The 57671-nt window shown below is 41.6% G+C and carries 57 protein-coding genes, 1 tRNA gene and 4 pseudogenes (1 of these 62 running past the window's edge); 28 read left to right on the plus strand and 34 right to left on the minus strand.

Features of this window, described 5'->3' with window-relative positions; all coding sequences use genetic code 11:
- Both GGR07_RS11415 and GGR07_RS11420 read left to right on the plus strand, forming a co-directional pair.
- On the plus strand, nucleotides 1-993 hold a 993-nt coding region (locus GGR07_RS11415; RefSeq protein ID WP_183200508.1), incomplete at its 5' end, for an ABC transporter ATP-binding protein.
- A gap of 3 nt (nucleotides 994-996) precedes the next feature.
- Nucleotides 997-2694 carry an ABC transporter ATP-binding protein gene (locus GGR07_RS11420; protein ID WP_122056638.1) on the plus strand — a complete coding sequence of 566 codons (1698 nt, stop codon included), beginning with the start codon at nucleotides 997-999 and terminating at the stop codon, nucleotides 2692-2694.
- Between the two features lie 176 nt (nucleotides 2695-2870).
- Here GGR07_RS11420 and GGR07_RS11425 read toward each other — a convergent pair whose 3' ends face one another.
- A complete protein-coding gene (locus GGR07_RS11425; RefSeq protein WP_021645719.1) occupies nucleotides 2871-4073 on the minus strand; it encodes a site-specific integrase in 1203 nt (400 codons plus the stop codon).
- A gap of 52 nt (nucleotides 4074-4125) precedes the next feature.
- On the minus strand, nucleotides 4126-5355 hold the full coding sequence (locus GGR07_RS11430; protein WP_021645718.1) for a site-specific integrase: 1230 nt from the start codon (nucleotides 5353-5355) through the stop codon (nucleotides 4126-4128).
- A gap of 286 nt (nucleotides 5356-5641) precedes the next feature.
- On the opposite strand from GGR07_RS11430, the pseudogene GGR07_RS11435 reads away from it, so the two are divergent.
- The 6 genes and pseudogenes from GGR07_RS11435 to GGR07_RS11460 form a co-directional block, all read left to right on the plus strand.
- Nucleotides 5642-5854: pseudogene (locus tag GGR07_RS11435) on the plus strand (tyrosine-type recombinase/integrase); the annotation flags it as partial.
- Between the two features lie 75 nt (nucleotides 5855-5929).
- Nucleotides 5930-6472, plus strand: a complete 543-nt coding sequence (locus GGR07_RS11440; RefSeq protein ID WP_005841798.1) for an ORF6N domain-containing protein — start codon at nucleotides 5930-5932, stop codon at nucleotides 6470-6472.
- Nucleotides 6473-6730: 258 nt separating this feature from the next.
- A complete protein-coding gene (locus tag GGR07_RS11445; protein WP_021645716.1) occupies nucleotides 6731-7183 on the plus strand; it encodes a JAB domain-containing protein in 453 nt (150 codons plus the stop codon).
- Nucleotides 7184-7482: 299 nt separating this feature from the next.
- Nucleotides 7483-8016 (plus strand): antirestriction protein ArdA, encoded by a 534-nt coding sequence (locus tag GGR07_RS11450; protein ID WP_021645714.1) that lies wholly within the window; start codon nucleotides 7483-7485, stop codon nucleotides 8014-8016.
- Between the two features lie 43 nt (nucleotides 8017-8059).
- On the plus strand, nucleotides 8060-8272 hold the full coding sequence (locus GGR07_RS11455) for a hypothetical protein (protein ID WP_021645713.1): 213 nt from the start codon (nucleotides 8060-8062) through the stop codon (nucleotides 8270-8272).
- A 24-nt stretch (nucleotides 8273-8296) separates the two neighbouring features.
- A pseudogene (locus tag GGR07_RS11460) lies at nucleotides 8297-8377 on the plus strand (DUF3873 family protein); the annotation flags it as partial.
- 134 nt (nucleotides 8378-8511) lie between these two features.
- Here GGR07_RS11460 and GGR07_RS11465 read toward each other — a convergent pair.
- The 17 genes and pseudogenes from GGR07_RS11465 to GGR07_RS13940 all read right to left on the minus strand — a co-directional run bounded on the left by GGR07_RS11465 (nucleotide 8512) and on the right by GGR07_RS13940 (nucleotide 22512).
- Nucleotides 8512-10629: a hypothetical protein gene (locus tag GGR07_RS11465; RefSeq protein WP_021645712.1), complete on the minus strand. Its 2118-nt coding sequence runs from the start codon at nucleotides 10627-10629 to the stop codon at nucleotides 8512-8514.
- 102 nt (nucleotides 10630-10731) lie between these two features.
- On the minus strand, nucleotides 10732-11175 hold the full coding sequence (locus tag GGR07_RS11470; RefSeq protein ID WP_021645711.1) for a DUF3872 domain-containing protein: 444 nt from the start codon (nucleotides 11173-11175) through the stop codon (nucleotides 10732-10734).
- A 21-nt stretch (nucleotides 11176-11196) separates the two neighbouring features.
- Entirely contained in the window at nucleotides 11197-11775 is a 579-nt protein-coding gene (locus GGR07_RS11475; protein WP_034543465.1) for a conjugal transfer protein TraO, read from the minus strand.
- 2 nt (nucleotides 11776-11777) lie between these two features.
- The gene (traN, locus tag GGR07_RS11480; RefSeq protein ID WP_021645709.1) at nucleotides 11778-12686 is read right to left on the minus strand and encodes a conjugative transposon protein TraN; all 909 of its coding nucleotides are present in this window, start codon (nucleotides 12684-12686) and stop codon (nucleotides 11778-11780) included.
- Nucleotides 12687-12726: 40 nt separating this feature from the next.
- Nucleotides 12727-14100, minus strand: a complete 1374-nt coding sequence (gene traM, locus GGR07_RS11485; protein WP_034543453.1) for a conjugative transposon protein TraM — start codon at nucleotides 14098-14100, stop codon at nucleotides 12727-12729.
- Nucleotides 14075-14380 (minus strand): TraL conjugative transposon family protein, encoded by a 306-nt coding sequence (locus GGR07_RS11490; protein ID WP_021645707.1) that lies wholly within the window; start codon nucleotides 14378-14380, stop codon nucleotides 14075-14077. Before GGR07_RS11490 ends, traM begins: the two co-directional genes overlap by 26 nt.
- Before the next feature lie 3 nt (nucleotides 14381-14383).
- Complete coding sequence (gene traK / locus GGR07_RS11495) at nucleotides 14384-15007, minus strand: conjugative transposon protein TraK (protein ID WP_021645706.1); 624 nt, start codon at nucleotides 15005-15007, stop codon at nucleotides 14384-14386.
- Nucleotides 15008-15019: 12 nt separating this feature from the next.
- Entirely contained in the window at nucleotides 15020-16045 is a 1026-nt protein-coding gene (traJ, locus tag GGR07_RS11500) for a conjugative transposon protein TraJ (protein WP_021645705.1), read from the minus strand.
- A gap of 18 nt (nucleotides 16046-16063) precedes the next feature.
- The gene (locus GGR07_RS11505; protein WP_021645704.1) at nucleotides 16064-16693 is read right to left on the minus strand and encodes a DUF4141 domain-containing protein; all 630 of its coding nucleotides are present in this window, start codon (nucleotides 16691-16693) and stop codon (nucleotides 16064-16066) included.
- A 4-nt stretch (nucleotides 16694-16697) separates the two neighbouring features.
- Nucleotides 16698-17054, minus strand: coding sequence for a DUF3876 domain-containing protein (locus GGR07_RS11510; protein ID WP_021645703.1), 357 nt, complete (start codon nucleotides 17052-17054; stop codon nucleotides 16698-16700).
- Between the two features lie 28 nt (nucleotides 17055-17082).
- Nucleotides 17083-19586 (minus strand): annotated as a pseudogene (locus GGR07_RS11515) (TraG family conjugative transposon ATPase).
- A complete protein-coding gene (locus GGR07_RS11520) occupies nucleotides 19583-19909 on the minus strand; it encodes a DUF4133 domain-containing protein (protein ID WP_021645701.1) in 327 nt (108 codons plus the stop codon). Before GGR07_RS11520 ends, GGR07_RS11515 begins: the two are co-directional and overlap by 4 nt.
- Before the next feature lie 11 nt (nucleotides 19910-19920).
- A complete protein-coding gene (locus GGR07_RS11525) occupies nucleotides 19921-20217 on the minus strand; it encodes a DUF4134 domain-containing protein (protein WP_034543464.1) in 297 nt (98 codons plus the stop codon).
- Nucleotides 20218-20384: 167 nt separating this feature from the next.
- Nucleotides 20385-20999, minus strand: coding sequence for a hypothetical protein (locus GGR07_RS11530; protein WP_021645699.1), 615 nt, complete (start codon nucleotides 20997-20999; stop codon nucleotides 20385-20387).
- Between the two features lies 1 nt (nucleotide 21000).
- Complete coding sequence (locus tag GGR07_RS11535; protein ID WP_021645698.1) at nucleotides 21001-21444, minus strand: DUF3408 domain-containing protein; 444 nt, start codon at nucleotides 21442-21444, stop codon at nucleotides 21001-21003.
- A 4-nt stretch (nucleotides 21445-21448) separates the two neighbouring features.
- Nucleotides 21449-22210 carry a ParA family protein gene (locus tag GGR07_RS11540; protein ID WP_034543463.1) on the minus strand — a complete coding sequence of 254 codons (762 nt, stop codon included), beginning with the start codon at nucleotides 22208-22210 and terminating at the stop codon, nucleotides 21449-21451.
- 2 nt (nucleotides 22211-22212) lie between these two features.
- The gene (locus GGR07_RS13940; RefSeq protein ID WP_021645696.1) at nucleotides 22213-22512 is read right to left on the minus strand and encodes a hypothetical protein; all 300 of its coding nucleotides are present in this window, start codon (nucleotides 22510-22512) and stop codon (nucleotides 22213-22215) included.
- Between the two features lie 358 nt (nucleotides 22513-22870).
- Between GGR07_RS13940 and mobA the strand changes: the two genes are divergently transcribed.
- From mobA to mobC, 3 genes are read left to right on the plus strand one after another with little or no spacing between them, the layout of a single operon-like run.
- Entirely contained in the window at nucleotides 22871-23308 is a 438-nt protein-coding gene (gene mobA, locus GGR07_RS11545) for a conjugal transfer protein MobA (RefSeq protein WP_021645694.1), read from the plus strand.
- Nucleotides 23293-24531, plus strand: a complete 1239-nt coding sequence (gene mobB / locus GGR07_RS11550) for a conjugal transfer protein MobB (protein WP_021645693.1) — start codon at nucleotides 23293-23295, stop codon at nucleotides 24529-24531. Before mobA ends, mobB begins: the two co-directional genes overlap by 16 nt.
- 20 nt (nucleotides 24532-24551) lie before the next feature.
- Entirely contained in the window at nucleotides 24552-26561 is a 2010-nt protein-coding gene (mobC, locus tag GGR07_RS11555; RefSeq protein ID WP_021645692.1) for a conjugal transfer protein MobC, read from the plus strand.
- 98 nt (nucleotides 26562-26659) lie between these two features.
- Here mobC and GGR07_RS11560 read toward each other — a convergent pair whose 3' ends face one another.
- From GGR07_RS11560 to GGR07_RS11575, 4 genes are read right to left on the minus strand one after another with little or no spacing between them, the layout of a single operon-like run.
- Complete coding sequence (locus tag GGR07_RS11560; RefSeq protein WP_034543449.1) at nucleotides 26660-27142, minus strand: DUF6650 family protein; 483 nt, start codon at nucleotides 27140-27142, stop codon at nucleotides 26660-26662.
- 9 nt (nucleotides 27143-27151) lie between these two features.
- Complete coding sequence (locus GGR07_RS11565) at nucleotides 27152-29155, minus strand: ATP-binding protein (protein WP_021645690.1); 2004 nt, start codon at nucleotides 29153-29155, stop codon at nucleotides 27152-27154.
- The gene (locus GGR07_RS11570) at nucleotides 29152-30153 is read right to left on the minus strand and encodes a nucleotidyl transferase AbiEii/AbiGii toxin family protein (protein ID WP_021645689.1); all 1002 of its coding nucleotides are present in this window, start codon (nucleotides 30151-30153) and stop codon (nucleotides 29152-29154) included. The genes GGR07_RS11565 and GGR07_RS11570 overlap by 4 nt, the downstream gene beginning before the upstream one ends.
- 6 nt (nucleotides 30154-30159) lie before the next feature.
- Complete coding sequence (locus tag GGR07_RS11575) at nucleotides 30160-30861, minus strand: hypothetical protein (protein ID WP_021645688.1); 702 nt, start codon at nucleotides 30859-30861, stop codon at nucleotides 30160-30162.
- 205 nt (nucleotides 30862-31066) lie between these two features.
- On the opposite strand from GGR07_RS11575, the gene GGR07_RS11580 reads away from it, so the two are divergent.
- The 11 genes and pseudogenes from GGR07_RS11580 to GGR07_RS11630 all read left to right on the plus strand — a co-directional run bounded on the left by GGR07_RS11580 (nucleotide 31067) and on the right by GGR07_RS11630 (nucleotide 42520).
- Complete coding sequence (locus GGR07_RS11580) at nucleotides 31067-32596, plus strand: DUF3945 domain-containing protein (protein ID WP_021645687.1); 1530 nt, start codon at nucleotides 31067-31069, stop codon at nucleotides 32594-32596.
- Entirely contained in the window at nucleotides 32593-32781 is a 189-nt protein-coding gene (locus GGR07_RS13945; RefSeq protein ID WP_021645686.1) for a hypothetical protein, read from the plus strand. The genes GGR07_RS11580 and GGR07_RS13945 overlap by 4 nt, the downstream gene beginning before the upstream one ends.
- Nucleotides 32778-34858 (plus strand): annotated as a pseudogene (locus GGR07_RS11585) (type IA DNA topoisomerase). The gene GGR07_RS13945 and the pseudogene GGR07_RS11585 overlap by 4 nt, the downstream one beginning before the upstream one ends.
- 339 nt (nucleotides 34859-35197) lie before the next feature.
- Nucleotides 35198-36082, plus strand: coding sequence for a radical SAM protein (locus GGR07_RS11595; protein ID WP_034543445.1), 885 nt, complete (start codon nucleotides 35198-35200; stop codon nucleotides 36080-36082).
- The gene (locus tag GGR07_RS11600; RefSeq protein ID WP_010803749.1) at nucleotides 36079-36498 is read left to right on the plus strand and encodes a YwiB family protein; all 420 of its coding nucleotides are present in this window, start codon (nucleotides 36079-36081) and stop codon (nucleotides 36496-36498) included. The genes GGR07_RS11595 and GGR07_RS11600 overlap by 4 nt, the downstream gene beginning before the upstream one ends.
- A gap of 12 nt (nucleotides 36499-36510) precedes the next feature.
- Nucleotides 36511-37854 (plus strand): asparagine--tRNA ligase, encoded by a 1344-nt coding sequence (asnS, locus tag GGR07_RS11605; protein WP_021645682.1) that lies wholly within the window; start codon nucleotides 36511-36513, stop codon nucleotides 37852-37854.
- An 18-nt stretch (nucleotides 37855-37872) separates the two neighbouring features.
- A complete protein-coding gene (locus GGR07_RS11610) occupies nucleotides 37873-38718 on the plus strand; it encodes an RteC domain-containing protein (protein ID WP_021645681.1) in 846 nt (281 codons plus the stop codon).
- 218 nt (nucleotides 38719-38936) lie between these two features.
- Complete coding sequence (locus GGR07_RS11615; protein ID WP_008775017.1) at nucleotides 38937-39296, plus strand: helix-turn-helix domain-containing protein; 360 nt, start codon at nucleotides 38937-38939, stop codon at nucleotides 39294-39296.
- Nucleotides 39259-41301: a toprim domain-containing protein gene (locus tag GGR07_RS11620; RefSeq protein WP_021645679.1), complete on the plus strand. Its 2043-nt coding sequence runs from the start codon at nucleotides 39259-39261 to the stop codon at nucleotides 41299-41301. The genes GGR07_RS11615 and GGR07_RS11620 overlap by 38 nt, the downstream gene beginning before the upstream one ends.
- Before the next feature lie 12 nt (nucleotides 41302-41313).
- Nucleotides 41314-41592 (plus strand): helix-turn-helix domain-containing protein, encoded by a 279-nt coding sequence (locus tag GGR07_RS11625; protein WP_021645678.1) that lies wholly within the window; start codon nucleotides 41314-41316, stop codon nucleotides 41590-41592.
- 409 nt (nucleotides 41593-42001) lie between these two features.
- Nucleotides 42002-42520, plus strand: a complete 519-nt coding sequence (locus tag GGR07_RS11630; protein ID WP_034543458.1) for a dihydrofolate reductase family protein — start codon at nucleotides 42002-42004, stop codon at nucleotides 42518-42520.
- Between the two features lie 30 nt (nucleotides 42521-42550).
- On the opposite strand, the gene GGR07_RS11635 is transcribed toward GGR07_RS11630, so the two are convergent.
- Entirely contained in the window at nucleotides 42551-42919 is a 369-nt protein-coding gene (locus GGR07_RS11635) for a winged helix-turn-helix transcriptional regulator (RefSeq protein ID WP_021645676.1), read from the minus strand.
- A 198-nt stretch (nucleotides 42920-43117) separates the two neighbouring features.
- Between GGR07_RS11635 and GGR07_RS11640 the strand changes: the two genes are divergently transcribed.
- On the plus strand, nucleotides 43118-44011 hold the full coding sequence (locus tag GGR07_RS11640) for a radical SAM protein (RefSeq protein WP_021645675.1): 894 nt from the start codon (nucleotides 43118-43120) through the stop codon (nucleotides 44009-44011).
- Nucleotides 44012-44068: 57 nt separating this feature from the next.
- On the opposite strand, the gene GGR07_RS11645 is transcribed toward GGR07_RS11640, so the two are convergent.
- The 8 genes from GGR07_RS11645 to GGR07_RS11680 form a co-directional block, all read right to left on the minus strand.
- Nucleotides 44069-44578, minus strand: coding sequence for a nitroreductase family protein (locus GGR07_RS11645; protein WP_021645674.1), 510 nt, complete (start codon nucleotides 44576-44578; stop codon nucleotides 44069-44071).
- A gap of 42 nt (nucleotides 44579-44620) precedes the next feature.
- Entirely contained in the window at nucleotides 44621-45442 is an 822-nt protein-coding gene (locus GGR07_RS11650) for an MBL fold metallo-hydrolase (protein ID WP_021645673.1), read from the minus strand.
- Nucleotides 45439-45651, minus strand: coding sequence for a hypothetical protein (locus tag GGR07_RS11655; RefSeq protein WP_021645672.1), 213 nt, complete (start codon nucleotides 45649-45651; stop codon nucleotides 45439-45441). Before GGR07_RS11655 ends, GGR07_RS11650 begins: the two co-directional genes overlap by 4 nt.
- Before the next feature lie 12 nt (nucleotides 45652-45663).
- Complete coding sequence (locus tag GGR07_RS11660) at nucleotides 45664-47880, minus strand: heavy metal translocating P-type ATPase (protein WP_021645671.1); 2217 nt, start codon at nucleotides 47878-47880, stop codon at nucleotides 45664-45666.
- Nucleotides 47881-47961: 81 nt separating this feature from the next.
- Nucleotides 47962-48534, minus strand: a complete 573-nt coding sequence (locus GGR07_RS11665) for an AraC family transcriptional regulator (protein ID WP_256680596.1) — start codon at nucleotides 48532-48534, stop codon at nucleotides 47962-47964.
- Between the two features lie 712 nt (nucleotides 48535-49246).
- Nucleotides 49247-49319: transfer RNA gene (locus tag GGR07_RS11670), tRNA-Lys, on the minus strand.
- A gap of 108 nt (nucleotides 49320-49427) precedes the next feature.
- Nucleotides 49428-50549, minus strand: a complete 1122-nt coding sequence (locus GGR07_RS11675; protein WP_021645669.1) for an AI-2E family transporter — start codon at nucleotides 50547-50549, stop codon at nucleotides 49428-49430.
- 13 nt (nucleotides 50550-50562) lie between these two features.
- Nucleotides 50563-51171, minus strand: coding sequence for a thymidine kinase (locus GGR07_RS11680; protein ID WP_034543443.1), 609 nt, complete (start codon nucleotides 51169-51171; stop codon nucleotides 50563-50565).
- Between the two features lie 481 nt (nucleotides 51172-51652).
- Between GGR07_RS11680 and GGR07_RS11685 the strand changes: the two genes are divergently transcribed.
- The 5 genes from GGR07_RS11685 (at nucleotide 51653) to GGR07_RS11705 (ending at nucleotide 55276) form a co-directional block, all read left to right on the plus strand.
- Nucleotides 51653-52216, plus strand: coding sequence for a hypothetical protein (locus GGR07_RS11685; RefSeq protein WP_021645666.1), 564 nt, complete (start codon nucleotides 51653-51655; stop codon nucleotides 52214-52216).
- A 9-nt stretch (nucleotides 52217-52225) separates the two neighbouring features.
- Nucleotides 52226-52900, plus strand: coding sequence for a 16S rRNA (cytidine(1402)-2'-O)-methyltransferase (gene rsmI, locus GGR07_RS11690; RefSeq protein WP_021645665.1), 675 nt, complete (start codon nucleotides 52226-52228; stop codon nucleotides 52898-52900).
- Between the two features lie 28 nt (nucleotides 52901-52928).
- Nucleotides 52929-53783, plus strand: a complete 855-nt coding sequence (locus tag GGR07_RS11695; RefSeq protein WP_021645664.1) for a Cbp1 family collagen-binding glycoprotein adhesin — start codon at nucleotides 52929-52931, stop codon at nucleotides 53781-53783.
- 86 nt (nucleotides 53784-53869) lie between these two features.
- Nucleotides 53870-54562, plus strand: a complete 693-nt coding sequence (locus GGR07_RS11700) for a YjjG family noncanonical pyrimidine nucleotidase (RefSeq protein WP_021645663.1) — start codon at nucleotides 53870-53872, stop codon at nucleotides 54560-54562.
- 60 nt (nucleotides 54563-54622) lie between these two features.
- Entirely contained in the window at nucleotides 54623-55276 is a 654-nt protein-coding gene (locus GGR07_RS11705) for a MarC family protein (protein WP_034543439.1), read from the plus strand.
- A 354-nt stretch (nucleotides 55277-55630) separates the two neighbouring features.
- Here GGR07_RS11705 and GGR07_RS11710 read toward each other — a convergent pair whose 3' ends face one another.
- On the minus strand, nucleotides 55631-57262 hold the full coding sequence (locus tag GGR07_RS11710) for a RagB/SusD family nutrient uptake outer membrane protein (RefSeq protein WP_021645660.1): 1632 nt from the start codon (nucleotides 57260-57262) through the stop codon (nucleotides 55631-55633).
- Nucleotides 57263-57291: 29 nt separating this feature from the next.
- Nucleotides 57292-57671, minus strand: partial view of a SusC/RagA family TonB-linked outer membrane protein gene (locus GGR07_RS11715; RefSeq protein ID WP_122056747.1) — the 3' end only. 2635 nt of this gene lie beyond the right edge of the window; 380 of the gene's 3015 nt are visible here — the last part of the coding sequence; its start codon lies beyond the right edge, outside the window; the stop codon is at nucleotides 57292-57294.

Consider the following 57671-nt stretch of genomic DNA (forward strand, 5'->3'; position numbering starts at 1 on the left):
GGCGGTATCGTGGTGATGACGCTTGTCGGCCTATGGCTGATGAGTTCGGGCGAACTGACCGTGGCACGTTTCATTCTTGCCTTGATATTGGGAGGGCTGTTCTCGTCCTCCTTTGCCAAGTTGGCTACGTTCCAGCATTTCAAAATTGTCTATGGGCAGTCGGTGGCGAAGGTTCAGTCGATTATCGAAGTACCTGCAAAGGATACGGCAGACAGGGATACGGATACCATGCAGACCGATGTCAGTTTCGAGCACGTGACATTTGCCTATCCGAACAAGCAGGACAGTGCTTTGTGTGATGTCTGTCTGCAATTTCCCAAGGGTAGCCATACGGCTATTGTGGGAGAATCAGGGTCAGGCAAAAGCACATTGGCAAGCCTGATGATAGGTTTCTGGCAGCCACAGGCGGGATCCGTTCGACTTGGCAGCGAGAACCTTGCGGAACTCTCCGAACGAAACATTGCCGATTTCTTTTCTATGGTGCAACAGGAGGTGTTCCTTTTCAATATGAGTATTCGGGACAATATCCGTATCGGCAAACCCTCCGCTACGCAAGAAGAGGTGGAAACGGCGGCACGAAGGGCACGCATACACGACTTTATTGTGGGACTCCCCAATGGTTACGATACCTTGGCAGGCGAAGCGGGTGTAAAATTCTCCGGTGGGGAGAAGCAGCGCATTTCCATTGCGCGTATGTTGCTCAAAGACTCGCCGATTGTCATTCTCGACGAAGCTACCGCAGCTTTGGATGGAGAGAACGAGAAACTCATTCAAGAGGCTTTGGATGAATTGCAGCGTAACAAGACCATCATCACCATCGCCCACCGTCTCAACACTATTCAGGATATGGAACGCATTGTCGTGATGGACAAGGGGCGTATCGTGGCGACGGGAACGCACGAAGAATTGATGGACAGTTGTCCCTTATACCGCAATATGACGGAAATGCAGGAACAAGTAAGTAAATGGCAACTGAAAGAAGAGGAGGTATAAATAATGGTACGCAATATATTGAACGAACTGACCGCCCGCGGAGTGCGGCATCTGATAATCTCCGCACTGTTTTTCGTGGTTTATGCCCTTTGTGGCACGGCGATTATGCTTACCGTCTTGTTCCTTATCGATCGCTATATATCGGGCGAAAGCGTTTCGCTCGTTTCAGCAACGTGGATACTCGGTGGTCTGCTGGTTTTGAAAACCATATCCAATGCCATAGCCGATATGAGCAAACACTTTGCCGGCTTCGATCTCGTGGAACGCATTCGTGAGAAAATCATCTTGAAACTGAAAATGTTCTCGCTCAGTTTCTACACCAATGAACGGCTGGGCGAGATAAGCACCGTCATTCACAAAGACGTGGATAATATGGAAATGGTTGTGGGGCACCTTTGGACACGGATGTCCGCCGACTTCATCGTGGCGCTGATACTCGGCATCGGGCTGTTCTGTGTGGACTGGCGCATGGGATTAGCGATGATTGCCATCCTTCCTATTGCCCTCTTCTCCTTGTATCGGGGCATCCGTTCGGGAATGAAAGCGCAACAGGAGGCACAAGACGGTCTGGCGGATATGGTCAGTCTCTTCGTTGAATACGTCAAGGGCATACCTGTGCTGAAAGTTTTCGGAGGAAAAGGAATGTTCCGTGACAGGCTCGACCGTTCTGTCAGCGAGTTCGGGGAGAGCAGCAAGAAGACCTCACGGTTGGCAGCTGCAAGCGTAGGCAGGTATGCCTTTCTCATTGAACTGGCTTTCGCTCTGATGGCAACGCTTGGTCTTTGGTGGACTTGGCGTGGAGAACTTTCCCTTTTCGCTTACCTGATGTTCGTCATCGTCTCGAAGGAGTTCTACAAACCTTTTGTCAATATGGAGAGTCATTGGCTGAACTACATCAAGGTAAAGGACAGCTACGAACGCATTTCCCGTCTGTTGGATGCTCCCGTGATCGTCGATCCCGACCAACCGAAAACGGCGGAACGCTTCGACCTCTCGTTTGATGGTGTCGGTTTCCACTATGAAAAAGAGGGGTTCGAGATGAAAGACCTCACGTTCAACGTACCCGAACGGACGGTAACGGCTCTTGTCGGCTCGTCAGGGTCGGGGAAAACCACCATTACCAATCTGTTGCTCCGCTTTTGGGAACCGCAGGCAGGCTGTATCCGTATCGGTGGAGTGGACATACGGGAAATAGACTACGATTATCTGCTCGGCAAAATCAGTGTGGTGATGCAGAATGTCATTCTCTTTTCCGACACCATTGCCAACAATATCAAGGTGGGCAACCGCAATGCCACACAGGGGGAAATCGAGGAAGCCGCACGTCGGGCGATGATACACGACTTCATCGTCAGTCTGCCCGATGGTTACGAAACGAAAATTGGGGAGAACGGTTTGGGACTCTCGGGTGGACAGAAGCAACGCCTCTCCATCGCTCGCGCCTTCCTCAAAGATGCTCCGATCCTCCTTTTAGACGAGATAACGAGCAATGTCGACCCCGTCAATGAGTACAAAATACAGCAAGCAATGTCTGTGCTTATCCGAAACCGCACGGTCTTGGTCATTGCCCACCATTTGCAGACCATCCGCAATGCCCACCAGATTATCGTCATGGACAAGGGACGGCTTATAGAAAAAGGCACACATACCAAACTCGAAGCCAAAGGAGGAATGTATTGCAAACTGCTGGCAATGCAGTAAGCTCGTAACAAGCAACAGGCAGTAAAAAATACTCTTTACTGCCTGCTTTTTCTTGTTCAAACGAATTGTCTTTAATTTACTCTCCGAAGCACCTAAGCTTTTGAACAAAAGCTTAGGTGTAATTGTCGGAAAGCTTAGGTGCTTTTCATCCTCTCCCTTTCTCTTTTCATAGTAATTCAATATTCATTGTTTTTTCTTCTTTCGATTAACCTGTCCATATCCTCTGCAATCTTCCTCTCGGAAATCTTCGCATAGGTCTGCGTGCTGGTGATGGAGGCATGTCCCATCATCTTGGCAATGCTCTCCGTACAAATTCCCTCGGAAATCAAAAACGATCCGAAGCTGTGCCGGGCTTGATGGTAGGAGAGGTTCTCCTTCCGCCCGATGATGACACCGAGCTCGTGTATTTCGAACCACATAGAGTCCCTGCTCGGCAACGGAAATACCGGCTGTGTGTCATCGGTCGTATTGTACAAATCAAGTATCTGCTCCGCTATCGGATGCAGGGGAATGAAGGACTCTACTTTCGTCTTCTTGCGATTGATGCGAATGTATCTCCTGTTGTCGGCAGTCCGCCCGATATGGTGCGGATAAAGCAGCCGGGTATCGACATAGGCAAGTCCCGTAAAGCAGGAGAAGATAAAAGCCCTGCGAGCCAATTCCTTCAAAGGGTCATTGGCGGGCAGTTTCAGTTCCAGCAGTTGTTTCAGTTCAGTCCTGCTGATATGCATCCGCTTGGAGGGTGGTTTCTTCTCATACTCCAACTCTTCCAGAGGATTGGCACGGATAATCCCATGGTCCACGGCAAGATACATCAGTCTGTTCAGCCAGCAGAGGCAATGGTTGGTCTGCGATGCCCCGAAGTTCTTGTACCGCTTCAAGTAGACCTTGTATTCCCGTCCGAATTCCTCGGTGATGTCCGAAAAGGTAATGTCCGTCTTGCCTTTCGAGTCCAAGAACTCACGGATATAGCTCTGATAATACCGAGAACTCCTGTAGGTCGAAGTGGAGTCGATTTCCTTGGAGCGGACGGCAAGGCGTTCCCGTTCCCTTTCTCCCATTTGGAGCAGATGGGTAGGAATGACCGCCTGACCTGCTATCCTGTTTTTCAATAGTTCGGCACTGACCACACCCTGCTCTTTGAGCATTTCATCATAGAGCCGCTCCGCATACTTTCGAAACTCTTTCAGGCGGTTGTTCGTCCGCACGTCCGCGGTCTCTGCTTTTTTTGCATTCCATTGTTTGGGATTGCAAGTAATACCCGTGGTTATCGTCGTGCTTTTCCCGTCGATGGAGATTCGGCAAAGTACGGCGGTCGTACCGTCCGTACGGACTTTGCTTCGATTGATGTATAACAATAAAGAGAATGTACTGCGCATGATTGTTTCATTGTTTGTTGATTTTCACTCTGATTTCTATATGTCTGTGTGTTTATAATACAAGTTTGAGGTCTTTTGTCGCCTCGATATATTTGTCCATATCCTCGAAGAGTTTCTTGGGCGTAACCTTCGCATAGACCTGCGTAGTTTGCAGGTTCGAATGCCCTAGCATCTTGCAGATGGTCTCGATGGGAACACCGGCTTCCAAGGTAATCAGCGATGCAAATGAGTGTCTGCCGGCATGGTAGGTCAGGTCTTCCCTGATGTCGGCAAGGATAGCCAGACATTTCATGAGGCGACGCATATTGGAATAGTGCAGCATCGGAAAGAGTGTAGGACGGTTGTCGTCCCGGTACTTCTCTATCAAAGTAAGGGCTTCGGGCAGCAGCTTGACACAGGCACGAAGCTCGTTTTTCTTGCGGCGGTATTTGAGCCACAGCCCGCCGCTGTCATCCGTGAACAGATTATCGCGCGTGACGGAAACGGCATCGGCATAAGCCGTTCCAGTATAGCAGGCAAAGAGGAAGAGGTCTCTTGCCAAGATGTGGGAGGCGCGATATTCGGGAATGACCAAGTCACGGATTCTCTCGAAGGATTCCCGGCTTAGGGCTTTCGGCGTTTTTTCCTTTGGTTGGGGAAGGCTGAAATGGGCGAAGAAGCATCTGTCGGCATGTCCCTCTTTGTAGGCTTTTCGGCATACTTTCTTGACGATAGCCAGATAGTGTCGGCAGGTATCTATGGCAAATCCTTTCTCATCCAAAATGAAACTCTGGTAATCATGGATAAACTGCTCCGTCATCTGACCGAAAGCAACGTCTTTGGTACGAAACTCTTTTTCGATGAACTCCGCCAAGGTTCTCCGGGTATAGAAATAGGCAGGGTAAGTTCCCTTTGCACGGTCTATCCCGATACGCTTTCTCAATTCCTCACAGACGATGTCCGTCATTCCCAACAGGGTCATCTGCGTTTCAAGGCTTCCTTGAAACAGGTTTTTGACGGCTTCCGCATCGAAGTCTGCTTTTCTTTCCGCAAGCGTGTCGAATGCCGTATGGATGGAGAGCATCAGCTTGTCCAGCTTCGCATTGGTCTCTACGGCTTCATGGCTCTTGCCTTTCAGACGGCTTTCACGTGGATTCCATAAGTCGGGAGTACATGAAATTTTGCAACTGAACTGCACCATTGAACGATTGACGGTGATACGTCCCATGATGGGGGCTTTGCCCGACCTGTCGGGTCTGCTCTTTTTGAGGTAGAGCAACACCTTGAATTTTTCTGTTTTCATACACTTTAATTTTATGGGCAAAATTACCCGTTGTTAAAGCGTTCTTTGATAAGCAAAACGTTGTAGAACAGAGAGATAGAACCAACTCCAGAAAAATCTTTCCTTTTTTCCGTTACCTCACCACACTAGGGAAACCAACGGATAACGGTTTGGTAACCGAAAGGATTCAATATTCCGTGTTGAACTGCTTTCCTATCATACTCGCAGAATATAGAAAATCGACTAATTCACAACACGTTATCGGTTTATTCTCTACATTCTTCCAAATTCTCAAATGGTAGGTATTTTCCATCTTGCGAGGCACACATTTGCCACGACAACCACACTTGCCAAAGGTGTGCCCATTGAAACAGTCAGCAAGATGTTGGGACACACCAATATAGAAACGACACAGATATACGCCCGCATTACCAATAACAAAATCAGTAACGATATGCAGGGGCTTGACAAGAAGTTTGTCGGCATTGAAAAAATCTACAAAGAAGTATCAATGAAATAGTTGTATAGGGGATTTATCGCAATTAGTGATAAGTCCCTTTATGCTTTTAATTATTCACCATTAAATAGTAACATTATGGACTTACAAATCATTCAGAGCAAGATTTATGAAATCAGGGGTTGCCGGGTTATGCTCGATAGTGACCTTGCGGCACTTTATCAGGTGGAAACAAAAGCCTTGAAACAGGCTGTCAAACGTAATATTGAACGTTTTCCAAGTGATTTTATGTTTGAACTGACAAAGGAAGAAGTGGAATGTTTAAGGTCACAAATTGTGACCTTAAAGAATAATCCCGATGAAACGGAAGAAGAAACCAGTTCAAAACGTGGTAAACATACTAAATATTTGCCCTATGTTTTCACGCAAGAGGGGGTAGCCGCCCTGTCCGGTGTGCTACGCAGCCCTATTGCCATACAGGTGAATATTTCCATCATGCGGGCATTTGTAGCCTTACGTCAAATGATAACAGGTTATCAGGAACTACTAAAGCGTATTGAAGAACTGGAAGAAAGCACGGATGCACAATTCAGCGAGGTGTACCAAGCACTTACCCAGTTATTAAGCAAGCCCGAACCGAAGCCACGAAAACCGATAGGATATAGAACTTATGATGAATAACGGTTTAAGGTATTCTGTTGTCTAAGGGGTGTCACCAATGATACCCCTTTTTCAGTTCCCTAAAGTAATGTATCTCAATCACAAATTTTAGCAAAGTTACAGCCCGGTGGGGACAAATACCAAATCCGAGCCGTTCCGGTTTTCTAAAAAATCTCCACACCTACGGGTCGTATTTTTTGAAAAGATTTGGTTGAAGTCCCCGCCAAACTGTGGATGTCCGGCAAAATTTCTTATTGTTTAATTTAAAATTCAAGCGTTATGAAAACAATCGAATTTACCATGCCGGAAATCACTATCTCTTATAAGGACAATGTAAAAGCATCCGAAAGAATAAAAATCCTCTCTTCTGAAACTTCTTATTCCTACCTGAAACCGTTCTATGTAGAATGTATGGAACACCACGAAGAAAGCTATGTAATGTTCCTCAATCGGGCTAACAAGGCTTTAGGTGTTTCCCTTATCTCTAAAGGCGGTATGGCTGAAACAGTAATGGACGTGAAAATCATCCTGCAAACCGCCTTAAAAGTCCATGCTTCGGGCATAATCCTCTCACATAACCACCCATCGGGCAACCTACGTCCGAGTGAACCGGACAAACAAATTACCTCAAAAATAAAAGAAGCCTGCAAGGTCTTGGATTTACACCTGTTAGACCATATCATCCTGACAGAAGAAAGCTATTACAGTTTTGCAGACGAGGGGCTTATCTAAGCCCTTTTTTTTGCTCTCTCATTACTCATTCAAAAAGCCTAATGGCTTTTGTTTCTATCCTCTCAAACAAGAGAAAAATTTCTCCTTAAAACTGATTGGAACATTGTCAAAGGTATATCCGTGCATGTTACTGTTTAAATTATTTTTTAGAAATCTCCACACCTGCGGGTAGTATTTCATAAATAATAATTTGCCCTGTACCATTCCCGAACCTTTGAAAAGACAATGTCCCCATTCAGTTAAAGGAAAAATTTATGTGGTGGGCGACAAGCGATGTAAACAATTAAAATTCAAAAGTCATGGAAGCAGTAATATTATCAGAAGCAAGAGTTTATGTAGGTACTTACAACAAGTATAACAACGGTTCACTTTTCGGCAAGTGGTTAGACCTGTCGGAGTATTCGGATAAGGACGAGTTTTTGGAAGCGTGCTGGGAACTTCACAAGGACGAGCAAGACCCGGAATATATGTTTCAGGATTACGAGAATGTACCCGACAGCCTGATTTCCGAAAGCTGGTTATCTGAAAAGTTCTTTGAACTCCGGGATGCCATCGAGAAACTAAGCGAAACCCAGCAGGAAGCGTTTTTCGTATGGTGCGACCACCACAACAGCGATATAAGCGAGGAAGATGCGGACGACCTTGTTTCTTCCTTTGAGGACGAATATCAGGGAGAATATAAAGACGAGGAAGATTACGCCTATGAAATCGTAGAGGAATGTTACGAACTGCCGGAGTTCGCAAAGACCTACTTTGATTATTCGGCTTTTGCCCGTGACCTGTTTATGACTGATTACTGGATGGATAACGGTTTTGTTTTCCGTTGCGCCTGATTACTAACCGGGTGGAGCAATCCACCCGCAACACATTAAAACAATGAAAGTATATAATAACATAAAGACTTTTTTACGGTGGGCTGTATTGGCTTTTATCATCTATCAGGCAGCCACCAGTACCGCCGAAATGTGGATAGCTTTAATCATAGGATTTATTATTATCCGGCTTGTAATCCGGTTGTTTATCTCCGCCGTTTACCTGTTTTGTATGGCGATTATTTTCATTGTGTTGCTTTCGCTTTTAATTATCTGATAACTTAATATAAATTATTACATCATGGACAGTTTAAACAAAAACGGGGTAAGAATTACCCAAACACCGGGAGAAGAAAAATATGTAAAATGCTGTTTAAGCGCATTAGGAAGTGTATCTGTTATACTTAATTAATGTATAGTGGAGATTAAGACTAAAAAACTATTAGTATATGTAATTTTAAATATATTAAAGCTGAATGAATATAGAAATTGCATTCAGCTTTAATATATTTGAAATTATATTTCGTCTACTGCTTTTTTTAATACCATAATAGGCACTTTAGTCATATGATTATAGGATAAAATAGCATCATGAATAATTCTTCTGTTTATATATACGCGTTTGCTTTTACTAAAAATGTAATTTATGCTGGTTAAAATTTTATCGTGTTTTATAAAAGAACGAATAAAAGGAACTAAAAATAGAATAGCACTAAATGTAATTGACAATATTAAAATATTAGGTATTATATCTTTAAAATATGTTTGGGTTATTTGCGTTGCAAAGGCAATTGCTATGAATATCAAATACCATAGTATGTTTTTGTATGATTCTTTTAAATAAGATTTCAATTTACAATCTACATATTTTTTTCTATTAATCTGATACTCTTTTCTCTTTTTAAAGAATGTATCTTTAATTTTATCATTTTCAATTATTAATATTCTTTGTTCATATTCTTTTAATTTTATGTTTTGCAATTCTACTGTTTGTTCCTTTTGCTGATACTTAATATTCACTTTTGAAAGTTCTTTTTTCAGATTTTCATTTTCTTCTTTCTGCTTTTGTGTTTGTATTTTGAATAGTTCTTGTTCTTGTACATATTTTTCTATGTTGTTTTCTGATATAGTATCTAATATATCACTTAAATCATCAGCTTTTATGTCTTCTGGCTTTTTGCTTTCTCTTCTTAACTCCACAATGGTTGCCAATGCTTGTTTTTCGTTAAGTTCTCCTTTCTTTAATTTTTCTTGTAAAGAATCATATTTATATGATATTGAATCATTAACTTGTGTTGATAAAACAATTTGCGCTTTTGTTATTATATCAAATGTTTTAGGATAGTTATTTTTACCAAATCCTTTTCCTAATTTAAACCAAAGTTTATTAGTTAGGAAAGTTAAAGTAGTAGCAAGAGGAACATTCCCATTTGGTTTTATTAAATCATGCCACGCCAATTGAATTGTAGTGGCATTCCCGGACAAAAGAATATAGCCAATGTTCTCAAAATTTCTATCAGAAGCACCTTGTCTGAGTATATTTACATAATTCAAAAATTTAAGATTTTCCCTTATATCGTAATCTGTGACAATAGAAGACTGTAAGCTTTCTATTATAGATTGGTCTTCTATGTTGAATTTGTGGTTTTTAGCAGAATAATATTCCGTATATGTATCTTCTGTTATTCCATTGGTTTTTAATAAATCATAGAAAAGTGCTTTTTTTTCGATTATATCGCTGGGAGTTTTACATCCATTAACAATAGAAGCCATTGCTGTTTTGGATGGATTTAAAGTATCTTCTCCGTTAATAATAAATTCTGCTTTTTTGAAAAAACGTTCTATTTCATTTTTTACTTCTGAAAAATATTTTAGATGTATTTTCTTCTTGCCGTTCTTGTTGATGCTTTGAGAATTGATTTCTTTTACAAATGTGAAAAAATCATTGAATAATATTTTAAATAGCTCTCCATTGTAACCAGCGAAATGAAATAAAATTTCTGTTTCTATAAAAATTGTTATTTGAGTATTCCAAGTACCTAAATCATTTAAATTGGAATTATATTTTAATCCAGTGTATAGAACTACACCTTCTTTTATAGTATCTAATTGTGCTAGTAATGTATCTTCTGATTTACACTGAACAATAAAAGCACCTATATATTCAGAATATTCTTGTACTGTTGATTCATCAAGCATGAAAGAGCATAAAGACTTCACTATAATTTCTTTTTCAGCTTCCGATAATGTGACTTTTTTTTGGCTTTCTATATATATGAATAAACGATTAACAACATTATTATTGCTGTTGTAAATTTTATTCTGCTTTTCTTGAAATTCCTTATTCCTTATTTGGTCTATAGGTTTATTTACAGAATATACTCCATTACTCTTGGATAGAAAGGGTAATCGGGATAATGAAGTTTTTACCACTGCTTCAGGAATCTTAAAATCATAACTTTCATTTAGTAGTAGTGTTATTTCTGTAAGTCCAAATTGATATTTATTTTCTGAGGATATGATTTCTTTTAGAAATTCGGAAATTACTCCATACACGTCTTTCTGATTATCATATAGTTCTCTAAAAACCGCCAAAGAAGCTAAACATTTACTATTTTCTAGTGTATTTTCCATAATTCTACAACAATATTTTATTATAACGCCAAATTTACAAAAAATATATTAGTTAGTGCTTAAAGCGAATTTATTTATATTCGCTTTAAGCCTAATCTGGTTTTAGTATTCTTCTTTAGAACTGTCATTATTGAAACTAAACGTCAGCTGTTGTACTGTCCCGAAGCTATCCTGAAAATACACATCTACCGTTTGTTGGTCGGTTGATGCAGAGGTATAGTAAAGCTGGAATGTTTCACCCGGAAGCGGGTACAGGTCATTCGACAGTAGAACCGTCCCATCGGACATTTTCAGCGTTCCCGCCCCGTCCGGCTGGAAATAGCGGATGAAATACTTTGTTTCCTCATACCGCCCGTCCCGGTGAAGCTGACACCTGATTTCGGCGGTTTCACCCACCTTTAATTTCTTCGGTACAGGCATCGTTTCAATACTGAACGGGTAAGACTGCTGTATATCTACATCGTCATTACACGCACCCACAAATAAGATGGCGGCCATTACATAGCAGCCCATCAAAATACGGCTTAAAATCTTTCTCATATACATTATATATAATGGGTTAGTTTATCACATGATTATCTTTAGACCGATACCGAACTGTGTATGGAACTTTCCAACGGAAGAACCGAACAGGCATCTTTCTCGTGCGTTAATCAGGAACACCACCCGGTCGGTAATATAACTTTCCAGTTCCAGGGTCAGCGCACCACCATAGACAAAACCGTCCTTATCGGTTAGGGTCGAGCCATCGGGCAGCAGCTTGTCACCCCAGTTACTTGTTTCGTACCCGACAAGGGCAGACAATCCCAGCGAGAGGAAAAAGGTTTTTTTCCGGTCTGAAAGGAAGTTCATATAGTAACCGCCCTCACCTGTGAACTGGCTTACGGGTATCTGTAAATCCTTATAGGGGTAATGCTTTTCGAGGTATTCCCCGCCGATAACCCACTTATTCCCATTTTTGGTATAGGTACTCATGGCAGCCCCGAAGTAATAAGCGAAATTGCTTTTACTGTTCCAGTGAACACCGTCCGCCATGCCGCCCGTAACCTGCAAACCTTTCATTCCCGGCAGACATCTTTGTGCGTGTGCCTGGTTAAAAGTCAGACACAGCGCAAAAAGGGATATAATACAACATATCCTTTTCATGTTCATTTGATTTTAAGTTCGTTAATTACTTTAGCTGCCACTATATCCGAATTTTTCACCCGGATAGTTTGGTGTCTGCCCCCGTTCTTTTCCACCAGTTCAATGACTAATATCTTATCGTCAGGGATAGTGAACTGTGGAACGGTGTACACGGTACGGACGGTACTCTTGCCACCGATAACCAGTATTTCGTTATAACTCCGTACCGGGTCGATAACGGTTTCCTGAATAGCCGTCCTTTTGGCTACTTTCTTATCCACAATCTTGAATCGGATAAAATCGGTATCAAACGGTACGTTTGAACTGTTCTTTGTTTGCGTATGAAAATAGAACAGCCCGTTATGCGAATAAATGCCCTTTACCAAGAACTGCACCCCGAAACGCTTGCATCCCAAATGCTTTATTTCCCGGTCATTGTTCTTGTAGATGGACTGCATAATCAGCCTTACCAAAAGCGGGCTTTCGTTACCCAGTTCACGGAAATAGATGTTCATCCGGGTATGACTGAAATCCGTTGTGTCCTCATTCTCCAAGAAGTCTTTCATTTCGATGTTTAGCATTTCCGGTTCATGTGCGTATTTTGCATTGAAACTGTAAAAGCTACCATCCTCACAGATAACGGAAAAATTGGTTTCACCGGGAAAGCCCTCTGTTGTGGCTTTCACCCTGACAACATTTTCCGCCCCGTCCGCTTTTCCGGCAATAATGTAGTTACTGCCTAAATCCACGTACTTCACGGCAGACGGGAAAATGATATGTACCGTTTTTGCAAACGTCACCTGTACGCCGTAAGGTGTTACCATTTGGCGGTAAGGCAGCTTTTTAGTGATGCCCTGATACAAATCGTTACTTTGTGCTTTCATTGAAACCACGCCCATGATAAGAGCGAATAAAATCATTAACTTTTTCATTTTGGATTGAAATTTTTATGGTTGATAATTGATAAATTGATTATTGCTGTTTGGCGTAAAGCATCACCTGATAGTTTGCTTTCAGGTGTATTTTTACCGTTCTGAATTTCTTGGCGAGGTATTGCGACCCGCCCTGCATCAAGCCCCTTGTAATATCCATTGCGACCTGCTGCCCGGCACTTTGCGCAAAAGAAATGCTTGTTCCCAGCCCAGCACCAATGTTCGCCATCGCTTCTTTGGCTGCTTCCTGTTCCAGTGACGAGGGAACGGAAAGCCCCTTTTGCCCGTCACTGTCATAAACGGCAAGTTCCACCGGAATAATGTTACCCGCATATTCAAGCGAGGACACCAGTATGTCGAGCCGTTCCCCCTGAACTTTGGCACTTCCCGATACAAGGCTGTTTTTCGGGACAATGACGTTTCCCGCTTGCAGTGGTTCTAACAGCCGGAGCTTGACGGTCTGCCCGTCCATAAGTGTTTGGTCGTTATGCACACACGCCCGGATAGTGTTCTTTCCCATCGAATAGCTACTGCCGACCGCCGTATTAAACCCGTAATTGCGTGGCTTGCTGTATTCGGCGATAAATTCGACATTGCTCATAGGCTGCTGCAATCCTGAAACCGTCCTGTCCGATACCGATTTTACAGGTGTGGCGTTTCCACTTCCCTGAACGGGTGCGGATGGCGAAACCTGTGCAATCTGTCCCGGCTGTGAACTTTGCCCGTTCTGTCCGTTCGTGTATTTTGCCGCCAGTTCGTAGGACTTTTCCATAAGAGCCACCTGTTCATCCATGCTGCCCGCACCGTTTTCTTTCGCATCGAGCCGGGCAGTCAGTTCTTCCACCTGCCGTTTAAGTTCCTCTTTCTCCTTGTCCTCTTTCGGTGTTTCGTAGAAACTGCCTAACTGACGGTTCATGTCCCGGTAAGCCACCGCCGAAGATTGGATAGAGGAACGGCTATTGTTCGACGCACCCGCCCCGAAGTCAATCACGGCGTTTTTCGGCTTTTCCGCCGGAGCATCATCTATCAGGGTCAAATCTTCCCCGTTTTCCTCTCCGAGCGAAAAGGCAAAATCCTGTAAGGAGCGCATCTTGTCCGCCTGTTTGTTCTCTATTTGTTCCTGTTCGTAGGCGGTCTTTTTATCGCTGATTATCCCGTCCCCTTTGGGCTGCGGAATATCGGCGTTAAATCCGCCCACGCTTTCCACCTTTGCTTCGTCTTTATCGGACGGTGCAAAAATCAGGTACATAGACCCTAAGAAAACCAGTCCCATAAGCGGGTAAACCAACATCTTCTTTCGTTGCTGTATCTGCTGCGGGGTCAGTTCCTTTTTTTCCTTTCCCTGTTTTTCAGGTTCTTTTCCCGTTGCCGTTTCCGGTGCGGGAACTTCATTCTTCACTTCTTTTTCTTTCATTGTCTGACTGATTAAAAATGTTCGTACTGTCTTTACTTTGTAGCTGCAACTGCCTGATGTGCTCTATTCGTATGGTTTCGCCATCCTCTTTGCCTATCCGGTAAATGGATGATACCGTAAAGTAGATGGATAGCCCGCTGAAGAACAGGAACATAAGCAGTATTACCGCCAACCTTATTTCCGGTGTCATGCGCCCGCACAGGTGGCGGAGTTTTTCATCCGCCCAATCTTGTATACAGGTAATTACCTGATTAACCGGAGAGAGAATTTTCCGTATCATGGCTTACCGCTTTATGGTGTTCAAATCCTTATTCTCCGTTATCTCGAAACTTTCCATGATAAAGCCGTGCGGGTTGTTGTCACTCCTTACGGCGTTCAGCAACCGGCAACGGGTAACAAGGCTTCTTTCAGTTACACTACTTTCACGGATAATCATTTGGCGGGCATAGGTAGCCACCGCATACGGGTACACATCGAAGTTGCAAGAAACACTGTCTATCCGTATGGTCTGGCTGATGTTACCGGAGATTATACGATTGTAATATCCCTTTTCCGAGAGGTCACGGTAATAATTGAATGCGCTCTTATCGGCGAGGAACAGCGACCGTTTGATATTACTTTCGATAGCGTTCTTATCCGGTGAGAGTGTGAAAAAGAGTTCGTGGAAACGCTTCACGTGTTCCCTCGCTTCGACCGGACGGTTTTGTGTCAGGTCTTGCGAAAGCGCAAGCATCAACGATTTGCCGCCGTCCAGTATATAAATCTTTTGCCGTTGCGCTTCTGCAAACGTATAGGAGTTCCAAACGGCATAACCTGTTATCAGGGTACACATCACGACAAATACAATACCGAAAAGACGTATCTGTCTGAAACTGGTTTCAATGTTCTTTAAACTTTTAAATTCCATCTTGATTTTTAATTATTGATTACTTTTGATTAGTTTACCGCCAACTCTGCCGCCAGCGTTTCCGGTTGCTGCCCCGGCAACCGCCCCGACACCGCTACCCGTTTTATTAGCCGCACTGTTTATGTTCCGGCTCATGTTACCCATTCCGCCCGCCTGAATAATCCAGTTTGAAACGGTGGGAATAGTGAAGTAACCGATGATACCGATTATCATAAAAATTATGTACACACTGTTACTTCCGTCCGGTATGAAATTGGGGTCTGATAGTTCCTGAATATCCTTTTGGAGCATAAGCACCTGTATTCGGGCAAGAATGGAACTGAACAGGTCTGAAACGGGCAGCCACAGGTAAACGGAAATGTACCTTGTTATCCATTGGGTCAGTGTCGCCTGAAAGCCATCGTACACGCTGATGGCAAAGGCTATCGGACCCAATATCGCCAGTACGATAAGGAAAAAGGTTCGGATAGTGTCTATCACAAGGGCTGCCGATTGAAAGAGCAGTTCCAATAATTCCCTGAACCAGTTCCGGACGGACTGCTTGATATTGTGGGCTGCCCTATCCATGTACATACCGCCCATTGTGGCAATATCTTTGGCAGACCACCCCAGTTCGTCTATCTGCTTGTCAAACGCTTCATCCGAAACAAGGTAAGCCGTTTCCGGGTTGCGTACCATCGCTTCATATTCCAGCTTGTCCTTTTGCGCCCGGTAAGCGTTCATATCGAAAGTCTGCGTTTCGAGCATATTGTTACACCCCTTGACTACGGGTGACATCACGCTGTTAATCGTACCCAGTACGAATGTGGGGAAGAACATAATACAGAAGCCAATCACAAAAGGACGCAAAAGCGGGTAAACGTCTATCGGTTCGGCACTGGCGAGCGACTGCCATACTTTGGCAGCCACATAGAACAAAGCTCCCAGTCCCGCTATTCCTTTGGCTACCCCCGCCATGTTCCCGCATAACGGCATCATGTCTGTGTACAGACTTCGTAAAATTTGATGCAGGTTATCAAATTCGATAGCTAATAACATACTACTTATTTTTAGAAGTTACCAGTAACGTTCATCCGCCGAGCCGTACAAAGCCATTACCCGGTCGGTGTCCTTTTTCTTTTTCGCCCGCAGGTAGGAAACGGAAATATTCTTGCGGGTATAATAACTCACCAAGTCCCGATAGTTCCTGATGGCGTTATACGTCCGGTCGATTACGTCCATCCGTTCCTTGTCCGACATGGAAAGCCCGTTGATGTTCACCACGCTTTTCATTTCTTCCAGCACATCGGAACTTTCCTGCAACAGTTGGGTATAGCCGTAGGCAATCGCCGAAAGTTCGTCCGGTGTATAGTTTTCATCCGAAAGCATCTTCTGAAAACTGTTCACATATATATCTGAAATCTCCCCGATAAGCAGGATGGACTTTTGTACTTTCCGGGCATCTTTGACAAGGTTATGCACTGATTTAAGCCTGTCATAGTATTCCTTACCTTGTTGGTAAATCTTTACCGTTTCCTGAAAATTCTTTATCATATTCTGTGCGGTGGATGATGTCTGCACGATATTCTTTGACGCATTGATAATCCCTTGCGCCAAATTGCCGGGGTCACTCACCACCCACTGTGCGCTTACCTTTCCGGTAAACAGGCTGCATACTACGAGCAGCATTATAATCTTTGTTCTCATACGCTTATTTCTTTATTGGTTGTTTACTCCGTTTGTATTCTCCACCGGGTGAAAGAAGAATCCGGTCGTTCTCTTTGTCGTAGGTCAGCAAGACGGAAAGCCCCGTTTCGATGAACAGGTTTCCGTCCTGTTCTGAAATCTGATAGGTTTCCGTTTGGATAGTTCCCCGGTAGGTCTTTCGATAGGTTGTTACCCTGTATTGCCCGTTTTCTTCAAAAAGGGTAAACGCCGGACGGTTCTTTATGCTTTCCCAGTCGCCACGCATTGCCCTAAGACGGTCGGCGTTCGTTTCCTTACAGGAGGAGAGCCCCAGTAACAAGGTGCATAGCAGCACCGGAAACAAGAATTTTAAATGTTTCATACTGATTGATTTTTAAATTGTTAATTGATTATTTTTCGGGATTGCGCTTGCTTTCGGCAAGCCGTTTGATAGCCAGTTCGAGGTTGCCGCCCAACTTTTCAGACAAGGTGAAAAGTTCCATCTTTTCCGTTTCTTCCGTTGTGAACGTGTAATATTCTTCCAAACTCACTTCTGTGGCATATACGGCGGATTGTGTACCGCCTAAGCCTATCCAAACTTCCTTATATTTCCGGTTGGGATGGTTGGCAAGGTTGATGGAAAGCACCTGTGAACGTTCCTTGTCGGTCAGTCCCAAAAGGTTCTGTATGCTATCGAATTTATTAAGGTACTTCCGTTGGTCGAGCAGGATTTTACAATCCGAATTGTTTATAATACTCTCTTTTACAATGGGTGAGGAAATAATATCTTCGACCTCTTGGGTAACAACAATCGCTTCGCCGAAATACTTTCTAACCGTTTTGTAAAGGTATTTTATGTAATCCGCCATATTCGCTGATGCAATCGCTTTCCATGCTTCTTCAATTAATATTAATTTCCTGATACCCTTTAATTTACGCATCTTATTAATGAACACTTCCATGATGATAATCGTAGTAATCGGGAACAGGATTTTATGGTCTTTGATATTATCCAACTCAAAGACAATGAAACGTTTATGTAGTAAATCAAGTTCCTTGTCGGAGTTCAGCAGGTAGTCGTATTCACCGCCACGATAGTAAGGTTCTAATACATTCAGAAAGTTGTCTATATCGAAATCCTTTTCCCGGACGTTCTTTTCTTGCAGGTGCGCCCGGTAGTCATTCCTCACATACTCGTAGAACGTATTGAAGCAGGGAGTAACGGAACTGTCTTTGGTAATCAGTCCGATATAGGAGCTAACAGCGTTCGACAAAGCCACTTCTTCCGCCCGTGTGGGTGCTTCATCGTCCCTTTTCCACAGGGTCAGGATAAGCGTTTTGATACTCTCTTTCTTCTCAATGTCAAATACCCCATCCTCTACATAGAAAGGATTGAACGCTATCGGGTTTTCAGTGGTATAGGTAAAGTAAATCCCATCTTCCCCGTGCGTTTTCCGGTTTATCATTTCACACAAACCTAAATAACTGTTTCCGGTATCAACCAACAGCACATGTGCATTTTGTTCATAATACTGGCGTACCATGTGGTTGGTAAAGAATGACTTGCCGCTACCACTCGGCCCAAGTATGAACTTGTTGCGATTGGTAATGATACCCCGTTTCATGGGTAAGTCTGAAATATCAATGTGCAACGGCTTTCCCGTGACCCTATCCACCATCTTGATACCAAAGGGAGAAAGCGAACTTTTGTAGTTCGTTTCTTCGGTGAACAGGCAAAGAGCCTGTTCGATGAATGTATAGAAACTTTCTTCCGCCGGAAAGTCCGCCTGATTACCGGGTATGCCCGCCCAAAACAGGGTCGGCGTGTCGGTGGTGTTATGGCGTGGCTTGCACTCCATAAGTGCGAGCTGTGACCCCACATCATTTTTAATGTGTTTGAGTTCGTCCCGGTCATCACTCCACGCCATGATATTGCAATGGCATCGCACGGAGATAAGCCCCTGCGAATGGGCTTCGTTCAAATATTCCTCTATCCAAGACTTGTTAATCTGATTGGCACGGCTGTATTTGGAAAGGGAGTGCATATTGCGAGCCATCTTTTCAAACTGTTTCAGATTCTCCGTATGGTCGTCAATGAAGATATACTGGTTATAGATATGGTTACAGGAGAGTAGCACACCCACCGGGGAAGCGAATGACAAACGGCAGTCGCTCCGATCGGTGGATAGCTTTTCATAGCGGGTATCTGTTCCCACCTTGCCCGGCATATCTTCCGCATCCGAAAGGGTATGCAAACAAAGAATATCGTCACCGATCCGCATATCTTCGGCATTCAGTTGAATATCTTTCAGTGTGGTGGTGTCGGTCTGTGAGAGTGAAAAGTATTTCTCCACGATACCCGCCGTTTTCCTTGTTCCGGTTATCTCGTCCGAGTTCAGGCGGGTAAGGGTAATGAAACCGCTATCGTTCATAATACTTTCAAACTGCCCCACCGCTTCAAGAAACTTTGTGACCGTTTCCTTGTCCTTTATCTCTTTGGGGACAAGGAAGCCCCGGCAGAGGGTGGAAAAATTACTCTGCATCCGGCTACGTTCCTTTGTCGTTTTCGTCAGGAACAGGTAACAGGTATGGTTTAAGAACGGTCGTTCATTGAAATGCCGTTCAAAGGAACGGGAAAGGAAACTCAAATCATCCTTTTGGATGTCAGGCGTATAGTTCTCTTTGATGAACCAGTCCTGTTTATGTACGATGCTGTAATCGGGCAGCACCTTTACCGCCTTGTTCCAAGCGGAATGTATCGCTTCGTATTCGGCTGCCGTGACGGTGAACAGTTCGGGCAGTTCAACCCGGAACGCCACCGTTATGTCGGCATCTTTGGAAACGATGCACCCGTTTCCACCGTGAACAGTGGAAACTTGTTTTCCAGCGTGGTAGCTTTTAATATATTTCTCATTTCGATGCTTGTTTTAAATGGAATAATCGGGATATGGTTTTTCGGTTGATGATATGGAAAGGGTGGCTTTTGCGTGCGGACAATTTCATTAACCCGTGCGTCCCGTACTTTTCGTTTAACCGGAATGTGAGCCACACAAGCAGCGTTGCCGAAGTAACGCCGAAGATGATGCACACCCACTGGTTGATACCCACCATGTACATGATGATGAAAAGCACGAACAGGGCTAACAGCCCGCCCGCAAAAATGAAAAGATATTGACTTTTCAACCCCCGAAACTCAACTGGCTTACCTATTCCCCTGTTAATCGGATAGTCTGCCATAGTCCGTTCTTTTAGAGGAAGAATGAACGTAGGATGGTGGCAGCGACAATCAGGAAGATACACGCACCGAACCACGAAGCCGCCGTTTTACTGGTATCAGGGTCGCCCGAAGAAAATTTTCCATACACTTTTACGCCACCAATCAATCCGACAACCGCACCGATAGCGTAAATTAATTTTGTCGCCGGGTCGAAATAACTGGTTACCATGTTGGTAGCTTCTGTAATACCCGCCATGCCGTTACCCTGTGCAAAAGCGGAGGATGCAGCCCAAAGAACGGCTGCCGAAAAGAGAACTTTCTTTTTCATTATAAATACATTGATTTTTAAATTGCCGGACGGTTGGATAGTCCGCCCGGCGGAGTGATTAATAATTGAATTTTTGTGGTTGCGGGGAGTGTTCCCCATGTTCTAAAAGGTTTGCTTTTTAACCGTAATCTCTTTGTTTCATCATCTTACTTATTTAAAGTTTACCATTAAAGAAAATCGTTCATGTCAAAGGCTGCCATTTCATCATTTCCGGCAGCCGGAACAGTGACGGGTACGGGTATCTCATGCTTTTGTAAAAGTTCCGCCACCCGTGACCTGCCCCCGTTAATCTGTTCCACCAGTGAATGAAACAGGTTTGTTTCCGTCCGGCAGATGGTCTGAACGGCTTGCCGTTCCTCTCTTTCGGTCGCTTGTTCCACCTGAATGACTTGTACCATTTGCACCAGTTCCCCCAGCGTGATACCCTGTGCCATTTCCGGCTCACTGTCCCCCATGTAACAGGCGATTTCTTCCGCTTCGATTTCGTCCGGCGAAACATCCGTTTCTTCCTCTGCTTCATCGCTTTGCGGGACAAATATAGAAGCATTATCAACCCCTTTTGAAAGGTGTCCTAAGATGTCCCCGTTTGTCCTCATTTGTCCCATCCGGTAACGACTTGCACCTACAAGAGAATCACCGTTTCCTGTTTTCACAGTCGGTTTGCTTTCCGGTTGTTCCGGCTGCTTTTTCCTACCCCTAAACCATGTTCCCAAGCTATCCCGGTATCGCCATAAAAAGATGGCATAATACAGGAGTGTTCCGATAATAAACCATTTCAACATATCAGAACGGCTTTTCAAATTTGCTTTCGTACAGTTCGTTTATCTCGTCCTGAAACTGGTCGAAATGCCGGAGCAGGATATTTTCTACATAGCTGCTGACGGTTGCCTTGCGTCCGCCAATAACGGTTACTATCTTCATCAGCTTTTCGTGTGTGGTACGGCTGACATATAACGGTTGTCGGTCGGTCAAGTCCACCCGCATGAAATAGGTTGCCCGGTAATCGCCCGGAGCGTTCTTTTTCCGGCGGGCAGGTTCTTTCACGGTCTTTTCTTCCCTTGCCGTTTCCTGCTTGTCTGTTTTATCATCCGGTTTATCCGGTGTTTCTATTTCCGTTTCCATTGCCGCCGACGGCGTTTCCTGTTTCTTCACGGGCAAGCCCTGTGAAATAATCTCTTTCATAAAATCCTCGTCAATTTGCGGTTTCCCGCCGCTTTGCTTTGCCATATCGTTACAGTTTTATAAGGTATGCGATTTCGGTTATCAGTTCTTCCATGTTGCTGCCCTTTACCAGCCGTTTGTCCGCCGGGAACAGTGTAGAACGGAACACGGTTTTACGCTGTGCGTCCAGTTCCTTTTTGAATCGTTTCGTGTCCGGGATAAATACTTTCATAAGGGGTAGTTCCAATTCCCCGATAGTCTGTTCATACAGGGTGTAGAGGTCTGTTTTTTCCCGTCCATCTACCATGTTCCAAAATAGGTGCAGCCCTTTCAGCCGGCACGCTTCATTCTTTACCAGCAGTTTATGGATAGCCACCGCAAAGGAAAGGCTGCTTTCCAATACCACCCGGTCGGCGGCTATGGGGGTGAAAATATAATCCATCCCTGAAAGGGAGTTGATAACGCCCTCACTGTTCACCGTTCCGGGCAGGTCGAAAAAGACCACATCATAATCCGACCCGGCAGACGCAAGAAATTCATCCGCCGTTTTTATCGCTTCGTCCGGTGAACTGCAAAGCACCGGGTACGCTTTCTTTCCCAGTGTCTTGAACTGGTGAAAGGCAAGCTGTTTGTAATACTCATCCCCGTTCACCTGTTCGGCATCCCGTTTGCGCATGGCGGAAATGGAATGTTGCGGGTAGTCGCAATCCACGACCGCCACGTTATGCCCTTTCAGGTAATACAGGTAACTTGCCACCAAGACGGTGAACGTTGTTTTGCCGACCCCGCCCTTTTGGGTGGAGAAAGCTACATACAAGGTTTCTTTCTTCATTGTCATTTTGAATTATTGTGATACATCTTTATTTCATTACGTCCGTACAGATTGCCGGATGGTTTTCTTTCGTTCCATGTTGAAAGCACGAAAGCTGGAAAGATTGTTTCCTTTCTGCAAAGACAGCTTGTTTTCCTTGCAGACAGTTTGTTTTCCCGATTGAATGACTGTTTCCTTTCAATCATTCCATCCGGTTTGTTTTCTTGCTCTCCTGAAAGATTGCAATCTTGAAATCTTGTTTTCAAGTTTTCAAATCCGCTTTCTTTCCGTCCGCTTTCCATTACATATTTCCATCTATCCATATTGCTTTCTTTCTTAAATCCGGGACAAATAAACGTAGAAAAACAACCCCTTTTGAAAGGTGTCCTCAAATGTCCCCGTTTGTCTTCACTTGTCCTATAACTTGCTATTTCACAGTATTTTTAATACCCGTTACTTTGCAACCGAAAGGTATCGGTCAGGCTAACCAAGCCCCCGAAACCGGGAGCGTTCCAATCTCCGCTAACCCCAATCCATCGGTAGATGGATTTTTATTTGCACTGGCAAATAGCAAGGTGTGTTCTAAGCAGCTTGAAATTCTTTCAGCAGCTTTGAACGCCTTGCCCGGACGAAGCCGGGACATGGGTCACTCCGAAGTCGTAACCCTTTAAAAAAAGAAGCATGAAACAGAAAAATGAAAATGCGTCCCGTCCGGGTGGCGCAGGACGAAAGCCCAAAGCAGACCCGGCAGTGTTCAGGTACTCTATCAGCTTCAATGCGATAGACCACGCCCGCTTTTTGGCATTGTTCGACCAGTCGGGTATGCGCACGAAAGCGCATTTTATCACCGCCCGCATCTTCGGCGAACCGTTCAAGGTGATAAAAATCGACAAGGCGGCAGTCGAATATTATATCCGGCTGACCGCTTTATATTCCCAGTACAGGGGTATCGCCGTGAATTATAATCAGGTGGTAAAGGCTCTCAATACCAATTTTTCAGAGAAGAAAGCACTCGCATTTCTCTATAAACTGGAAAAGGCAACGATGGAACTTGCCGACCTGAACCGCCAAATTATTGAACTGACCCGTGAATTTGAAACAAGATGGTTGCAAAGATAAGCGTAGGCAGTTCCCTGTTCGGTGCGCTTTCCTACAACCAAAACAAGGTGGACGAAGAACAGGGAAAGGTACTTTTAAGTAACCGGATGTTCGAGAGCGAGGATGGAAATTTCAGCATCCGGCGTTGTATGGAATGTTTCGATATGCACCTGCCCGCAGACCTGAAAACGGAAAAACCGATTATCCATATCTCCCTGAACCCGCATCCGGACGATGTACTTTCCGATAGCCAGCTTGGGGACATCGCTAAAGAGTATATGGATAAGTTGGGGTACGGCAACCAGCCGTATATGGTGTACAAGCACGAAGATATTGCAAGGCATCATATACATATAGTTTCCATCCGGGTGGATGATATGGGCAAAAAGATAAATGACAAGTTCGAGCATATCCGCAGCAAACAAATCACCTGTGAACTGGAACAGAAGTATGGTCTGCATCCGGCAGAGAAGAGACAAGCAACCGAACGCCCCGAACTTAAAAAGGTGGATTACCGGGCAGGGGACGTAAAGCACCAGTTATCCAATACGGTGAAAGCCCTTGTGAGCAGTTACTGCTTTCAAAGTTTTACCGAGTACAAAGCCCTGCTATCTATATATAATGTACAAGCGGAGGAAGTGAAAGGGGAAGTGAACGAAAAACCCTATAACGGCATTGTCTATTCGGCAACCAATGACAAAGGGGAGAAACAGGGAAACCCGTTCAAATCTTCCTCTTTGGGAAAGTCGGTAGGTTACGAAGCCATCCAAAGGCACATCAAGAAATCCGCAAAGGACATTCAGGACAAGAACCTGAAAGAGCGTACCCGCCGGACGGTCGGCGCAGTGATGAAATCCGCCCGCAATCGGGAACGGTTTATTACGAACTTGAAAGGGAAAGGCATAGATGTACTGTTCCGGCAGAACGATACGGGCAGGATATACGGTGTAACATTCATCGACCATGAAAACCGTACCGCCCTGAACGGGTCACGGTTGGGAAAAGACTTTTCCGCCAATGTGTTCAACGACCTGTTTACTGGCTCCCGCAGTTTGACGGGAAACAGTAAACAGGAAACGCAGGAACACGTACCGGAATTTAACCCGACCGGACACTTTTCAAATACAGACAAAGCCATTGCGGGACTGTTCAGCCTGTTTTCCGGTGGTGACGATACGCCACCCGACAACCGACAAGTTCCACCACCCCAAAAGAAAAAGAAGAAGAAACAAAAACGTATTTAGTAATCCTAAAAATTTCAATTATGCAGAATGAAGATGATTTAAGGGGACTTGCAAAGGTCATGGACTTTATGCGGGCAATCAGTATTTTATTTGTAGTGATAAACATTTACTGGTTTTGTTACCAGTCGTTCCGGGAGTGGGGTATTAATATCGGGGTAGTCGATAAAATCCTGCTGAACTTCCAGCGTACCGCCGGGCTGTTCTCCAATATCCTGTACACCAAACTTTTTTCGGTGGTGTTCCTTGCGCTTTCCTGTTTGGGTACAAAAGGAGTGAAAGAGGAAAAAATCACATGGAATAAGATTTATGTGTTCCTGACAATCGGTTTTATCCTGTTTTTCCTGAATTGGTGGCTGTTGGTTATGCCGTTGCCACTGGCGGCAAACACGGCATTGTATATCTTTACCATGACAGCCGGGTATCTTTCCCTGTTGGCTGCCGGAGTATGGATTTCCCGCCTGTTGAAAAATAACCTGATGGATGACGTGTTTAATACCGAGAATGAAAGCTTTGCACAGGAAACACGCTTGATAGAAAACGAGTATTCCATCAACCTGCCGACACGGTTCTACTACAAAAAGAAATGGAATGACGGATGGATAAACGTTGTAAACCCGTTCAGGGCAAGCATGGTTTTAGGCACACCCGGTTCGGGAAAATCGTATGCGATAGTCAATAATTACATAAAACAGCAAATCGAAAAAGGCTTTGCTGTTTATATTTATGACTACAAATTTCCTGACCTTTCGGAGATAGCTTACAATCACTTAATCAGTCATTTAGACGGGTATAAGGTGAAGCCTAAATTCTACATGATTAACTTTGACGACCCACGTAAAAGCCACCGATGCAACCCGATAAATCCGGCGTTTATGACGGACATATCAGACGCATACGAAGCCAGTTATACAATCATGTTAAATTTGAACCGCAGTTGGATAACCAAGCAGGGAGATTTCTTTGTGGAAAGCCCGATTATCCTGCTCGCTTCTATAATATGGTTTTTGAAAATCTATCAGGGTGGCAAGTATTGTACATTTCCGCACGCCATTGAATTTCTGAACAAGAAATATGCCGATACGTTCACAATTTTAACCAGTTATCCCGAACTGGAAAACTACCTTTCACCGTTCATGGACGCATGGGAATCGAATGCGCAAGACCAGTTGCAGGGGCAGCTTGCAAGTGCTAAAATCCCGCTTTCAAGGATGATTTCACCCGCCTTATATTGGGTAATGACAGGTGATGATTTTTCACTGGATATAAACAACCCGAAAGAACCTAAGATATTGGTAGTAGGCAACAATCCCGACCGCCAAAATATCTATTCCTGTGCTTTGGGACTGTATAATTCCCGTATCGTGAAACTGATAAACAAGAAGCACCAACTCAAAAGTTCCGTGATAATTGACGAGTTGCCGACAGTATATCTTCGGGGACTGGATAACCTGATAGCAACGGCACGAAGCAACAAGGTTGCGGTCTGTTTGGGCTTTCAGGATTTCAGCCAGTTACGCCGGGATTATGGGGACAGGGAAAGCAAAGTAATTGAAAATACAGTGGGTAATATCTTTTCCGGTCAGGTGGTTTCTGAAACGGCAAAAACGCTTTCAGACCGTTTCGGAAAGGTACTGCAAAAACGGCAAAGCATGACTATTAACCGGAATGACAAATCAACCTCTATCAGCACGCAGATGGATAGCCTGATACCACCCAGTAAAATATCCAATCTCACACAGGGTATGTTCGTGGGGGCAGTCAGTGACAACTTCGATGAACGCATCGAGCAAAAAATATTCCATGCGGAAATTGTGGTGGATAACGAGAAAGTGAAGCGGGAAACAGCCAGTTACAAGAAACTGCCCCAAATAATAGATTTCCGGGACGAGGACGGGAACGACCGGATGCAGGAAGAAATACAGGCAAATTACAACCGGGTCAAGCAGGAAGTCCAGCAGATTGTAGAGGATGAAATCACCCGTATAAAAAATGACCCTGAATTACGGTATTTGATAAAGGATGAGAACTAAAATATATACCCCAATTTTCCAACTAATAACTGGAAAACTGGGGTACTTTTAGTATGTTGATTATTTCTGCAACTGATGATTGTAGATTATGTCAAACTTTATTCCTCTTTATTAGGAAGAATTGAAGCTAATTCCTCTTCCACATTAATTCCATAAGTAACCGCTATTTGAGCTATCATAATTCCAAATGTACCTCTTAACTCACCTAAAGCTGAATTGAATTTCCAGCTACTTATACAATCGTAATTATTTATATATAAACGAACATCTTTATCCTTGTCTGAAAATTGATTTAAGAATTTCCGGGAGGCTTTTCGCATTGCGCTAACAAACCCATAAAGTTGAGTATCAGGCGAAATTTCCTGAATTTTATCTGTCAAATAATGCCTAATTTCAATAATAGAGCGAACACAATGGTCGGGACACTCTTGTTCATATAGATTATATAATACTCTTCTATCCTCTAAAAAGCGAATGATTCTATTTGCTTTCGTTCGGTCAATTTCGGTTGGATTCCATGATATGCCAAAAAATGGACAACTAATCCCAGTAAGACGTTCTCTTATATCTGTAAAGTTCATATCGGTTATTTACCAAGTTTCTAATTTCCTGACATTATCCACTATTCTATCTGCTGCCACACGATTATTAGCATATATTTTTATTTCTTCTTCAATCGTTTTTTTGTCGAAGTCTAATTTATCCAATAAAAAGTTATGCTTTATTTCAAAAAGTTGAAATATATCATCCCAAGTCATTGCATAAATCTCAAATTGCTCTTTGATATGGACTAAAAATCTTTTATTTTTATCTTGAAACGCTTTATATTGGTCTTTTATAAAGTCATCCACTTTATTACTTACAACAAAAAATTTCCATGAACGCATTTGACTATTAAAACGTTCTTCCCCTTTTATCAAATCTAAATAGTCTTCAATTTGTCGGAATTGTTTTTTTCCAATCGTAACAGTCGGTCGTTTTAATTCGACGATTACATTTTCTTCCAACATATTTGAAAAATCAGTTGTATCAGCTACCTTATGCTTTCTACACATAAAAATATCGGGTCGCCTATTATGTTCAGGAGAATTAATTTGTTCTTTCTTTTCTTCTCCATCCAGTACATACAGATAATTGGATAATGCTTTTTCAAATGTTTCATCCGCTGAAACTAAGTGAAATTGTTCTCCAAAAAGCCAATAATTATCTTCTATTGCTAATTGGATATGCTCTCGTTCAGTAGAAAACTTCTTTAAGTCAAAAACAAGATTCCTTAATTGCTCAACAACCTCACACCTGTTTTTTATCATTTTTATTGTCCGCAATATGCGGCTTAATGAAGTTGTTCTTAATGTTTGGGCTAACTGTACTCTTTCTTCTGTTGAGATAGAAACAATACTATTCAATATCGAGAGTATATTTTCTCTTTCGTCTGTATCTAAAAGAAGATTCAAAAAACCAACGCAAGTTTGCGATTGTTCTCTCTTGAGCCCTTTAAAAATTTTAGGCTGTATGCAATAGATCTCTTTGATTACATTAAGTAAATCTTGTTTGCGTTCTTTTTCATATTTATTATCTCTGAATACAGGTAATATGCCGTTCCTGTCATAATCTGCGATTAATTTATTGGCGGCATCTTCTTTTACAAATCTTTTTTCTCTTTCCCTTAATAAAGTAAGAAGTCTCTTTTTTAGGATTTTATATGTTTCATCAGATTGGTTTTTTACTCCGTCCAATCTTGGATAAGGTTTTTCTTCAAAAATAAAATTGTCAAAATAGGGGGAAACTATGTACAAACTATGAAAGAAGTTAATTGCATTGTTATTAAATGATGTCAGTTCCTTACCTAATTCAAATTTATCACTTTTCAAATAATAGTAATAAAATTTATCTCCGATGTTCTTTTCCCATCTAATATAGGAGATTTCAAAATCATAATCAGAAATTGTTTCATTAATAGTTTCGGATTCTGCAATTAAATATTCATAATCAATTGCATTCCCATTCATGGTTAGTGTATAACCTTTCTCTTTATTCAGATACAAAAACCAACCAAATTCCTGTGCAAGAAATTCACTAAAAGATGGAGCATAAAAATGTCCGGCTGAAAAATCTTTTAAATCATGGAAAAACACGTCTGTACCAGTAGTTCCAGATGTTATCTTTTGCTTGTTATCAGTTTCGTAATGGTCTTTATCCCCTGCACTGATTGTTATTTCATATTGGAGAATTGAATCATCTTCCGCTTTATATCGTGTTTTCCAAATAGCTTTGGAACAAAAATTAATAAAAGAAAAACGTCCTTTTCCTTTTTTCCCTCTAACATCAGAAGTTCTTTGATACGATTGTTGTTTCTGTGAATCAAGAAATGCTCCAAAGGTTGATGCAATCGTAGATAAGTTTATACCCTCTCCATTATCTGATATGACAAAATAGGAAATATGTCCTAATTCGTTGGCTTCAAACTGAATATCAACATTGGATGCTTTAGCATCAAAACTATTCCAAATATATTCCGCAATAGCTAACCTATAATCGGATGGGATTCCGGCATTATCAATGCTCTTATCACTTGTTGTAACTTTGCTTCTCATATTTTATTTTTTCTAAAAATTTCAAATTTGATTAATCTTCCATGTATGCTTTCCACTGTGCTAATAGCTTTTTCTATTGATGGCATTTTTTGTTTGTCGAAAGCCAGTTTCTTCAAATCGGAAGTGTACGCCACCATAATTTCAGGCTTTGCCATCATTTCTTTTGCTGACTTAAAAATAGGAGCATCAGCCAGCGATAAATGCGACTTAGAATTTTTGTTCAGCCCATCTTCAACCGTTACCCAGTACATGGCTTCCAAAAATTCCTCCGATTGCAAATACTGGTTATATTCAGAAGTGTGGAACAACTGGCATAAATCGTAAATATCTCGGATATGCTTTGCCAGTAAATTTACAGCATCTTCGTTGTAAGACAATTTGACAAGTCTTGAAATTTTATCGCAGATGGTTTTTCTTGGATTGATACATTGTATCTTGAAACCATCCAGTTCATATTCCTGAATCAAATCCTGTCGTTCTATATTTTCCAAAAAAGCGGTGATAATTGCTTTGATAATACCAGTATCAGCCGGATAATACATTTGCTTTTTATCGGATAAATCACAGGATTTTATTTCTACTTCCAAATTTTCTTTCAGTCCAACACCCTTAAAAACATTCTCATAAGAAAAAAGCAATTTACGGAAGTTTCCACCTGTTTCGGATAATTCTTCACGGTATATGCTAGCGTTTTGTTCTATTATGAATTTGGATAGCTTCTTATTCAATGTTTTTTCCGCTTGTTTGGATGCTGCTGTATTTCCGGTAAAAACGAACAAATCCAAATCTTCCGAAAAGCGTTCTATCAAGCCATAAGCTTTTGATAAAGATGTTCCACCTTTGAAGAATACCTTTTCCTTATATTCGGACAAAGCAATCTCTTTGAGTATTTTGCATACCCAATAATCCTTTTCTATATGTGACTGTTCGTAACCGAAATGGTCTGCTGCCAATGCGATTAACTCTTTGAATATTTCTTTATCCGAATGTAAATCCATACAGTATTACGTTGTTTTATAATTCAAATTAAACCTTGTGGTAGGTAGAACGGTATTAGCAATTTTCCGCTGCAAGTCGTACTGCCCCATCTCACCCAGTATATCCGCTACTATCTTTCGTACACGAGGTGGGTAATCTTTCGCCAAAGATACTACTTTTATAAGTTCCTGTATTGAAAAGCTATTGAAATATTGGTTCTTAATACGCTCATATATATCTTTTTGCGTGCTTCCGGGAATATGTTTTATATCTTTGACGGCATCCAATAACCGCAAATAAGGGATATTCGTTTCATCGTGGTAGGCAGCAGTATAGGATTTTACACATTCCACATCCAAATTCTTAAACCGAAAGCGACGTACAGGATTGAGGGTTGCCACCGTAATGGTAGTTGCCACTTGTTCGGTCAACCCCATTTTATTATAAATATATGCTCCAGTGATATAGCCATCCAGTTTTTGGGTAATATAGCGGAATTGTTCATCCTGATATACCGGTAATGTTCCTAATCCCAAAGCCGATTTACGAGGACGGAAATAAGCCCCTTTCTCAACCCGCATCAGTATGCCTTTTTTACTCTGTTCCGAAAGGAAGACAGCCACATTCGCCAATTTGTCATTGGGAAATGATAAATCCCGGAATGTAAATATACGTCCGACATCTATTTGCTCAATTTGCTGCAATATTTCTTTTCTAAATGAAGTCATAGCTTTTATTTTTCTGCAAAGTTAATATATTATGTTTTTACATGCAAATACATAACAAATAATTCACTAAAAATATTTTATACGAGACAAATGAAGCCAAACGGGGACTAATGAAGCCACCTGTTCCCAAATCCTTAAATATACTCTATTTCATCCGTACTTTTACTTCCGAAAATTTTATTTATTCACTAAAATTCAAAACATTATGGATGTAAACACAGCCAACAAATCCACCACTGACGAACAGATGATGGATATTCTTCTTGTACTGGATAAGGAGAAAAAGACAATCAGCGCAGTGAAAGGCGTGGATGAAAACGGGGAACTCCAAACCGTACCGCCGGAAAACAACAGCGAACTTCTGAAATTCGACCGTCACGGCGATTTCTTTTCCAACTTCTTTTCCAACATGATGAACCAGTTGAAGAACCCGACCCGCTTCAACTTCTTTAAAATCCCCAAAATTGAACTTCCCAAGATTACACCGATAATCAGGGACAACTTCGACCATCCGACCGCCAAGAATGAAGCGGAGATAGAACGTTACCGGGTAACACCCGAAACGCTGAAACAGGGGGTGAAGAACGAACAACCGAACCAAACACAGCAGCAGGTACGGCAACCGCAGCAGGAAGCAACGGCACAAGCACCGCAGCAACCTGACAAAAGCAAGTATGTTATCGACCCTGACAAGGTGGACTGGGAAGCCCTGAAAAACTTCGGGCTTTCCAAAGAACAGCTTGAAAAGGCAAAGGCTTTAGAACCCATGCTAAGGGGGTACAAGTCACCCGGTGCGTTCTCCATCGCAGGAAACTACAATTCCGCCATTATGAAACTGGATGCACGCCTGTCTTTCCGGCATGACAAAGACGGGAATGTGGTTTTGGCGATACACGGCATCCGCCAAAAGCCGGAACTTGAACGTCCGTTCTTCGGGCATGAATTTTCCAAAGAGGATAAAGCCAATCTTCTTGAAACGGGCAATATGGGACGCATAGTAAACCTGAAAAACTATATCACGGGAGAAATGATACCCTCTTTCGTCAGCGTGGATAAGGTAACGAACGAACTGGTTTCCATGCGTGCAAGCAGCGTCCAAATCCCCGATGAAATAAAGGGTGTCAAACTTAGTAAGGAACAGCAGCAAGCCTTACGGGAGGGAAAGGGTGTATTCCTTGAAAACATGATTTCCAACCGTAAAAATCCCTTTTCCGCAACTGTTCAGGTCAATGCCGACAAGAAAAGTCTGGAATTTATCTATCCCAATGCCAAACAGTCACAGGAGCAACGACAGAAACAGGAACAGCCGAACAACCTTGTCACCAGTGACGGTGTAACCATCCCCAAGAGCATTTCAGGAATAGAGCTATCCCGCCAGCAACAGCAGGATTTAGTCAATGACAAAACCATCTTTGTTGCCGGGCTGAAAGACAAGAGAGGGGTCGAATACGATGCTTACATTCAGGTGAACCACGACAAGAAGAAACTCGGCTTTTACAGTGACAACCCCAGTTTTGACCGTTCAGCTGTGAAAGAGATTACCCCCGCCAGCAAGAACAGCACACAGGTAGCGGTCAATTCGGAGGGCAAGACCAACGAAGCCACCAAGAAAGTGAAAGAACCTTTGAAAAAGGGGCAGGACAAGCCCACTGAAAAACAGAAAACCAAGCAGGATAAAAAGGAGAAGCAGGAGCAGATGGACAAACCAAAACAAAGCAGGGGACGCAAAAGATGATAGCGGTATTAATCCTTATCCCGGTTATCGGTTTTGTGTTGTTTCTCTTAGCCTGTTACAAAACGAACTGGAAAGCCATAGACGAGCAGAACCGACAATTTTATGTAGATGGTTATCACATCTACTATGACCGGAAAATCCTAAGACAAAAAGAAGTGGAACAATTAAAATCGAAATTAGAATGATTGCAGTAATCGGAGAAAAACCAAGCGTGGCAAGGGACATTGCCCGCATTTTAGGAGCGAGTGAAAAACAGGATGGCTACCTTTCAGGTAACGGGTATCTCGTTACCTGGACGTTCGGCCATCTTGTAGGATTGGCAATGCCGGAAGCCTACGGCATACAGAGTTTCCGCCGGGAAAGCCTGCCCATCATCCCGGAGAGTTTTCAACTTACACCCCGGCAAGTGAAAGCGGATAAGGGGTACAAGGCTGACCCCGGAGCGTTGAAACAGCTAAAGGTAATCAAAGAGGTATTCAGCCAGTCGGACAAGATAATAGTCGCTACGGATGCAGGAAGAGAGGGGGAACTTATCTTCCGCTACATCTACCAGTATATCGGATGCAACAAGCCCTTTGTCCGCTTATGGATAAGCAGCCTTACGGACAAGGCAATCCGTGAGGGACTGCAAAACTTGAAAGCCGGTAGCCTGTATGATAACCTTTTCCTTTCGGCACAGGCACGCAGCGAAGCGGATTATTTGATAGGGATTAATGGTACACAGGCTTTAAGCGTGGCAGCCGGACAAGGAATATTCTCTTTGGGACGGGTACAGTCGCCCACATTGGCTATGATATGCACCCGCTTTTTGGAAAACAAGAACTTTGTCCCGCAAAAGTATTGGCAACTGAAATTACAGTCGGCAAAAGACAATATCTCTTTTTCTGCCCTATCCGTAGAAAAATACGATGCACAGCAGACCGCCATCGACACACTGCAAAGGATAAAGGAAGCGGAAACGGTACGGGTGAAATCCGTAGAGCGTAAGGAAGTGAACCAAGAACCGCCCTTGCTGTATGACTTGACTTCACTTCAAAAAGAAGCAAATACCAAACTAAATTTTCCGCAGACAAAACCCTATCCATCGCACAAAAGTTATACGATGGTAAGCTAATCAGCTACCCCCGAACCGGAAGCCGTTACATTTCGCAGGACGTGTTCGAGGAAATCCCGGAACGTCTTGTTGATTTGGAACAGTACGCCCGTTTTGCCGGATATGCTGCCGGGATGAAAGGCAAAGCCTTAAATTCCCATTCCGTGAACGATGGCAAGGTAACCGACCATCACGCTTTGATAGTAACGGAAAATCTGCCCGGCAAGATGGAAACGGACGAACAGGCAATCTATGAACTGATAGCCGGGCGGATGCTGGAAGCCTTTTCAGAAAAATGCGTCAAAGACGTTACCAGTGTAACGCTGGAATGTGCAGGGTCACTTTTCACGGTCAAGGGGTCTGTAATCAAGTCCGCCGGATGGCGTGCCGTATTCGGCGAGAAAGAGGACGGGGAAGATAACGCCACTTTGCCAGCCATGCAGGACGGAGATAGTTTGCCGCTTTCCGGCATTGAATTGTTGGAGAAACAGACCAAGCCCAAACCGTTACACACGGAAAGCAGTTTGCTTTCTTCAATGGAAACGGCAGGCAAGGAACTGGAAAACGCAGAACTGAAAGCCAGCATGAAAGATACGGGTATCGGCACACCCGCAACACGGGCAGCCATCATCGAGACGCTGTTTTCCCGCCAGTATATCGTCCGGGAGAAAAAGAACCTTGTCCCGACCGAAAAGGGGCTTGCCGTTTACAACATCATACGGGACAAGAAGATAGCGGATGTTGAAATGACGGGAATGTGGGAAAATACGCTTGCCAAAATAGAAAGCGGAGAAATGAATCCCGACACGTTTCGTAAAGGTATCGAAGTGTATGCACGGCAAATCACGGCTGAACTTTTGGACGTTCAGCATTCTTTCGCTTCGGGTAGTGGTTGTATCTGCCCGAAATGCAAGACCGGACGCATCCTTTTCTATCCGAAAGTCGCCAAATGTTCCAATGTGGATTGTTCCGTTACCATCTTCCGCAACAAGAGCGACAAGCAACTGACGGACAAACAGATTACCGAACTGGTGAGTACCGGGAAAACCGGACTAATCAAAGGGTTCAAGAACAGGGACGGTAAAGTCTTTGACGCTTCACTTGCCTTTGACGGGCAGTTCAATGTTACTTTCGTGTTTCCTGAAAAGAAAGGCAAACCGAAGAAATAGAATGGAAATCGTTATATTTGCCACAGAAAGTTTCATTATAGATAGATTTATAATTGAAATTTTTGTGGTTGAAGCACCCGGAGGGACACCGGGTGCTTTTTATAAATCTCCTCTACATCACCCTATAAATATACCATTCCCATCTTTTTTTATTTTTTTTTCGCACGTAACTATCTGATACGCAAAAATAGTTACCCCTTTGTAACTGCCTAACGTTTAAGTAACTTCTTTTTTTATACTAAGTATATTTATAACTTTGCCATCGAAAAAGAAACTAAATAACAGTTGATATTCTACTGTTTTTGGTCATTGTTTACATAAATAAAAGGAGAAATAATTATGCATTACACAGGAACTATTTGGAGACCGCCTTATGAGGCATACTCCCTTTTAATTCAAGTTACAGCAGGATGTACTCACCATTCATGCAAGTTCTGTACTCTTTATGAAGACTTGCCTTTCAAGTTTCGAATGTCACCGTTCGAAGAAGTTAAATCAGATTTGAAAGAAGCTAATCACTACTATAAAGATGCAGACAGAGTATTCTTTACAGGAGCTAATCCTTTTGTACTTAGTGTGGATAAACTCAAAACATTGGCGAAGATGGTACATGAATATTTTCCAAACTGTCAGAGCATCGGTTGTTTTGCAAGAATAACTGATGTTAGCCAAAAATCCGTCAAAGATTTGCAAGAGTTGAAAGACCTCGGTTATGATGGAATTACGTTTGGAATTGAAACGGGAGATGATGAAGCACTTGTTTTTATGAAAAAGGGATATTTGTCTAAAGATATTATCGAACAATGCAAAAAGTTAGAAGAGGTGGATATGAGCTACAATTTCTTTTACTTGACTGGCATTTCCGGTTCAGGGAGAGGGGAAATTGGCGCAAAGGCAACTGCGGAAATCTTCAACCAACTTCACCCACAAATCATAGATGCTTCCATGCTAACCATCTATCCAACCTCTCAGCTATTTCAAGAAATTCAAGCAGGAAATTGGAAAGAGGAAACAGAGATTGAAAAATTGCAGGAGTTAAAAACACTGATTCAGAACTTGACGGTAAATGCAAGGTTTGCTACTGATGGAGCTTCTAACTTAATCCAAGTCTGTGGTAACTTAAAAACAGATAAGCAAAAGATGGTTCATTTTTTGGAGCAACAAATTCATAATCAAGATGAATCTTATTTGCGGCAATATCGTGAGAACTTGCCTCATTTATGAAAAAGGATGTTAGAATAATCGTTCAAAATATTCAACGGTATGACGACTATACGGATAAAATAGTAACTAATGCCATTGGAAACTATTCACGTTCCGGTAGTAGTCATTCTGTTTTATACCGAGAATTATGTGCAGGAGGACATGTTGTTGAAAACCGACTAATAATCAACCCGGAAAAAGCTAATTTATATCGTACAGGGTCGATTTTTACTGAAATGTCTTTCTTAAATGGGGAATTAACGGAATCGGATTATATCACCGCTGATGGAGATATTAATATAAAAGTAAGGACATTGCTTTATCAGCTTAAAATATATGATGACCGCATTCGTGTTGAATTGAATTATGATTTATTTCTTAATGACAAGTTTACGTCTAATAATGCTCTTATTATAAGTATTAGAGATATTGCATAAAAGAATAATGTTATGAAAATAAGAATCGTAGATTTATTAAAATCAGATATTTATGGAATTGATGTCTATGTGAGAGGTTGGGTTCGTACGCATCGGCAGAGTAAAAATATAAGCTTTATTGCTTTAAATGATGGCTCTACTGTACACAATCTTCAAATTGTGATTGAACATGTAAAGTTTGAAAAGAACATGCTAAAGACTATTACTACAGGAAGTGCAATCGGTATAAAGGGCAAATTTATCCGGTCTGCCGGAGGTAAACAACAAGTAGAAGTAATAGCCGGGGATATTGAAGTATATGGAATAGCAGACCCACAGGAATACCCCTTACAGAAAAAGGAACATTCTTTAGAATACTTACGGGAAATAGCTCATTTACGCTTACGTACAAATACTTTTGGTGCAATATTTCGTATGCGCCATAATATGGCTTTTGCCATACATCGTTATTTCAATGAAAGAGGATTCTTCTATTTCAATACTCCTATAATAACAACATCGGATAGCGAGGGAGCAGGAGAACTCTTTGAAGTCAAAACAGAATTAAAAGATGATTTTTTCGGTTCCCCAGCCAATTTAACAGTTTCGGGACAATTAGAGGGCGAGCTTGGTGCGTTAGCATTGGGGGCAATTTACACCTTTAGCCCGACCTTTAGGGCAGAAAATTCAAATACATTCCGTCATCTTTCCGAATTTTGGATGATTGAACCGGAAGTTGCCTTTAATGATATTAACGACAATATGGATTTGGCAGAGGACTTTTTGAAATATCTAATCCGTTATGCACTTGAAAATTGCGAAAGTGATTTAGCTTTTTTTAATGACAACGTAGATAATGGTTTAATGGATAAATTACATTTCGTTGCAAATAATGAATTTATGCGTTTGCCTTATTCTAAAGCTATAGAGATTTTACAAGAATCCGGGCGTCAGTTTGATTACCCTGTAAAACCGGGAATTGATTTATGTCCTGAACATGAACGTCATTTGGTGGAAGAATATTTTCGCCGCCCTGTGATTGTTACAGATTATCCTAAAGAGATAAAAGCATTCTATATGAAACAAAATGAAGATGGGAAAACAGTTCGTGCAATGGATGTATTATTTCCGAAAATTGGGGAAATCATAGGAGGTTCTGAACGGGAAGCCGATTATACAAAATTATTGCAGCGAATGAAAGAATTGAATATGAATACCGAAAAACTGTGGTGGTATCTTGAATCACGCAAATTTGGCACTGTTCCCCATTCAGGCTTTGGATTGGGTTTTGAACGGTTGATGCTGTTTATTACAGGTATGACAAACATTCGGGATGTTATTCCGTTTCCACGTACACCCCGAAATGCAAATTTCTGATTATAACGAAATTCAATCATGCAAGATTATATCAATGAAATATTGCATCGAATAAATGAAGAAATGGAGTTGCTTGACATTGATGAAAATGTCTGCGTGGAGGATGCTTTGCATATGATAGATGTCATACGACCTTTATTCGATAACTTGCGGAGCATGACTGTAAAATATGAATTTCAGAACGAAGAAGAAGAAATTCATTTCTTTAAAGATATAAAGCCAGACATTCTTAGTCGGTATTTATACTTTTACAAAATAACAAGAATTGAGATGAAACGTCCGATTGGCAGTGATGATGTACAACGAGAGTATCTTCATTGCCAATTGGATAATTTAAAATATTTCTTTGACCAAAATCTTGATTTCTACCAATATTATCGTTCGAAAGCAACCCACTTAGATTCTTATTACTTTGTTCGATATAAAGCGAATTTCAGATTGTGTGTTGATAGCGCATTTTTAGATAAAGACCCAGCCTTTTCTACTGGATATGATTACAAAGTAGCTAAAATTTTGTCGAATGAAATGCTACGAATATATCTCAATAGACAATTACAATTGTTAGACAGGAAAATGCAAATATCTAAAATACGAGCGGCACTTTCTGACTTTAATCTGAAATGGACTGGCTCTAAATCAGATGCGGTAGAGTTTGGATATGGACTTGTTGCTATTGCAACACTTAATAATGGAAATGTGACAATAAAAGAAATCATGGCTTTCATTGAAGCAGCTTTTGATATAGATTTAGGAGATTATTATCGAACATATCTAACTCTCAAAAGCAGAAAGAAAAATCGAACTGCTTTTTTTACATCAGTAATCGAACAACTGTTAAAGCGAATGGAATCGGACGAACTGTAATAAAGATATTTACTCCACATAAAAACTACCAAGTAACTACCAACTTGGTAGTTTTTGTTTTTATACGATTTAGATATGAAATGCGGCATTTTCGGGTAATAACACCCTGCTTTTGCTACTGAAAAAGAGAAAAATAAATATTCACCAACTTGGTTATACCCTGTAATTTTTATCTTTTGAAACCCGCCATCTTTGCAGCAAATCAATTAGTTAGCGAAATGGAGATAATAACATTTGAGTCAAAAGCCTATAAGGAATTAGACAACAAGATTACCGCTATTGCCGATTATATATTTAATCACACAGAAGCGGAAAGTACCAATGAGGATGAAATTTGGGTAGATAGTTACGAGGTCTGCACATTTCTAAAAATCAGTGACCGGACATTACAACGCTTGCGGGCAGCCGGGACAGTCACTTATTCCAATATCAAGGGACATTATTTCTACAAGATTGGAGAAATAAAACGATTATTGGAAGAACGCCTGATTAAACGAGATAAGGACAGTATTAATGACCTGATAACCAACCACCAGCTATATGTTAAGGAAAGAAGAAATATTAGAAAGGACAAATAACGGGTTATCCGTGTTCAAGCATTACATATCCGGTAATTGGCGGATAGGTCGCAATTTCTTGAACCCGCTTTATGAGGATAACAAAGCGTCCTGTAACATCTATTTCGACCGCCGAAGTGGTATCTATAAGATGAAAGATTTCGGTAACGACAGTTATAGCGGTGATTGTTTCTTTTTCGTGGGGCAGTTAAAGGGGCTGGACTGCAACAACTCAATGGATTTTGTGGAAATACTGGAAACCATAGACCGGGATTTGGGATTGGGACTGGCAACAGGTAATCCGATACCAGTTACCCGTACTTTTTCCCATATAGTAAATGATATGCCGGAGCAAACACCTGAAAAGGAAAGCAAACCCTACCAGTTCAGGGAACAGAAATTTCCGCTTGCCGAATTGATGTACTGGCAGCAGTATGGTATCACACCGGAAGTATTGGAATTTTATAAGGTGTGTTCCTTACGGGACTTTCAAAGCGTAACAGCGGATGGAACACCGTTCACTTATACTTCATCCGTAACAGAACCAATGTACGGGTATAAGAACAAACGGTACATAAAACTGTACCGTCCATTCTCGAAAACCCGTTTCCTCTATGGTGGTAACTTCGGGGAAAACTATTGTTTCGGATTGGAACAACTACCCGCAAAGGGTGATACACTGTTTATCACGGGTGGCGAAAAGGATGTCATGTCATTGGCGGCACATGGTTTTCATGCTATCTGCTTCAACAGTGAAACGGTGACTATCCCGCCTACGCTGATTTATAAATTGACGTTCCGTTTTAAGCATATCATCTTATTATATGATACTGACAAGACGGGCAAGGAAAGCGCAAGCAAACAGGAAAAACAGTTGGAAGAATTGGGAGTAAAACGCCTACTCTTACCACTTCCCGGAACGAAAGAGGAAAAGGATATTTCCGATTACTTCAAGGCTGGGAATACCCGTGAAGATTTCCTGAAATTGTTTATCGAATTTTTAGATAACCTATATAGTGATGCATTGATTATGCTCAAATCGTGCGAAATAGACTTCAATAATCCCCCGGCAAAAGCGCAGGTAATAATTTCTGCCGGAGATGTTCCATTAGGGACACAGGGAAACCTGTTTGGTATTACAGGCGGTGAGGGAACAGGAAAGAGTAATTATATAGCTGCCATGTTAGCGGGCTGTATCTGCCAACCGGATAAGGAAATAGATACGCTCGGCATACAGATAGCCGCCAATGGTAAACATAAAGCGGTATTACTCTATGATACGGAACAGTCCGAAGTACAACTGTTCAAAAATGTAAGTAACCTGCTGGCACGTGCCAAGCAACCGAACAAACCGGAAGAACTGAAAGCATTCTGTCTGACGGGTATGTCCCGTAAAGAACGCCTGCACGCTATCGTACAAAGTATGGATAAATTCTATTACCAGTATGGCGGCATCCAGTTGGTAGCTATTGACGGCATCGCCGACCTTGTAAAGAGTGCCAATGATGAAGTGGAAAGTGTGGCAGTGATAGATGAACTATACCGACTGGCAGGAATTTATAATACCTGTATTCTCTGCGTGCTACATTTCGTACCGAATGGATTAAAACTACGGGGACACTTGGGTAGCGAATTACAGCGTAAAGCGGCTACAATTCTTTCCATCGAAAAAGACGATGAACCTACGCAGTCAGTTGTAAAAGCCCTGAAAGTAAGGGATGGTAGCCCGTTGGATGTTCCTTTGATGCTGTTCGCATGGGATAAAGCAGCCGGGATGCACCTTTACAAAGGAGAAAAACCACGAGAGGAAAAAGAAAAACGAAAGGAAAAGGAACTGGTCGGGGTTGCCCGTGACGTGTTCGGCAGGCAGGAACATATAACCTATATAGACCTGTGCGAGCAGATACAACAGATTTTGGACGTGAAAGAACGCACCGCCAAAAGCTATATCCGCTTCATGCGGGAACGGGACATTATCATTAAAGACCCGTCCAACCAAAGTTATTTTATGATTGGTTTAATTTAATCAGACAGCCTTATGTATATAGATAAAGATGATTTTACCACATGGATGGAACGTATCATGGACAGGTTCGATATGCAGGACAAGAAGATAGACAAAGTTATAAAAGGTCGTAACTGTTTGGATGGCGAAGAACTGCTGGATAATCAGGACTTGTGCCTGCTGCTAAAAGTAGCCCCCCGAACACTGACCCGTTATCGGAAAAAGGGAATACTCCCTTTCCTTATGCTGGATGGCAGATGTTATTACCGTGCAACGGACGTACACAAGTTAATCCGGGAGAAAACCGATTAATTTTTTCTTTTCTAATGGCTTTCAATCCTGTTTTGTCGTAAGGTAAGGCAGGATTTCTTGTTTTGTATATAGGAGTTTTCAGGGATTTGGCTAACTTTGCAAAAGTTACATAGAAGATAATGGCGATTGAACAGTAACCTGTGATGTTGCCTTTATATATATCATATTCGTTCGCCGAATATCTCACTACGAAAACTGGCACTTTTCAAAATGACGAGATTTTCAGCGCAATGTCTATGCTATGTTTTAACATAGCGTGGGCTTGCCTGTTTCGTCATTTAGGTATGCCAGTACCTCGTAGTGGAGCAGTGTGAGTTCACGCTTCTTTTTTGAGATACTGGCGGACAGTTTGAATAAAGATTATAAACGGGTCACCCGTAAAAATATAAACTGTTTAATGCCTAACAATATGAAACAAATTAAAGCGCATATCGCTGTGTCTCTCGATGGTTTTATCGCAACATCGGACAATGAACTGGACTGGATTACTTCAAATGTAAAATCGCTTATTGGAAAAGAATACGAAACGGCTACTTGCTTGCTGATGGGAGCTAATACTTATACCTATTTATTTGAGCATTGGGGTGGATGGTTATATAAAAGTAAACGTACTTTTGTAGTTTCCCACCACGATGCAAATGTTACGCCGGATTGTGGAGTGGAATTTCTTATAGATGCTCCACTTCGGAAAGTACATGAAATGAAAAGTGATAATGATATGCTGTTAGTCGGTGGTGGTAAACTTTTGACTACACTTATTCAAGCGGGACTGCTGGATAGTCTGACCCTTTACACTATTCCTGTTATGCTTGGTAAAGGTATCAGTTTCATAGGTGAAACTTTTGGCTCAAATTGGTATTTGGAGAGTTCTAAAATTATAGATAACAATATTTTGTTATCCTCATATAAATATGTGAATGCAAGATGATAAAAAGGGAGAGTATAGAACATTGAAGTTCTATACTTTCTTCTGTTTTTCCGTTTTTTGACGGTGTTCTAAAATTTCATCGGAATGTTCCAAAGCCCATTGAATAATACCATCTAAGGGCGACATTAAACTTTTTCCAAGCGATGTAAGCCTGTATTCCACTTTTGGTGGTATTTCCGGGTACAGTTTACGATTCACTAACTTATCGGCTTCTAATTTCTTTAATGCTGTAGCCAGCATCTTTTGTGACACATTCGGAGTGTTTCTTAATAGCTCATTGAAGCGCAAGGTTCCCTTCTGATGCAGAAGAAACAATATGCGTAACGACCATTTATCACCGAAACGGTCAATTATTCCACAGGCAGGACAAATAGCTTCTCTATAATGAGTATCATCCATCTTTTTTTCTTATTTAATTCATTATCAATCAATAATAGTTACCTCTACGTTACTATCTTACTTAATGGTAAGTTCTTTTTTTATACTAAGTATCTTAGTAACTTTGTTCGCACAAAAGTAACTAAATATATTGAATATACAAAGTTTTCGGTCTTTCTAAATATTTAGCAAAGACTGAAACTTATAAAAATTAAGAGTATGGAAATAGAGAAAATGCACTTTGACGGTCAAATTTGGCGACCACCCTATGAAGCAAGTTCGCAACTGTTACAGGTAACAGCAGGATGTACATATCATAAATGCAAATTTTGTAGCCTGTATCATGGAACTAAGTTTAGATTATCCCCTGTTTCGGAAGTTGAATCAGACTTGAAAATAATTCAGGAATACCAGCCTAAGGCAAGACGTGTCTTTCTGACTGGTGCCAATCCTTTTGCTTTGAGCTATAACAGATTGTTGGATTTGGGGTTATTGATTCGGAAGTATCTCCCTTATTGCGAAACAATAGGAACATTTTCCCGCATAGCAGACATTAAATCGAAGAGTGTAGAAGAACTGAAGAACTTGCGTCATTTAAAGTTTGACAGTATTAGTATTGGCACGGAATCGGGAGATGATGAAACCTTGTCAAGAATGAATAAGGGTAATACGGCAGCAGATATATTGGAACAGTGCAGAAAGCTGGAAGAAGCCAATATTCGTTATAATTTGGTTTATCTGACAGGGCTTGCGGGAAAGGGGAAAGGACAGCAGAATGCAATCCATACGGCTGAAATATTTAATCAGCTACATCCTTTTACTATAAACTTCGTTTCTTTGACCGTATTTCCCGAATCGGAACTTTATCAGGAAATACAAGAGGGCAAATTTATTGAGGCATCGGAGCAGGAACGTCTGTTGGAGTTGAGAACCTTTATTTCTGCCCTTAGCATAAGGACAACTTTATTGGGAAATACAGTTTCAAATACAATACCTTTTGTAGGTATGATTCCCGATGATAAAGTCCGAATATTGAATGAACTGGATGCTGCAATCCGTCAAAGCAGTGAAATAGAATTAAAGCAGTATAGAAACGGTATAAGGTCATTATAAAAGCAGAGAGAAACGGGGGTAATTTCCCTGTTTCTCTCTTTCTATGGCATGATGACGTTATAATATAGTTACTATCTCATCAATGCTCTTGCGGGCTGTTGGATTGTGCTTTGAATCCGCTGGATAACCTATAGGAATTATTGCAACCGGGTGAATATTAGCAGATAATCCCAAGCTATGTTTGCATTCATCTATATCGAAATTGCAAACCCAACAAGTTCCTAACCCTTGTTCCGCTGCTGCCAAACAGATATGTTCCGTAGTGATAGCAGCATCAATATCTGCATGATTTTTATTATCATACTGACGTGTCCATGCAACCGAATCATTTGCACATACAATGATATATAGGGGGGCTTCCGCAAACCATTTGGCAGAGTAAACCTTTTGCAGCTTTTTTTTCTGCAATTCACTGTTTATCACTATAAATTGCCACGGCTGTTTGTTTACGGCAGACGGTGCATACCGGGCGCATTCAAGAATATAATCCAACTTTTCTTTCTCTACTTCTTGGGAAGTATAGCTTCTTACGGAATAACGCTTTTTTGTTAATTCTAAAAAATCCATGATGTATAATATTAATTGAGTTAAAAAATAAATCGCTATGTCTTATAACTGTATTATTTGTCCTGTACTGATATAATTTATTTTTTCGTCAGCAATACCTTTCAATATTCCATAGGCTTCTTCACCAGTACAATGGCAAGTATAAAATGTTGTATTTCGGCATAAAAACGTATTTGCAATATTTTTAATTAGGTTTATGTTTTCAGTTCTTTTCTTCAATGGGTCATAAAGATGAAAACCTGATATGCAATATTTCATTTCCTGTTTTGCAATATCTTCGGCTCTATTTAGAATATTGACTATTCCATTGTGAGCACAATCGCTGAATAAAGTTTTATAATTGCTTTCGGTTATAATCAAATATTGTTCATGCTTAAATGTATCATGCTCATACGTCCCATTTTGTTTGACGAATAGACTATTGTTTGCTGTAGGTAAATAACGATGTTCCTCTATATTGGAAAATATTTGCAATTCTTCATCTATTACATACTCATCCTCGATAAGAATAATTCTTGGATTATCTTTTAATTTTCTATCGAGACCAACGTACCATTTCATACCTAAGATATTAGCATAATATTCCTCAAAAGCGTATCGACTAATGTATATGTTCGCTTTGGCATTATTTTCTAAAAAATACTTCAAAGCTCCCCCGTGGTCATTGTGCCCGTGAGAAATAATCACAGAATCAATGTCCGAAATATCCACATCTAATTTGACTGCATTTCCCAAAAACAAACTATTTGAACCTAAATCAAATAGCAGTTTATGCTTTTTTGTTTCAATATACAAGCATAGTCCGTGTTTACTTTTATAGTCTTTGGATATGCTTGTATTTTCAACCAATGCTATTACTCTCATTTCATTTGTTCTATTTTGAAACCAGCTTTGCTAATCAGTTCTACTATTTCACCTGCTGCCAACTTATCGGACGTTACAGTCAGGGGACGATTGGAATCGGACAAATCCAAATTCCATTCTTCTCTGTTCATTTTATCTTGCAATATTTCTTCTATTTTAGCAAGACAGCCTATACATTTGGCATTTGTTTTAAAAGTCATTGTTTCCATTTTAATTGATTATTAAGTTATTCTTTTTCTTTTTAAACGCAAGCTGTTTAACACCACAGATACAGAACTGAATGCCATTGCGGCACTTGCCCACATCGGATTTAAAAGAAATCCGTTTACTGAATAAAATATGCCTGCCGCAATCGGAATACCAATTAAGTTATAAATAAACGCCCAAAACAAATTCTGATAAATTGTTTTTATCGTCAATTGCGACAGCCGGATGGTTTCCGGTATTTTCAGTAAATCGGATGAGAGTATGGTCGCCATTGCCGTATCTACAGCAATATCACTGCCTTGCCCCATTGCTATGCTTAAATCCGCTTGTGCTAAAGCCGCACTATCATTAATTCCGTCACCTACCATGCCTACTTTTTTCCCATTCGCTTGCAATTCTTTTATGAATTGAGCTTTCTCGTTCGGCAACACTCCGGCTTTATAATGGTTTATTCCTACCTTTCGAGATATGGCTTGTGCTGAAATTGTATTATCTCCTGTCAGCATATACACTTCAACACCCATTTTCTGTAGTTGTGATATGGCTTGTGCCGAAGTTTGTTTAATTTCATCGGTAAGGGCTATAGCTGCAATAGCTTGTGTGGAATCAGCAAACCATACCAATGTTTTAGCTTCCTGTGTCCATTTGTTTGCCAATTCCTGCAAATGACTGGCTATCGTAATATGGTTATCATTCAATAATGACAGGTTGCCTGCGTAATAAGTCTGACTGCCTACTATACCTTTTACACCTTTTCCCGGAACGTTTTCAAACTTATCAATGGAAATCTCTTTTTCATTCTGCAAAGTATTGACTACGGCATCCGAAAGAGGATGTTCCGATAGCTTCTCTAAACTGTACAGTATTTTTCGGCTATGTTCAAAGCCGTTTTCCCATAGGCTTTCGACGACTACCGGATGCCCTGCTGTGATAGTCCCTGTTTTATCAAGAATTATCGTATCTATCTTTTGGGCAATCTCCAAGCTTTGGGCATCTTTAATTAAAATCCCTTTTTCAGCACCTTTTCCAATGCCTACCATGATGGCAGTGGGAGTAGCCAAGCCTAATGCACAAGGGCAGGCAATTATCAATACAGTGACCATTGCCAACAATCCATTGGTGAAGCCGTTCGTTGGTGCTAAAAATATCCATGCAACAAAAGCTATAATTGAAATACTAATAATAGCCGGGACAAAGAATCGGGCTATTCTATCCACTAACTTTTGAACGGGAGCTTTGCTGCCTTGCGCATCCTGCACCATGCGGATGATTTGTGCCAGCATCGTGTCAGAACCTATTTTATCGGCAATAAACCGGAATGTCCCCTTTTGATTGATGGTTCCGGCAAATACCTTTTCGCCGGATTGCTTGTGCATGGGAACAGGCTCGCCATTCAACATACTTTCATCCACGTATGATTCTCCTGTAACAACCATGCCATCTACTGCAATGCGTTCTCCGGGTTTAACAAGAATTGTATCACCTTTTTGTACGGCTGTTATCGGAACGGTACGTTCATCAGAATCTACGATAATAGTTACCGTCTTAGGTTGCAGCCCGATTAACTTTTTTATGGCAGTTGAAGTGTTTTGCTTCGCGCGCTCTTCGAGTAATCGTCCCAACAGGATGAATGCAATGATAACACTTGCCGCTTCAAAATAAATATGCGGTTCAATCCCTCTTGACAACCAAAAATCAGGAAACAACAGATTAAAAACACTGAATGTATAGGCTATTCCGGTACTAACAGCTACAAGGGTGTCCATATTGGAAGTGCCATGCTTTAATTGCCGCCACGCATTGATATAAAATTCACGTCCCAAACCGAAAACCACAGGCGTGGCGAGAATCCAAAGTACATATTTTAAAGAGGATATATCTTCAAAAAACATACTGATAACCATAATTGGGAGAGATAACAGCAGGGCTACCACTGTACGCCTTTTTATCTTCCGGTATCTTGTCAAGCGAATTTCTTCCGCTTTATCGGCTACGTCTTCGCCGGTATCAACCAGTAAATCATATCCTGCATCTTGTACGGCAGATTGCAGTGTTGCATCGGAACATACTTCCGGATTATATTCTACCTGTGCTACCGCAGTCGCATAATTCACTGTTGCTTGATATACTCCCGGCAAACCATTTAATGTTTTATCCACACGAGCCGCACATGAAGCGCAACTCATACCCAAAACCGGATATGTATTTTTTATGTTCTTACCTTTTCCCATATTGATGATTTTTATATGCTGCAAAGGTAGGATGCTTTTATCTTCCGGCTCTTACATAATTATGGATATGACTTATATCTTTCAGACTTCATCCAAAGGTTTCAACTTGTGTCCTTTTAAACGCTTGAACTGGCTTGGAGAAATACCAGTCATATTGCGGAACTGCGTACTTAAATGTGCTGCACTTGAGTAATTAAGCTTATCAGCAATTTCGCTAATGGATAATTCATCATACACTAACAGTTCCTTTATACGTTCTATTTTCTGAATAATGTAGTATCTTTCTATACTTATGCCATTCACTTCGGAAAACAACTTGCTAAGGAAACTGTAATCGTGATGGCACTTATCCGTAAGATAATCAGACAGGTTTGTCTTGGACGAATTATCGTTATAATGCACTAATTCAATCACCGCAACTTTTATTTGTTCGATAATCTGCATCCGTTTATCATCTATCAACTCAAATCCGTATGCTTCAAGAACAGGCTTTATGGCAGCACGTTCCTCTGCATTTATCGATTCTTGCAAAATAGCTGTCCCCAGTTCAACACTAAGTGGAGTAAAATCCATTCTTTTCAGTGCTTCTGTTACAACCATAATGCAACGGTTACAAACCATATTCTTAATGTGAATAGTATTGCTTTTCATCATATATCCATCGTTTCTGCAAAGTTAATAACAATACACCGTTATCGTTTGGCAAGCTCTGAATATTCTCAATATTTAAGGCTTGCAATTTATTGATAGCGTTTATTGTTTCTTCATTTTTTGCAAATTTACGAATCGGGTAGTGCAACCTAATTGCAAAGTTGAGTAACCTGAATTAGGTGTAAGGTGCAAGTATATATCTATATATATAGCTTGCACCTTACACCTAAGCTGAAATATTTATATTCAGACATTTGCGTAATTCAAAAGGAAGCTGTATCTTTGAACCGAAGTTTTAGGCAGACAATGAACAGCCAAAGGACGACAAACAAACGTCTTTTTTGAAACCTAAATTGTACCCCCTAAGGCATTGACGTATTGATAAAGAGTTGAATTAAAGCGACATAAGGAGATAGGTTCATTACCCTGTCTCTCCGCTGGTAAATATTGAAAATCAATGATTTAAGAAACAAGCACCCGAAGAGGAACCCCAAAATGGCCTTACGGGTGCTTTTTCCATTCCGGCGGGCTTCCCAGTAAGCCGGCGTATTTGGGGACAGTTTCTTAAAGTGAAGCGCCGCAGGTGGGAAGACCCCAAAGATGGCAGGACTTACTACAAACGACTAAATTCTACTGCTCCAAAGTGGCTTTGTGCATAAAAAAGAAGGTGCGCTTTTTGACACACCTTCTTTCTTGATTTTTCTTTTGTTTTCAGTGATCCGCCTGGGGCTCGAACCCAGGACCCCAACATTAAAAGTGTTGTGCTCTACCTGCTGAGCTAGCGAATCAATCCTTATTGCGAATCGGTTATTTCCCGATTGCGGGTGCAAAGGTAGTTACTTTTATTTAATCTGCAAGTGTTTCGTCGAAAAAGATGCAAACTTTTTTCAGCCGTTTTAATTTGCTTCTTGATTATCAGTTGATTCTATGTAGTCGTGTTTTATCACCTTTTCTCTGTTGATAATGAAACGTTGATAATACGAGAGCATTAGTGTTGTGAGAGGAAGGGCGATGATCATTCCCAGCATTCCCATTAATGATCCCCAAATGGACAAGGATAGAAGGATGATGGCCGGATTGAGTCCGGTAATCTTCCCCATGATTTTGGGTACGAGGAGCGTGTCCTGTATGGTTTGTACAACTGCAAAAACGGCTATTGCGCTTGCAATGATGACCCAAAAGTTTTGTCCGGTGTCGGCCGCCTTCAAAATGGCTAAAAGAAGCGTAGGGAGGAAGCCGATGATCTGCAGGTATGGCACCATGTTAAGCACTCCGATAAAAAGCCCCAAAGCGATGGCCATGGGAAAATCGATGATCAGAAAGCCAATACTGAAAAGAATTCCCACACAGAAAGCGACCAAGGCTTGTCCACGGAAATATCTGTTCATGGCGTCTTGTACGTCGCGGACGAGGTTGGAAGCAAGTTTGCGATATTTATTGGGGAGCAGATGCAGCCATCCCTCGGCTATCGATTCGTAATCCAACAGAATGAATACGATGTATAGCAAGATGATAAAGAAAGTGAAGATGCTGAACAGGATGTTGATCGATTCGGCTACTAAACTCCATAGTTTGGGAACCGCCTCCTGAATGGCAATTAAGAGTTTTTCCTCGCTTAATATGCGGTTGAGCGATTCGAGATCTACATATTCGCGGATGAATTCAGAGAGGTTTTGAGGTATATTGCTGCCTGCTCCGTGGGTAATATATGTCATTATCAGCTCGTTCATTCTTCCCATTTCAGAAATGATGGGAGGAACCAGCAGGTAAAAAAACACCACTCCGATAAGGGTGAGAAGAAACAGACTACAGAAAATGGAAAGAACACGGCTCCTTAGGCGTAGTTTGTATTGAAAGAATTTGACCAAAGGGTATATCATATAGGCGATGAGCCATGCTATGAAGAAAGGCAGCAATACGCCGCTCAATCGTTTTACGAGTATTAGCAGACCGATAATGAGGACTATGGTGATGGAGCTTCGTATAAACGTGTCGAATGTGATCTTTTTCCTCTTCATGTTAAATATGGAGTTAAATTCTTTGTTTATTTGAGTCGTCCTGTTCGAGCGCGCGTAAATAACATACTCGGCACAAAGGTTCGTATTCGGCGGTTTCACCAAGGAGAACCTGCTTGTCGCTTTTGACCGTACGATGTGAGAAAGATGCCAGTTCTCCGCATTTCACACAGATGGCATGTACTTTGGAGACTTCGTCGGCGATGGCGCAGAGTTGTGGCATAGGTCCGAAAGGATTTCCTTTAAAATCCATGTCCAGTCCGGCGACAATGACTCTTACTCCGTTGTCGGCCAATTGTTTGCACACGTCGATCAATCCTTCATCAAAGAATTGTGCCTCGTCGATACCCACGACTTCTATTTCAGAGGTGAATAGCAGAATGCTGGCGGAGGAGTCGATCGGAGTGCAGGCGATGGAGTGGCTGTCGTGAGACACTACATCTTCTTCGGAATAACGGGTGTCGATGGCCGGCTTGAATATTTCCACCCGTTGGCGGGCAAATTTGGCGCGTTTCATTCGGCGGATGAGTTCTTCTGTCTTGCCGGAAAACATCGATCCGCAGATAACTTCAATTCTTCCTCTTCTTCGGGTCTCTTGCGTGTGGTCTTCTGAATATACTACCATTATGTTCTTGTATGTTTTTCTTTTTATATTTAAGCACAAAGGTATAATAAACCTTGCGAATTTTATTCATTAGCCGGACAAATGTTTTATTCTCTATATGTCTTTCTCTGAGAACTGTTGACTTATAAAAGTGCTCTTATCAGTGAAACAACCTGTTGCTGGCGTTAGAACAGTCTGTTCGTGTGTTGGTCAAATCATAAAAATGTGTAAGTTGACGCTTTCAGCCGGATGTATCGCCTCTATGTACAATATGGGGTGATCAGTCGAAGCATTGGCTATTAAAATAGCGTTGAATTAGTTTCGATTTTCTTACTTCAATTTCATGGAAGGGTTTTCTATAAAACGTTGTTTTTGTTTGTTTTTTACTCATTTTCAATACAGTTTTTAACTGCACATTTAGTTTAAGAACCGTTAAATAATCGGGATGTTTTAAAGGTTTTGGCTAATTTATTCATACATTCGCATTATAATTCAGAAAAAGATGAAACGACAATTGTTGACAGATATAGAATTGGATGTTCAAGAGCTTAAATGCCTTGCAGATTCTTTTTCGAAAACACCAACCACAGTTTTTCGCGAACTGATGACGCGAAATGTGTTGCAGATGCGCGGAAGATTGGATGAGTTATTGGAGGAATTGAGCGCCAATTGTGGAGTAGCTTCTTCAGATAATAAAGAGTCTGTTGCTTGTTATGTGACGGACGATCCCCTTCCTATATCTCGCGAGCTTGAAGTCGAAACAGAGTCGGTGGTGAAAGAAAAAAAAGATTTGATTTGCAACGCTGTATTTGGTGATAGAATTATGCCCGCTGTCGATTTGAGACATTCCATCAGCTTGAATGATTCTTTTCGTTTCGCGCGAGAGATCTTTGGAGGCGATAACGAGCTGATGAATCGTGTTGTGGGGCAGATTTCAGCTATGAATTCTTATCATGCCGCCATCGCTTTTCTCTCTTCGAAAGCAAAGTTGGAAGAAGGGGAGGAAAACGAAGCGATGAACGATTTCTTGGAGTTACTGAAAAAATATTTTAATCAACCGGCATAATCGAAAGGTATGGGAAAACTGTATGTAGTGCCTACACCTGTAGGAAACTTGGAGGATATGACCTTTCGTGCCATCAAGGTTTTAAAAGAGGTCGATTTGATTTTGGCGGAAGATACGCGCACTTCGGGAATTTTGCTGAAACATTTTGAAATAAAGAATTTCATGCAACCTCACCACAAGTTTAATGAACATAAGACGGTGGAGAGTGTTGTTTATAGAATAAAGGCGGGTGAAACGGTAGCTTTGATTTCGGATGCAGGAACACCGGGTATTTCCGATCCGGGCTTTTTGCTTGTCCGCGAATGTATTCGCAACGGAATCGAAGTACAGTGCCTTCCGGGAGCGACGGCTTTTGTTCCGGCGTTGGTATCGTCGGGATTGCCGAATGAAAAGTTTTGTTTCGAAGGTTTTCTGCCTCAGAAAAAAGGGCGGCAAACTCGTTTGAAAGCTTTGGCTGATGAAAAGCGTACGATGGTCTTTTATGAATCACCGCATCGCTTGCTGAAGACATTGGCCCAATTTGCCGAATATTTTGGTACTGAACGCCAAGCTTCGGTTTCGCGAGAGATATCCAAACTTCATGAAGAAACGGTTCGTGGAAGTCTCGGAGAATTGGTAGAACACTTTACCGCTATCGAACCGCGGGGAGAAATTGTTATAGTATTAGAAGGAATAGACATTTAAAAATAATTTTATTTAAAAAATTAAATGTATGAAAAAGTTAGCAGTTTTATTTGTATGCGGAGCTATGTTGGCTTCGTGCGACGGGTTAAGGGGCGGAAAAGATTTGAAGGCCCAAAATGACTCTCTTTTATTGGAATTGACACAGCGTAATGCAGAACTGGATGATATGATGGGAACTTTCAACGAAATTCAGGAAGGGTTCCGCAAGATCAATGCTGCTGAAAGTCGTGTGGATCTGCAGCGTGGCACCATTACCGAAAACTCGGCAAGCGCAAAGCAGAAGATTGCTGCCGATATCGAGTTTATCACTAAACAGATGGAAGAGAATAAAGCTCAGATTGAGAAACTACAGTCTCAACTGAAGAATAGTAAATACAGTTCTACCCAACTGAGAAAAGCGGTAGAATCATTGACTGCCGAGCTCAACGTCAAGCAGCAGCGCATTGAAGAGCTTCAGGTAGAGTTGGCTTCCAAGAACATTCGTATTCAAGAACTGGATGCAGCAGTTAGCGATTTGTCGGCAGCCAAAGAGGCTTTGACTTCAGAAAATGAAGCAAAATCGAAGACCGTTGCCGAACAAGACAGGAGCTTGAACACTGCCTGGTTCGTATTCGGCACGAAATCTGAACTGAAAGACCAGAAGATACTGAAAAGCGGAGACGTGTTGAAGAGCGCGGATTTCAATAAAGATTACTTTACTCAAATAGACATCCGTACAACAAAAGAAATCAAGCTTTATTCGAAGCGCGCGGAGTTGCTGACCAATCACCCCGCAGGTTCTTATGAATTCGTGAAAGACGATAAAGGACAGTTGACTTTTAAAATCAAAGAAGCTGCCGATTTCTGGAGCGTATCCAAATACTTGGTTATTTTGGTAAAATAAACGAAGACTATTTCTTGTAACTGGATAGCCGATGTGCCGATGCCTCTGAATTTGCACACCGGCTATTCTATTTATTCATTATTTACGTGAGATATAAAAACATATTTTTTGATCTGGACGACACCATCTGGGCTTTTTCCAAGAACGCGCGCGACACTTTCGAAGAAGTATATTGCGCAAATCATTTTGACCGTTTCTTCGATTCGTTCGACCATTTTTACACCCTTTATGAACAAAAGAATGTGGAGCTCTGGAGCGAATACGGAGAAGGCAAGATTAGCAAAGACGAGCTCAACAGCATGCGTTTCTTTTATCCCTTGCAATCTGTAGGAATTCATGATGAGGCGTTGGCGAAACGGTATTCTGCCGACTTCTTTTCAATCATTCCCACCAAAAGCGGCTTAATGCCCCATGCGAAAGAAGTGCTGGAGTATTTGGCGCCACGATACAATCTGTATATACTTTCGAACGGATTTCGAGAGTTGCAATGGCGTAAGATGTGTGCGTCGGGAGTAGACGGTTATTTTAAAAAACTTATCTTGTCCGAAGATTTGGGAGTGATGAAACCTTGGCCGGAGATTTTTCATTTTGCTTTATCCGCCACTCAATCAGGATTGCGCGATTCGTTGATGATAGGCGACAGTTGGGAAGCCGATATTACCGGGGCCAAGGGCGTAGGGATGCATCAAGTTTTTTATAATGTTACGGGGCGTACGGAATTTCCTTTTCATCCTACTTATCATATCCGGTCTTTAAAAGATTTGATAAATTTGTTGTAACTTTAGTATATTTAATCGTATTTTTGTCTGAAAATAATCAATGCATAAAAAGACAAAATTATGGATACCGCGCTTTTACCATTCGCTCTACTTTGCCTTACTTCCTTTTTTACTTTGACCAATCCTTTGGGAACGATGCCGGTTTTTCTCACCATGACTCGCGGCATGACCGATGCCGAACGGCAAAGTATTGTACGCCGCGCCACCATCGTTTCGTTTGTCACTTTAATGGTGTTTGCCTTTGCCGGACAATTTCTTTTTAAATTTTTCGGGATTTCCACCAACGGCTTTCGTATTGCGGGCGGATTTATCATCTTCAAAATAGGATTCGACATGTTGCAGGCCCGATATACGCCCATGAAACTGAAAGATGAGGAAATCAAAACTTATGCGGATGATATTTCCATAACTCCCCTCGGCATACCTATGCTTTGCGGTCCGGGCGCTATTGCCAATGCCATAGTACTGATGCAGGACGCCCATACCTATGAAATGAAAGGAGTGCTTATCGGTACAATTGCCTTTATCTATTTACTTACTTTTTTCATTCTTCGAGCTTCCACGCGCTTGGTCGATTTGCTGGGTGAGACGGGAAACAATGTAATGATGCGTCTGATGGGACTCATTCTGATGGTTATCGCGGTTGAGTGTTTCGTCAGTGGTGTGAAACCGATATTGACCGATATCGTAAAAGATGGAATGTTGATGAATTGAGAAATCACGGTAAACTGTTCTATAAGCCTGCAATTTCAAGGATTCGGTGTTGGCATTTTTTGATTATTAAGGTGGGATATTCAGAAAATGTCTCAATTTTCTATAAAGCAAAGAGTGATGTTGCCAAACTTGAAGCTCACTCTTTGTTTTTTTCTTTTTCTACTCTTTTCAATGTTAGGGATATTCGCATATAATAATATTAAAGCCAACTAATTTATTGCGAGTTAGTTGGCTTTAATATTATTATATGCGAATATCCCTATTTATAATATTGAGAAGGATTAAGCATCTAACATTGGAAAGTTTGGCATAAAACTTTCAGATCTCCTAAACGGCCCTTATAATAAACAACTTCTACGGTTTAGGAATAGTCGCTATGGGATTATTGTCCTCTTTATTAAGTCCTTTGTTTTGATTAATTTCATCCTCCGGAATCAACCATAAAAATATTTGAGACTCTGCCGGAAGATTGAAAGCGGCAGCTGCAGGATAATTCGCTTCTGTTCTGTCCAGTGGTTTCTTCAAACGCATAAGATCAAAAAAAGAAAAACCTTCACCCCAAAGTTCAATCCGGCGTTGAAGCCAGATATCATCAACCGTCACACTTGCCTCATTCCAACTTTTATCTCGTTCTTTCATCAATTCTTTCAGAGCAATTGCTGCCTCTCCATTCTTGCCCTGCTGTGCAAAGGCTTCAGCCCTAATCAATATCATTTCTTCAGCCCGCATCAATGGAAAATCACATGCATTAGTCGGATTATTATAAATATTCTTATATGGACCAAACTTAACGTTCAAATAAGGTGCTCTCCAACCTAAATATTCAGCAATATTATAATCTTTCCCTCCCTCATTAATTTTCCAAGTCCAGTCTACATTACGAGACTTTGTAAAATCATAACCTACAAGCTCTCCATTCTCTATTACTTCTTCCGCTTCAGCCCACCATCCTTTTCTTACATCTGTTTCAGGAATTTGATCATATAATTTACTGTTTATATAGCGTGCGGCATAACCGGGGGAATACCCATTCCCTGTAAAAGAACACATCATGGATGGGAAATTCAATATACCTGATTTTACAATATCATTTTCTTCAGTCACGATACTTGCCCATAGCCATGAATCATTATCTTTTGCATCATTGAATGTCGGTTTGCTTACTGCTTCTCTTGAGTAAGGAGAGTATCCCAAAAGAGCCTTTCCCGCATCTTCTGCCGCAGCTTGCCAATTATTCATCAACAGATTAGCACGTGCACGAATTCCGTATGCTACATTCAGGTTCACCTGTGATTTATCAGAACGATCTTCAGTTAATAAAGTAACAGCCTCATTCAAATCCTCCATGATACGTGTATACACATTCTTCACCGATGCACGCGGATTATTATTGATTTGCTCAACAGTCATATCTTCGGTAATAACAGGTACTCCAGGGGCTTCCTCATGGCCCTTGTATGTAAACTGATAAATTTGTATCAAATTCAAATAAGCCCATGCACGATTGGCAAGTGCTTGTCCACGATATTTTTTCAATAGCACACTTTCTGTATTTGAGGGAGCTATTTGCAAAATATCATTACACTTTTTTATATGACTATAAAACTGATTCCACATAAAATATGTTACACGCCCAGTCTCAGTACGATCTGTCATTAACAGTTCATCATTATACCAATTATATCCGGTATTTTCTGAAGGCATATCCATCCCACTTGTATCTAACATCAAGCAGACAGAAGAAAAACCAAAGTCAAAATGATTCATTCTTCCAGCCCAGTCATAAATAGCTCCATACTTTGTAAGCAATGCCGAGAGTGCTGTCACATCAGCCTCCAATTTAGACGGATCGGAAGATTGAACCTTTTCTTTTTGATCCGTTGTCATAGTTCCTCCTTCAGGGACTGCATCAAGATCTGTGCATGAAACTGCCAACATTAAAAAAGCTGTGGGAAGGATATATATAAACTTCTTATACTTATTCATATTCTTAAATATTTAAATATTACAAGATTCTAAAATGTAATTTTTATACCGCCAGAAATCGTACGCATGGGCGAATATGTATAAGCATTGGCCGATGTGTAGGATTGCCGCGGATCAAGCCCTTTTCGTTTGGAAAAGAGAGCCACATTATCTGCTGCCAAATATACGCGTAAGCTATTCACTTGGACTTTTCTAAGCAAAGAGACAGGCAAGGTATATCCTAATGTGATATTCGTAATATCCAAGTAATTAGAGCTTATAATAAATCGATCGGAAGCACTATTTGTGTATTGATCGGATGCGTTAACTCGAGGAATATCTGTTTTACTGTTTGTCGCCGACCAAGACTTCAAAATATCCTTATGCCAGTTTTGACCGGCACGAGACGCACTTCCCGGATGCATAAATG

The organism is Bacteroides pyogenes, from assembly GCF_014196225.1.
Taxonomy (GTDB): Bacteria; Bacteroidota; Bacteroidia; order Bacteroidales; family Bacteroidaceae; genus Bacteroides; species Bacteroides pyogenes_A.

Excerpts from the sequence above, each read along its gene's own strand:
- GGR07_RS11420 (WP_122056638.1), top strand. The coding sequence starts at position 997 with ATGGTACGCAATATATTGAACGAACTGACCGCCCGCGGAGTGCGGCAT.
- GGR07_RS11425 (WP_021645719.1), bottom strand. The coding sequence starts at position 4,073 with ATGCGCAGTACATTCTCTTTATTGTTATACATCAATCGAAGCAAAGTC.
- GGR07_RS11430 (WP_021645718.1), bottom strand. The coding sequence starts at position 5,355 with ATGAAAACAGAAAAATTCAAGGTGTTGCTCTACCTCAAAAAGAGCAGA.
- GGR07_RS11440 (WP_005841798.1), top strand. The coding sequence starts at position 5,930 with ATGGACTTACAAATCATTCAGAGCAAGATTTATGAAATCAGGGGTTGC.
- GGR07_RS11445 (WP_021645716.1), top strand. The coding sequence starts at position 6,731 with ATGAAAACAATCGAATTTACCATGCCGGAAATCACTATCTCTTATAAG.
- GGR07_RS11450 (WP_021645714.1), top strand. The coding sequence starts at position 7,483 with ATGGAAGCAGTAATATTATCAGAAGCAAGAGTTTATGTAGGTACTTAC.
- GGR07_RS11455 (WP_021645713.1), top strand. The coding sequence starts at position 8,060 with ATGAAAGTATATAATAACATAAAGACTTTTTTACGGTGGGCTGTATTG.
- GGR07_RS11465 (WP_021645712.1), bottom strand. The coding sequence starts at position 10,629 with ATGGAAAATACACTAGAAAATAGTAAATGTTTAGCTTCTTTGGCGGTT.
- GGR07_RS11470 (WP_021645711.1), bottom strand. The coding sequence starts at position 11,175 with ATGTATATGAGAAAGATTTTAAGCCGTATTTTGATGGGCTGCTATGTA.
- GGR07_RS11475 (WP_034543465.1), bottom strand. The coding sequence starts at position 11,775 with ATGAAAAGGATATGTTGTATTATATCCCTTTTTGCGCTGTGTCTGACT.
- traN (WP_021645709.1), bottom strand. The coding sequence starts at position 12,686 with ATGAAAAAGTTAATGATTTTATTCGCTCTTATCATGGGCGTGGTTTCA.
- traM (WP_034543453.1), bottom strand. The coding sequence starts at position 14,100 with ATGAAAGAAAAAGAAGTGAAGAATGAAGTTCCCGCACCGGAAACGGCA.
- GGR07_RS11490 (WP_021645707.1), bottom strand. The coding sequence starts at position 14,380 with ATGATACGGAAAATTCTCTCTCCGGTTAATCAGGTAATTACCTGTATA.
- traK (WP_021645706.1), bottom strand. The coding sequence starts at position 15,007 with ATGGAATTTAAAAGTTTAAAGAACATTGAAACCAGTTTCAGACAGATA.
- traJ (WP_021645705.1), bottom strand. The coding sequence starts at position 16,045 with ATGTTATTAGCTATCGAATTTGATAACCTGCATCAAATTTTACGAAGT.
- GGR07_RS11505 (WP_021645704.1), bottom strand. The coding sequence starts at position 16,693 with ATGAGAACAAAGATTATAATGCTGCTCGTAGTATGCAGCCTGTTTACC.
- GGR07_RS11510 (WP_021645703.1), bottom strand. The coding sequence starts at position 17,054 with ATGAAACATTTAAAATTCTTGTTTCCGGTGCTGCTATGCACCTTGTTA.
- GGR07_RS11520 (WP_021645701.1), bottom strand. The coding sequence starts at position 19,909 with ATGGCAGACTATCCGATTAACAGGGGAATAGGTAAGCCAGTTGAGTTT.
- GGR07_RS11525 (WP_034543464.1), bottom strand. The coding sequence starts at position 20,217 with ATGAAAAAGAAAGTTCTCTTTTCGGCAGCCGTTCTTTGGGCTGCATCC.
- GGR07_RS11530 (WP_021645699.1), bottom strand. The coding sequence starts at position 20,999 with ATGTTGAAATGGTTTATTATCGGAACACTCCTGTATTATGCCATCTTT.
- GGR07_RS11535 (WP_021645698.1), bottom strand. The coding sequence starts at position 21,444 with ATGGCAAAGCAAAGCGGCGGGAAACCGCAAATTGACGAGGATTTTATG.
- GGR07_RS11540 (WP_034543463.1), bottom strand. The coding sequence starts at position 22,210 with ATGAAGAAAGAAACCTTGTATGTAGCTTTCTCCACCCAAAAGGGCGGG.
- GGR07_RS13940 (WP_021645696.1), bottom strand. The coding sequence starts at position 22,512 with ATGGATAGATGGAAATATGTAATGGAAAGCGGACGGAAAGAAAGCGGA.
- mobA (WP_021645694.1), top strand. The coding sequence starts at position 22,871 with ATGAAACAGAAAAATGAAAATGCGTCCCGTCCGGGTGGCGCAGGACGA.
- mobB (WP_021645693.1), top strand. The coding sequence starts at position 23,293 with ATGGTTGCAAAGATAAGCGTAGGCAGTTCCCTGTTCGGTGCGCTTTCC.
- mobC (WP_021645692.1), top strand. The coding sequence starts at position 24,552 with ATGCAGAATGAAGATGATTTAAGGGGACTTGCAAAGGTCATGGACTTT.
- GGR07_RS11560 (WP_034543449.1), bottom strand. The coding sequence starts at position 27,142 with ATGAACTTTACAGATATAAGAGAACGTCTTACTGGGATTAGTTGTCCA.
- GGR07_RS11565 (WP_021645690.1), bottom strand. The coding sequence starts at position 29,155 with ATGAGAAGCAAAGTTACAACAAGTGATAAGAGCATTGATAATGCCGGA.
- GGR07_RS11570 (WP_021645689.1), bottom strand. The coding sequence starts at position 30,153 with ATGGATTTACATTCGGATAAAGAAATATTCAAAGAGTTAATCGCATTG.
- GGR07_RS11575 (WP_021645688.1), bottom strand. The coding sequence starts at position 30,861 with ATGACTTCATTTAGAAAAGAAATATTGCAGCAAATTGAGCAAATAGAT.
- GGR07_RS11580 (WP_021645687.1), top strand. The coding sequence starts at position 31,067 with ATGGATGTAAACACAGCCAACAAATCCACCACTGACGAACAGATGATG.
- GGR07_RS13945 (WP_021645686.1), top strand. The coding sequence starts at position 32,593 with ATGATAGCGGTATTAATCCTTATCCCGGTTATCGGTTTTGTGTTGTTT.
- GGR07_RS11595 (WP_034543445.1), top strand. The coding sequence starts at position 35,198 with ATGCATTACACAGGAACTATTTGGAGACCGCCTTATGAGGCATACTCC.
- GGR07_RS11600 (WP_010803749.1), top strand. The coding sequence starts at position 36,079 with ATGAAAAAGGATGTTAGAATAATCGTTCAAAATATTCAACGGTATGAC.
- asnS (WP_021645682.1), top strand. The coding sequence starts at position 36,511 with ATGAAAATAAGAATCGTAGATTTATTAAAATCAGATATTTATGGAATT.
- GGR07_RS11610 (WP_021645681.1), top strand. The coding sequence starts at position 37,873 with ATGCAAGATTATATCAATGAAATATTGCATCGAATAAATGAAGAAATG.
- GGR07_RS11615 (WP_008775017.1), top strand. The coding sequence starts at position 38,937 with ATGGAGATAATAACATTTGAGTCAAAAGCCTATAAGGAATTAGACAAC.
- GGR07_RS11620 (WP_021645679.1), top strand. The coding sequence starts at position 39,259 with ATGTTAAGGAAAGAAGAAATATTAGAAAGGACAAATAACGGGTTATCC.
- GGR07_RS11625 (WP_021645678.1), top strand. The coding sequence starts at position 41,314 with ATGTATATAGATAAAGATGATTTTACCACATGGATGGAACGTATCATG.
- GGR07_RS11630 (WP_034543458.1), top strand. The coding sequence starts at position 42,002 with ATGAAACAAATTAAAGCGCATATCGCTGTGTCTCTCGATGGTTTTATC.
- GGR07_RS11635 (WP_021645676.1), bottom strand. The coding sequence starts at position 42,919 with ATGGATGATACTCATTATAGAGAAGCTATTTGTCCTGCCTGTGGAATA.
- GGR07_RS11640 (WP_021645675.1), top strand. The coding sequence starts at position 43,118 with ATGGAAATAGAGAAAATGCACTTTGACGGTCAAATTTGGCGACCACCC.
- GGR07_RS11645 (WP_021645674.1), bottom strand. The coding sequence starts at position 44,578 with ATGGATTTTTTAGAATTAACAAAAAAGCGTTATTCCGTAAGAAGCTAT.
- GGR07_RS11650 (WP_021645673.1), bottom strand. The coding sequence starts at position 45,442 with ATGAGAGTAATAGCATTGGTTGAAAATACAAGCATATCCAAAGACTAT.
- GGR07_RS11655 (WP_021645672.1), bottom strand. The coding sequence starts at position 45,651 with ATGGAAACAATGACTTTTAAAACAAATGCCAAATGTATAGGCTGTCTT.
- GGR07_RS11660 (WP_021645671.1), bottom strand. The coding sequence starts at position 47,880 with ATGGGAAAAGGTAAGAACATAAAAAATACATATCCGGTTTTGGGTATG.
- GGR07_RS11665 (WP_256680596.1), bottom strand. The coding sequence starts at position 48,534 with ATGATGAAAAGCAATACTATTCACATTAAGAATATGGTTTGTAACCGT.
- GGR07_RS11675 (WP_021645669.1), bottom strand. The coding sequence starts at position 50,549 with ATGAAGAGGAAAAAGATCACATTCGACACGTTTATACGAAGCTCCATC.
- GGR07_RS11680 (WP_034543443.1), bottom strand. The coding sequence starts at position 51,171 with ATGGTAGTATATTCAGAAGACCACACGCAAGAGACCCGAAGAAGAGGA.
- GGR07_RS11685 (WP_021645666.1), top strand. The coding sequence starts at position 51,653 with ATGAAACGACAATTGTTGACAGATATAGAATTGGATGTTCAAGAGCTT.
- rsmI (WP_021645665.1), top strand. The coding sequence starts at position 52,226 with ATGGGAAAACTGTATGTAGTGCCTACACCTGTAGGAAACTTGGAGGAT.
- GGR07_RS11695 (WP_021645664.1), top strand. The coding sequence starts at position 52,929 with ATGAAAAAGTTAGCAGTTTTATTTGTATGCGGAGCTATGTTGGCTTCG.
- GGR07_RS11705 (WP_034543439.1), top strand. The coding sequence starts at position 54,623 with ATGGATACCGCGCTTTTACCATTCGCTCTACTTTGCCTTACTTCCTTT.
- GGR07_RS11710 (WP_021645660.1), bottom strand. The coding sequence starts at position 57,262 with ATGAATAAGTATAAGAAGTTTATATATATCCTTCCCACAGCTTTTTTA.